This is a genomic window from Hymenobacter cavernae, from assembly GCF_014641455.1.
GTDB lineage: Bacteria > Bacteroidota > Bacteroidia > Cytophagales > Hymenobacteraceae > Hymenobacter > Hymenobacter cavernae.
In genome coordinates, this window is the sequence record NZ_BMHT01000005.1 from 242699 (window position 1) to 300369 (window position 57671).

General features: G+C 52.7%; 37 protein-coding genes and 1 pseudogene (2 of these 38 running past the window's edge). 13 read left to right on the forward strand and 25 right to left on the reverse strand.

Features of this window, described 5'->3' with window-relative positions; translation table 11 throughout:
* Positions 1 to 872: the 3' portion of a ferrochelatase gene (hemH, locus tag IEX74_RS14640; protein WP_188814758.1), read on the forward strand. Its footprint begins 172 nt before the window's first position; 872 of the gene's 1044 nt are visible here — the last part of the coding sequence; its start codon lies off the left edge, out of view; the stop codon is at positions 870 to 872.
* Between the two features lie 71 nt (positions 873 to 943).
* On the opposite strand, the gene IEX74_RS14645 is transcribed toward hemH, so the two are convergent.
* The 4 genes and pseudogenes from IEX74_RS14645 to IEX74_RS14655 all read right to left on the reverse strand — a co-directional run bounded on the left by IEX74_RS14645 (position 944) and on the right by IEX74_RS14655 (position 4435).
* Positions 944 to 1594: a transglutaminase-like domain-containing protein gene (locus IEX74_RS14645; RefSeq protein WP_229755311.1), complete on the reverse strand. Its 651-nt coding sequence runs from the start codon at positions 1592 to 1594 to the stop codon at positions 944 to 946.
* A gap of 105 nt (positions 1595 to 1699) precedes the next feature.
* Positions 1700 to 1927: pseudogene (locus tag IEX74_RS23510) on the reverse strand (transglutaminase N-terminal domain-containing protein); the annotation flags it as partial.
* Positions 1928 to 1939: 12 nt separating this feature from the next.
* Positions 1940 to 2875, reverse strand: coding sequence for an alpha-E domain-containing protein (locus IEX74_RS14650; RefSeq protein ID WP_188814760.1), 936 nt, complete (start codon positions 2873 to 2875; stop codon positions 1940 to 1942).
* 111 nt (positions 2876 to 2986) lie between these two features.
* On the reverse strand, positions 2987 to 4435 hold the full coding sequence (locus IEX74_RS14655) for a circularly permuted type 2 ATP-grasp protein (RefSeq protein WP_188814761.1): 1449 nt from the start codon (positions 4433 to 4435) through the stop codon (positions 2987 to 2989).
* 575 nt (positions 4436 to 5010) lie between these two features.
* Here IEX74_RS14655 and IEX74_RS14660 point away from each other — a divergent pair.
* On the forward strand, positions 5011 to 6081 hold the full coding sequence (locus IEX74_RS14660; RefSeq protein WP_188814762.1) for a zinc-binding metallopeptidase family protein: 1071 nt from the start codon (positions 5011 to 5013) through the stop codon (positions 6079 to 6081).
* A gap of 103 nt (positions 6082 to 6184) precedes the next feature.
* Here the strand turns inward: IEX74_RS14660 and IEX74_RS14665 are convergent, their stop codons facing one another.
* From IEX74_RS14665 to pxpB, 4 genes are read right to left on the reverse strand one after another with little or no spacing between them, the layout of a single operon-like run.
* The gene (locus IEX74_RS14665) at positions 6185 to 7375 is read right to left on the reverse strand and encodes an NRAMP family divalent metal transporter (protein WP_188814763.1); all 1191 of its coding nucleotides are present in this window, start codon (positions 7373 to 7375) and stop codon (positions 6185 to 6187) included.
* Positions 7372 to 8148 carry a 5-oxoprolinase subunit PxpA gene (pxpA, locus tag IEX74_RS14670; RefSeq protein ID WP_188814764.1) on the reverse strand — a complete coding sequence of 259 codons (777 nt, stop codon included), beginning with the start codon at positions 8146 to 8148 and terminating at the stop codon, positions 7372 to 7374. The genes IEX74_RS14665 and pxpA overlap by 4 nt, the downstream gene beginning before the upstream one ends.
* Positions 8145 to 9155 carry a 5-oxoprolinase subunit C family protein gene (locus IEX74_RS14675; protein WP_188814765.1) on the reverse strand — a complete coding sequence of 337 codons (1011 nt, stop codon included), beginning with the start codon at positions 9153 to 9155 and terminating at the stop codon, positions 8145 to 8147. The genes pxpA and IEX74_RS14675 overlap by 4 nt, the downstream gene beginning before the upstream one ends.
* Positions 9145 to 9888 carry a 5-oxoprolinase subunit PxpB gene (pxpB, locus tag IEX74_RS14680; protein WP_188814766.1) on the reverse strand — a complete coding sequence of 248 codons (744 nt, stop codon included), beginning with the start codon at positions 9886 to 9888 and terminating at the stop codon, positions 9145 to 9147. Before pxpB ends, IEX74_RS14675 begins: the two co-directional genes overlap by 11 nt.
* Positions 9889 to 10208: 320 nt before the next feature.
* On the opposite strand from pxpB, the gene IEX74_RS14685 reads away from it, so the two are divergent.
* Positions 10209 to 12809, forward strand: coding sequence for a M1 family aminopeptidase (locus tag IEX74_RS14685; protein ID WP_188814767.1), 2601 nt, complete (start codon positions 10209 to 10211; stop codon positions 12807 to 12809).
* Positions 12810 to 12952: 143 nt separating this feature from the next.
* Positions 12953 to 13975, forward strand: a complete 1023-nt coding sequence (locus IEX74_RS14690; protein WP_188814768.1) for a ferredoxin--NADP reductase — start codon at positions 12953 to 12955, stop codon at positions 13973 to 13975.
* A 130-nt stretch (positions 13976 to 14105) separates the two neighbouring features.
* Here the strand turns inward: IEX74_RS14690 and IEX74_RS14695 are convergent, their stop codons facing one another.
* Positions 14106 to 15872: a hypothetical protein gene (locus IEX74_RS14695; protein WP_188814769.1), complete on the reverse strand. Its 1767-nt coding sequence runs from the start codon at positions 15870 to 15872 to the stop codon at positions 14106 to 14108.
* A 160-nt stretch (positions 15873 to 16032) separates the two neighbouring features.
* Positions 16033 to 16668: a 4'-phosphopantetheinyl transferase family protein gene (locus IEX74_RS14700; protein WP_188814770.1), complete on the reverse strand. Its 636-nt coding sequence runs from the start codon at positions 16666 to 16668 to the stop codon at positions 16033 to 16035.
* 379 nt (positions 16669 to 17047) lie between these two features.
* On the opposite strand from IEX74_RS14700, the gene IEX74_RS14705 reads away from it, so the two are divergent.
* Positions 17048 to 24061, forward strand: coding sequence for a non-ribosomal peptide synthetase (locus tag IEX74_RS14705; RefSeq protein ID WP_188814771.1), 7014 nt, complete (start codon positions 17048 to 17050; stop codon positions 24059 to 24061).
* A 70-nt stretch (positions 24062 to 24131) separates the two neighbouring features.
* On the opposite strand, the gene IEX74_RS14710 is transcribed toward IEX74_RS14705, so the two are convergent.
* From IEX74_RS14710 to glmM, 6 genes are all read right to left on the reverse strand, one after another.
* Positions 24132 to 28163 carry a non-ribosomal peptide synthetase gene (locus IEX74_RS14710; protein WP_188814772.1) on the reverse strand — a complete coding sequence of 1344 codons (4032 nt, stop codon included), beginning with the start codon at positions 28161 to 28163 and terminating at the stop codon, positions 24132 to 24134.
* 6 nt (positions 28164 to 28169) lie between these two features.
* Positions 28170 to 34922, reverse strand: coding sequence for a polyketide synthase (locus IEX74_RS14715; protein WP_188814773.1), 6753 nt, complete (start codon positions 34920 to 34922; stop codon positions 28170 to 28172).
* A 504-nt stretch (positions 34923 to 35426) separates the two neighbouring features.
* Positions 35427 to 35942: a PRC-barrel domain-containing protein gene (locus tag IEX74_RS14720; protein ID WP_188814774.1), complete on the reverse strand. Its 516-nt coding sequence runs from the start codon at positions 35940 to 35942 to the stop codon at positions 35427 to 35429.
* Positions 35943 to 36026: 84 nt separating this feature from the next.
* Positions 36027 to 36674, reverse strand: coding sequence for a hypothetical protein (locus IEX74_RS14725; protein WP_188814775.1), 648 nt, complete (start codon positions 36672 to 36674; stop codon positions 36027 to 36029).
* Positions 36675 to 36830: 156 nt separating this feature from the next.
* A complete protein-coding gene (locus tag IEX74_RS14730) occupies positions 36831 to 38012 on the reverse strand; it encodes a cysteine desulfurase family protein (RefSeq protein ID WP_188814776.1) in 1182 nt (393 codons plus the stop codon).
* A gap of 128 nt (positions 38013 to 38140) precedes the next feature.
* Positions 38141 to 39535 (reverse strand): phosphoglucosamine mutase, encoded by a 1395-nt coding sequence (gene glmM / locus IEX74_RS14735; RefSeq protein ID WP_188814777.1) that lies wholly within the window; start codon positions 39533 to 39535, stop codon positions 38141 to 38143.
* Positions 39536 to 39710: 175 nt separating this feature from the next.
* Here glmM and mazG point away from each other — a divergent pair, with 175 nt between their 5' ends.
* From mazG to IEX74_RS14775, 8 genes are all read left to right on the forward strand, one after another.
* Positions 39711 to 40550: a nucleoside triphosphate pyrophosphohydrolase gene (mazG, locus tag IEX74_RS14740; protein ID WP_188814778.1), complete on the forward strand. Its 840-nt coding sequence runs from the start codon at positions 39711 to 39713 to the stop codon at positions 40548 to 40550.
* 272 nt (positions 40551 to 40822) lie between these two features.
* Complete coding sequence (locus tag IEX74_RS14745; protein ID WP_188814779.1) at positions 40823 to 41713, forward strand: MotA/TolQ/ExbB proton channel family protein; 891 nt, start codon at positions 40823 to 40825, stop codon at positions 41711 to 41713.
* A 67-nt stretch (positions 41714 to 41780) separates the two neighbouring features.
* Positions 41781 to 42407 (forward strand): ExbD/TolR family protein, encoded by a 627-nt coding sequence (locus tag IEX74_RS14750; protein ID WP_188814780.1) that lies wholly within the window; start codon positions 41781 to 41783, stop codon positions 42405 to 42407.
* Between the two features lie 20 nt (positions 42408 to 42427).
* The gene (locus IEX74_RS14755; protein WP_188814781.1) at positions 42428 to 42946 is read left to right on the forward strand and encodes an ExbD/TolR family protein; all 519 of its coding nucleotides are present in this window, start codon (positions 42428 to 42430) and stop codon (positions 42944 to 42946) included.
* Positions 42943 to 43791 carry an energy transducer TonB gene (locus IEX74_RS14760; protein WP_229755313.1) on the forward strand — a complete coding sequence of 283 codons (849 nt, stop codon included), beginning with the start codon at positions 42943 to 42945 and terminating at the stop codon, positions 43789 to 43791. Before IEX74_RS14755 ends, IEX74_RS14760 begins: the two co-directional genes overlap by 4 nt.
* 225 nt (positions 43792 to 44016) lie before the next feature.
* A complete protein-coding gene (locus IEX74_RS14765) occupies positions 44017 to 44844 on the forward strand; it encodes an energy transducer TonB (protein ID WP_188814782.1) in 828 nt (275 codons plus the stop codon).
* 489 nt (positions 44845 to 45333) lie between these two features.
* The gene (locus tag IEX74_RS14770) at positions 45334 to 46254 is read left to right on the forward strand and encodes a PstS family phosphate ABC transporter substrate-binding protein (RefSeq protein WP_229755314.1); all 921 of its coding nucleotides are present in this window, start codon (positions 45334 to 45336) and stop codon (positions 46252 to 46254) included.
* Positions 46255 to 46434: 180 nt separating this feature from the next.
* The gene (locus IEX74_RS14775) at positions 46435 to 47883 is read left to right on the forward strand and encodes a tetratricopeptide repeat protein (RefSeq protein WP_188814783.1); all 1449 of its coding nucleotides are present in this window, start codon (positions 46435 to 46437) and stop codon (positions 47881 to 47883) included.
* Between the two features lie 83 nt (positions 47884 to 47966).
* Here the strand turns inward: IEX74_RS14775 and IEX74_RS14780 are convergent, their stop codons facing one another.
* From IEX74_RS14780 to IEX74_RS14820, 9 genes are all read right to left on the reverse strand, one after another.
* On the reverse strand, positions 47967 to 49034 hold the full coding sequence (locus tag IEX74_RS14780; protein WP_188814784.1) for an RluA family pseudouridine synthase: 1068 nt from the start codon (positions 49032 to 49034) through the stop codon (positions 47967 to 47969).
* A 74-nt stretch (positions 49035 to 49108) separates the two neighbouring features.
* The gene (locus IEX74_RS14785; RefSeq protein WP_188814785.1) at positions 49109 to 49738 is read right to left on the reverse strand and encodes an OmpH/Skp family outer membrane protein; all 630 of its coding nucleotides are present in this window, start codon (positions 49736 to 49738) and stop codon (positions 49109 to 49111) included.
* A 49-nt stretch (positions 49739 to 49787) separates the two neighbouring features.
* Positions 49788 to 50471: an OmpH/Skp family outer membrane protein gene (locus IEX74_RS14790; protein ID WP_188814786.1), complete on the reverse strand. Its 684-nt coding sequence runs from the start codon at positions 50469 to 50471 to the stop codon at positions 49788 to 49790.
* 40 nt (positions 50472 to 50511) lie between these two features.
* On the reverse strand, positions 50512 to 53058 hold the full coding sequence (bamA, locus tag IEX74_RS14795) for an outer membrane protein assembly factor BamA (protein ID WP_188814787.1): 2547 nt from the start codon (positions 53056 to 53058) through the stop codon (positions 50512 to 50514).
* Between the two features lie 8 nt (positions 53059 to 53066).
* Positions 53067 to 53813, reverse strand: a complete 747-nt coding sequence (uppS, locus tag IEX74_RS14800; protein WP_188814788.1) for an undecaprenyl pyrophosphate synthase — start codon at positions 53811 to 53813, stop codon at positions 53067 to 53069.
* A 98-nt stretch (positions 53814 to 53911) separates the two neighbouring features.
* Positions 53912 to 54598, reverse strand: a complete 687-nt coding sequence (gene porG, locus IEX74_RS14805) for a type IX secretion system protein PorG (RefSeq protein ID WP_188814789.1) — start codon at positions 54596 to 54598, stop codon at positions 53912 to 53914.
* An 84-nt stretch (positions 54599 to 54682) separates the two neighbouring features.
* The gene (locus IEX74_RS14810) at positions 54683 to 55594 is read right to left on the reverse strand and encodes a DUF6089 family protein (protein WP_188814790.1); all 912 of its coding nucleotides are present in this window, start codon (positions 55592 to 55594) and stop codon (positions 54683 to 54685) included.
* A 129-nt stretch (positions 55595 to 55723) separates the two neighbouring features.
* On the reverse strand, positions 55724 to 56617 hold the full coding sequence (locus IEX74_RS14815) for an NAD kinase (protein WP_188814791.1): 894 nt from the start codon (positions 56615 to 56617) through the stop codon (positions 55724 to 55726).
* A gap of 34 nt (positions 56618 to 56651) precedes the next feature.
* Positions 56652 to 57671, reverse strand: the 3' portion of a protein-coding gene (locus IEX74_RS14820) for a BamA/TamA family outer membrane protein (protein ID WP_188814792.1). It continues 402 nt past the right edge of the window; only the last 1020 of its 1422 coding nucleotides appear in the window; the start codon falls outside the window, past its right edge — the gene reads right to left on this strand; its stop codon occupies positions 56652 to 56654.

Genomic DNA, 57671 nt, shown 5'->3' on the forward strand with positions numbered 1-57671 from the left:
TGGTGCCGCTCCGGGCGCCGAAATCGGCCAAAATCTACCAGCAGCTCTGGACCGAACGCGGCTCGCCGCTGCTCTACCACGGTCTCGATTTGCAGCGCCTGGTGCAGGAAAAGCTAGGGCCAGAGTACGTCGTGGCTTTCGGCATGCGCTACCAGAAGCCTAGCATTGAGAAAGCTTTGGAAGAATTGCGCGATGCCGCCGTCGACCGCATTATTGTGCTGCCGCTGTTTCCGCAGTACGCCGCCGCCAGCACCGGCTCGGTGCAGGAAAAGGTAATGGAGATTGTGGGTAAATGGTGGGTAGTGCCGAGCATTTCCTTCATCAGCACCTTCACCGATGACCCCGGCTTTATTGCCTCTTTCGCCACCCTAGGCAAAGCCGAAATGGCCAAGCGCGACTACGACCATGTGGTGTTCAGCTACCACGGTATTCCGGAGCGCCATGTGCTGAAGGGTAGCTTCAAAGGCTATTGTCAGCTGGGCAAGTGCTGCAACACCTACAACAAAAACAACCGCTACTGCTACCGCGCCCAGTGCTTCGAAACCTCGCGCCTGTTGGCCAAGGAGCTAGGTTTGGACGAAGATCAGTACACTACCTCTTTCCAAAGCCGCCTGCAAAGCCGCTTGCGCGACCCGTGGCTGCAACCCTATACCGACGAAGTGCTGAAAGGAATGCCCGCGAAAGGCATCAAAAACGTGCTGGCCTTCTCCCCTGCCTTCGTCGCCGATTGCCTCGAAACGACCATTGAAGTAGGCTTGGAGTTCAAGGAGCTATTCGAGCAGGCCGGCGGCGAGCATTGGCAGCTGGTACCTAGCCTCAACGCCACCCCCCAGTGGGCTGACGCTGTGACGGATATGATCCGACGGAACTAGAAGAACTACTTCTTCAAAAGACGAGGGCCCCGACGAGACTGTCGGGGCTCTCGTTGTTGTAGGAGCTAGGGTTACTGTTGTTGCTGCTGCTGCTGTTGTTGGCGCTGCTGCATCTCCAAGAATAGCCGATACGAGTTAACAGGCACTTCCGGGTCTTTCACCTCATACGTGTACGTGGGCTCAGTTGACGCTCTTTCGATGGCTCTGGGCGTACCGTTTTCAATATGCACCGATACTTCCAGCTTGTGCGCACCCATGCCTTTATACGTGCCTTTCACGGGCGTGCAATCCGAGAAATTACGCCCCACTGCGATGCGTACGTGCCCGTCGTTCACGATGCAGTTATTGGTCGGATCGAGACCTAGCCACCCGTAGAAGGGGATGTACACCTCCACCCAGGCGTGGGTAGCGCCTTCCCCGCGCACACCCTCGTCTTTGGGGCAGATATAACCGCTGACGTAGCGCGCCGGAAAGCCAAACATCCGCAGCATAAACAGCAGCAAGTGGGCAAAGTCCTGGCAAACCCCCGCCTTCAACTCCCAGATTTCTTCAACCGGCGTTTCAATATTCGTCACGCCGGTTTTATACTCGAAATTATTGTATACATACTCGGACAACACAAGCGCATTTTTCAGCGGCTTGTCCGAATAATTAACAACAGCGCTTAATACTTCTTTTATTTTATCATAAGAAGCTAGCTTTTCCTGAACTAAGAAGTCCATAAAGGCAGCGTCATTTTTTAGCTCGTTTAAAGCATTCCACTGCTGATTAGCAGGCATCTCATCCATAGGAAATTGGATGGGATTCGTAACAATGTCAACATTAGATTCTATTACTAGCTCTGTATGCGGCTGAATAACAGAAAATACGCCTACTCTATTCCCAAAGTAGTCAACATAGGTTTCTATAATGGGGTGAGAAGAAACATATAGTTCATGCTTTTTCACTTCCAGTCGCTCGTCTTCGATAGGGTATACCATTATCTGGTTGGTACAATCGATTACCGGCGAGGCATACGAGTAGCGCGTAATGTGTTTTATGTTATAGGAAGGCATTTGGCTTCGTGTTTAGCTGTTCCCAAAATAATATTTACTAAAAGCAGTTGCTACTCCAAGCAGCTCGTTTCTTACCTGAAGCAAAAAAGCAGTCAGCACTTCAGGATCTTCGTTCGTGAAGTGACTATACTTCACCTCATTCCTGACTTTACCAATCAGAAACTCAACCTGCTCAAAGCTCTCTGGCAAACTCTCCTCTTTTAAACGCTCAAAATACCGGCTTAATTGATTTAAGCTATACAATAAAGAGTGAGGAAAATACGTATTATAAATAACTTGCTGCAACACATTATCCGGACTGAAATTTCCCTTGTAAGTTTTGATAAAAAACTCGTACCCAAACAAAGAGTAGAGCAAATATCTCAACTCAGGAGTTTCCACCATTTGCTGGGCATCGTGCGAAACGCCTGCCCACTTCACTCTGATAATGTCAGCTATCTGAATAGCACGCTCCAAAAACTTGCCTATATTAATGTAAGCGTATCCTTCATCACGCGACATAGTATTCTTGACTACGCCGGTAAAAAGCACACTGTTTTTCATTAAGATATCGACGCCAGAAACAGGGTCACCGTACTTAATTTGACTAACCAATTCCTCATCGCGCACTAAATGATAATAGTCGTTGAGGCACTGCCATACCTCTTTGGTGATGTGATCTTGAACGGCACGTGCGTTTTCTCTACCTTGCAGAATATTATTGTAAGCAGAGGCGTGATTTAACTTATCTAAAATAAGATGCTCAAGGACTTTAGGCGTATTCCGTTCTACCTGGTTTATCTCCTCTTGGTTAAGCTCACCATAGGCGTATAGCAATGGTCGCCAACTAAATTGACGTATTTCATCCTGAGACGCAATATAATTAGTACGAATTACCTGCAACATAGATTGGGTTCTTTCCATGTAGCGGGCTAGCCAGTAAATGGTATCTGCAACGCGGCTCAGCATTTTTGTTTTATTACAGTTAATATTTTACGCTTACACAGCGACCTAGCTTTCTCCGGAAGCCATAGCCTACTTACAGCGTAGCAAACAGGTATTCTTTTGCGTGCTTCTTTCCTAGCTACCTAGCACCCAGGTATCCTTACTGCCGCCGCCCTGCGACGAGTTTACGACCAACGAACCCTCTTTCAGTGCTACGCGGGTAAGACCGCCGGGCACGATATCTATTCCATCAGGACCGCAGAGCGCGAAAGGCCGCAGGTCGACGCGACGCGGCTGGAGCACCCCATTGATGTAGCACGGCGTTGAAGATAAACTAATGATTGGCTGCGCAATAAAGCTCCGAGGATCTTCGGTAATGGCTCTTTTGAAGTCCTGCATTTGCTCTTCGGTGGCGCTACTACCAATCAGCATTCCATACCCACCCGATTCGTTCGTGCGCTTGATTACCATACGTTCCATGTTATCGAAGACCATCTTCCGCTTATCCGCATCGGCCATCTGATACGTCGGAACATTCTTCAATATAGGCTCTTCGTTCAGGTAATAACGAATCATTTCGGGCACGTAGGAATAAACCGCTTTATCATCGGCAACGCCGTTTCCCATTGCATTTACAATGGCCACATTGCCTTTCCGGTAGGCCGAATAAATACCCGGTACCCCAAGTGCACTATCGGGGTGAAAAACTAACGGGTCCAGAAATTCGTCGTCGACTCGTCTATAAATTACGTCTACCTGCTTTAACCCTTTCGTTGTTTTCATATAAACGAAATGATTATGCACGATTAAGTCCCTGCCTTCTACCAGCCTAATCCCCATCAGGCGAGCTAGGGTCGTATGTTCGAAATAAGCTGAATTGTAAATACCAGGCGATAATAAGACAACAGTGGGGTCGCTGCTTCGTCCTTCCGCAATAGCGCGTAGGTTTCGGAATAATATGTCAGGATAATCCTTAACTGGTTGAACATTATTTTTCGGAAGCAAATCCGGAAAAATCCTGTAGGTTATACTCCTATTTTCGAGCATGTAGGAAACGCCCGAAGGTGTACGCAGATTATCTTCGAGCACGTAGAACTCGCCGTCATGGTCCCGAATAAGATCTACGCCGGCAATGTGGGTGTAAATGTCATACGGCACATCTACGTTCACCATTTCCCGCAGGAATTGCGGGCATGAATAGATTAGCGCTGCCGGAACAATACCATCCTTGATAATAAACTGCTGATGGTATATATCTTTCAGAAAGATGTTAAGCGCTTTCAGCCGTTGCTTGATACCCGCTTCTATGTGTTTCCATTCCTCTTGTTTTATGATGCGAGGAATAATATCAAAAGGAAATATTTTCTCAATACCTTCGCCGCTGCTATACACTGTAAAGGTAATCCCCTGGCTCATGAATAGCTTTTTTGCTAATTCATCCTTGCGCGTCATTTCCGCGCTTTCCAGGTTCTCAATTGCCGATACAAAATTCCTATACTCAGGCCTTATTCCTTCCAGGTTGAACATTTCATCCCAAACATTTGGCTGTTCCTGGTAGGACTGCAACAACGAATTTTCTTTCATAGCTAGGTGTGTGGTCTACACGGAATGTAGTGTTGCGCTTAAATATTTGCAAAGCAAAATGATTTATGCACCGTTCTGCTTATGCTCTGTAGTAATGCTATTGATTAAATGACATTGTTCAAAGTCTTGGCAGACATATTATACGCGTATCATCACCCTAAACGATGCACAAAACCTAGCCTATGGCTTACATTGAATGTGTATCCATCTGACTTTAAGACATATACCGCACGAAAAGCATCTTTCTTGTCGGTAAAAGAGGCTTGTAAGAAGGCTAGCAAACCCAACTTTGAGGTACTATGATTGCAGCGAATTGCCCTGCGCAGGAAGGGTATCACAACAGTAAAAGGGCGTAGCAGCCTCGTTTCGGTATTTGATTTAAGGGTGCTATGAAAGAAAAGCAATAGTTCTGCTGCTAGTGGCTTCTTTTTTCAACCTCAGCAGTAGCGGCATTTTGTTGTCGCATATCTAGCTCATAACCAGTAGAAAGCACAACCTACCTAGGTAGTATTCGTTTGATAGGGGCTTAGCCAAAAAGACTCTTCTTTTAACAACGATAACGGCTTCTGGAATTAATGAGACTCTTTAAATGCAGCCATTGCGGCCAGCTGTTGTATTTCGAAAATACTACGTGCGAGAAGTGTAAATACCCGCTCGGCTTTGAAACTAATAAGTCAAAGTTACTTGCGCTTGTAAAGCAAGAAAACGATACTTATACGTTATACAATGATTCAAAATCTGATCATTATAGGTATTGCGCTAATCATGAGCATGACGTTTGCAATTGGATGGTTCCTCAAAATAGCGAAACACCATTTTGCACAGCGTGCACATTAAATCATACTATTCCGAATTTAAGTAAGCCGGAATATGTGCAGCGATGGAAAGCAATTGAATTTGCCAAGCACCGATTGATTTTCAGCTTGCTGCAAATGAAGCTGCCGGTACTAAGTAAGATCGTTTCTCCGGAAAAAGGTCTATCCTTTGATTTTGTGGCGGATGAAAGCAAGGATAGCAGCCAACGGATTCTGACGGGCCACGAGAATGGCCTTATCACGCTCAATATTGCCGAGGCCGATGATATTGAGCGCGAAATGGCCCGCAAAGCCATGGATGAGCTTTACCGGACGGTGCTCGGGCACTTTCGGCACGAGGTGGGGCATTATTACTGGGATCGGCTGATCGACGGCACGGAACACCTGGCTGAATTCCGGAAGATTTTTGGGGATGACCGCCAAGATTATGGCGAAGCCTTGAAAAAGCACTACGCCCAAGGACCGCCTGCTGATTGGAACCAGCACTACATCAGTGCTTATGCTACGTCGCACCCGTGGGAAGACTGGGCCGAAACGTGGGCGCACTACCTGCACATTATGGATACGCTGCAAACAGCCTCGGCTTTTCAGTTGAGCATCAAGCCGGAAGTGGCGCGTAAGTCGGACCACTTAGAGGTGGAGCTGACGGAAGATCCATACCAGATCAGCGACTTTACCGTCATCATGAACATGTGGCTGCCGCTCACGTTCACCATGAACAGCCTCAACCGCAGCATGGGCCTGCACGACCCGTACCCGTTCATTATTTACCCCGAAGTGATTAAGAAGATGGCCTTTATCCACCGAGTCTGCAACCGGGCGAAAAGCTAGGTTTAGCATTCCAAATAAATGTCATTCTGAATGCATTGAGGAATCTGAGGATACCAACCTAGGTAAATAACTCAGATTCCTCAATGCATTCAGAATGGCAGCTTTAGGCGAACAAGGAAGCGAGCTGCTCGGTAAAGACTTTCGCGCTTAGCACCGTCATCACCAGCACCATCACGCCACCTAAAATAGCTAGACCGACCGGATGGCGATACTCGCCCACGATGTTGCGTCGGTAGGCAGCTACCAGCATAGTAGCCAGGGTAATCGGCAGAATAAAACCGTTGAGCGCACCTGCCAGGATAAGCAAGCTGACCGGCTTGCCGATGGTCACGAAAATGAGCGTGGAAAGGATGATGAAGCCGATGATAATCCAGTTTTCATACTGCGCTACTTTCTGGCTGAATGACTTTAGGAAAGACACTGATGTGTAAGCCGAGCCGATAACGGACGTAATAGCGGCCGAGAACATTACCACGCCAAACAGCTTGTAGCCTAGCTCGCCGGCTGCTAGTCGGAACACGGAAGCAGGTGGATTCGCAGCATCTATTTTCAGGCCTTGGCTAACCACGCCGAGCGACGCCAAAAACAGAAAGATGCGCACGATTGAAGCCACGGTAATACCAGCAGCGGCGCTCGACGTCACTTGCCCTAGCGCGGCTTGTCCCTTCACGCCCGCGTCGAGCAGCCGGTGGCCGCCGGAGAAGGTGATGTAGCCGCCCACGGTGCCCCCGACCAGCGTGATAATCGCCATGAAGTCGATTTTGGTGGGGGCAAAGGTGCGCACCATGGCTTCGGCTACGGGCGGCGCGGAGGTGAGGGCCACGTAGATGATAATGCCAATCATGAGCAGGCCCATGAGCTGAGCGAAGCGGTCCATGGCTTTGCCGGCTTCTTTTACCAGGAAAATGGCAATGGCGAAGGCGGCGGTTACGACCGCTCCGGTTTCTACAGATAGTCCTGTTAGAGCCTGAAGACCTAGGCCCGCGCCGGCTACGTTGCCGATGTTGAAAGCTAAGCCGCCAAGCACAATCAGGAAGGAAATAAAGCCACCTAGCCCTGGTAACACGGCGTTGGCAATGTCGGGCGCCCGCTTTTCTGCCACGGCAATGACGCGCCAGATATTCAGCTGCACTCCCAAATCGACCAGAATCGAGGCCAAGATGACGAAGCCAAAGCTAGCTCCGAGCGACTCGGTAAACACAGTGGTTTGGGTCAGAAAGCCAGGGCCGACGGCGGAAGTGGCCATCAAAAAGCCCGCGCCCAGCAGCACACCTAGGTTGCGGGGCGGCTTCATGCAGTAGGTTGTGTGGACTGAATAATAATGCCTTCCGCCTTCAGAACCTGACTGATTTGCTGAGCAAACTCCACCGCGTGCGCACTGTCGCCGTGAATGCAGATGGTGTCGGCCTGGATGGCGACATCAGCGCCGAGCAGGGAACGAACTTTACCTTCCTTTACCATCCGCAACACCTGCTGAATAGCCTCCTGCGGATCGGAAAGCAAGGCGTTGGGCAAACGGCGCGAGGTGAGCGTGCCGTCGGGCTGATAGGTGCGGTCGGCGAAAACCTCGTTGGCGGTGCGCAGACCTAGCTTCTGGCCAGCTTGGATAAGGGCACTGCCTGCCAGACCATACAGCACCAGCTCCGGATTGACGCGGTACACGGCTTCGGCTATGGCTTGGGCCAGCGCGGGCGTCACGGCGGCCATGTTGTAGAGGGCGCCGTGGGGTTTTACGTGGTGCATCGTGCCACCTTCCGCCTTCACGAAGCTAGCCAAGGCACCAATCTGGTACACCGTCATGTCGTAGGCTTCTTCCGGCGAAATCGCCATTTCGCGCCGGCCAAAGCCGACCAGATCAGGCAAGCCGGGGTGCGCGCCGATGGCAACTTGATGTTGCAAGGCCAAGCGCACCGTTTTCTTCATCACGGCCGGGTCGCCGGCGTGGAAGCCGCAGGCAATATTGGCTGACGTGACGAAGGGCAAAATAGCTTCGTCGTTGCCGAGCTTATAGGCGCCGTAGCTTTCTCCTAGGTCGCAGTTCAGGTCGACGAAAAACGACTCTGTCATAAATGGGTGAGCTTAAAATGCAAGGCTTGTTTGATTTCGGTAATGGCCTTTTCCTGCTGCGCGTACAGCTCTTGAGCTTCTGCCAGCGACACTTCCCGGAAGCGGATTTTTCTACCGAGCTGCACTTGCGCCAAGCAGGAAAAATCGGCGGCTACCACTTGCGCAATGCGCGGATAGCCACCGGTGGTTTGGTGGTCGGCCAGCAAAGCAATGGGGTTGCCTTCATTCGGCACTTGGATGGTGCCAAAAGCCACGGCGCTGGACAAAACCTCCCCCGGCTCCTGTCGGGCTAGGGTCGGCCCTTGCAAGCGGTAGCCCATGCGGTCGGAATCAGACGTGACGATGAATTCCTGCTGCCAGAAGTCGTGCTGGCTTTGCTCCGAAAACAGGTCATATTCCTGCCCCCGGATAGCCCGCACAAAAGGACTTTCGTGCGGCGCTGGGAACAGCTTCGGGTCGGGCGTCCATTTAGCCTGCGCCCACGCATGAGCGGGCTGCGTAGCGATAAGCGCCTGCCAGATTTTGCGACCTAGCTCCGTCAGGCCGGCGCTCGGTACGGCGTCGCCGGTTTTGAAGGCTCTACCACCCAGGCCTCCGATGCCTGCCCGCAGATATGTGGCCTGGCTCCCTAACACCGGCGGCACGGCCAAGCCGCCCGACAAGGCCAAGTACGCCCGGGAGCCGGCCCGCAAGCCGCCAAAAGTCAGCACGCCGCCTGCGCGTACGGCTACGGGGCGGTTCATTTTGATAGGCTCTCCGTTGAGCTTAGGCTGTAAATCGGCGCCGGTGAGAGCAATTAAGTGGTCGGTTTCAAATCGGATTTTTGGGCCTAAAAAAGTGATTTCAATGCCGGCTGTACGCTCCGGGTTGCCCACCAGCAGATTGGCAACGCGTAGGGCAACGGTATCCATGGCGCCGCTGGTAGGTACGCCTTCTTTGCGGTAGCCGCGGCGGCCTAGGTCCTGAATGGTGGTCAGGAGGCCGGGGCTGATAACACTAAGACTCATGCTGTTGGGTGCGCTCGTATTCTCGTTCGGTGATGGGCACAAACCGGATGTAATCGCCGGCGCTCAATAAGCTAGGTGTTGGGCCGTGCGGCGTGAAAAGGCGCAGCGGCGTGCGGCCAATCAGCTGCCAGCCGCCGGGCGTTTGAATGGAATACACGCCCGTTTGCTTGCCCGCAATGCCGACTGAGCCAGCGGGCACTTTCGTGCGCGGCTTTTCTTTGCGCGGCACCACCAGCTGCTCGTTCATGCCACCTAGGTACGGAAAGCCCGGCGCGAAGCCAATCATGTACACGAGGTATTCGGGTTGAGTATGCAGGGCAATAACTTCTTCCTGACTAAGGTGCGTATGGCCAGCGACAAAAGCTAGGTCGGGCGCAAACTTGCCGCCGTAGCACACGGGTATTTCTATGACGTGTGGCGCCGTATTTTCAGCTTCCGTCGTGGTCTGGAGCAGCATCTGCTTCAGCGTTTCTGCTACGCTGTCGGAAGGGCTAGCTTCCTTAGCCAAGCTTACTTCCAAAGGGTTATAATAGACCGTAACCGTCGTAAAAGCAGGCACATACTCCACAAAGCCGGGAAAAGGATGCGCATCCAAGTAAGCGCTCAGCGCCTGCACTTCGTGGTGCGCGTGGCGCTTAATAGCATCGCCGAATTGCACGACCACGGCCGATTCACCCAACGGGTAGAGCTGAACCTCCGCACGCGTGGCCGGCGTCGGGTAAAGGTTTTCCATGCGTTATTGCTTACGGTTTGCAAGTAGCTTAGCGGTTAGTCTGCTGCTAGTTCTGGTGGAATATACAGTCGTTTCGCAGAATTATGCATGTCGCCTACCGGTCCGACGCCCTAGGCGTCGGACCGGTAGGCGTTGAAACGATTTGTCAGTACGACAATCGTGCACCTAGCTTTTGCAGACATCAGCAGCCGACAACCGGTCGGACACTTAGGGCATCGAACCGACAGGCGCGAGTTGTGCAACGTCGGGCAGCTAAAGTAGACTATCATTTCATTCAACCGTTGCTCCTCCCCTAGCCTTTTCTTCGAACGTCAGTCCGCATGAATCATCTAGTTAAAACCTTTTCCCAAACGGGCTTGCTGTTGCTGGCCATCAATCTTAATGCTTACAGTCAGAAGAAGATGGTAGCGGCTAGCGACATACCGGTTGAGAAAGGCGTGTTGGAGGCGCTGGCTAGCGCACGGAAGCAAAACGTGAGTCAGATAACCTACACCCTAGCTTTCACAATTCCAGCGCAAAAGGAAACCGCCATCGCGGCTTCCGAGTCCGTGTTCTTTCACCTGAAGGACAACAAACAGCCACTTCAGCTAGACTTCAAGGAAAAGACGGACCATCTGAAAAAAGTGGTTGTCAACAAGAAGGCTGTGCCAATTGACCACCGCAATGAGCACCTCGTGCTGCCCGCCGCGGCTTTGCGCAAAGGCGCCAATGAGGTGCAGATTGAATTTACCGCCGGCAACTTATCCCTGAATCGTAGCGACGATTACCTGTACACGCTGCTGGTGCCGGAGCGGGCGCGCACGGTGTTCCCGGTTTTTGACCAGCCTAACCTGAAGGCCTCGTTCAAGCTTTCGCTCACGCTGCCCACGGCTTGGCAAGCCGTAGCGAATGGGCCGTTGCAGGATTCCGTCGTGGCGGGCGCCAGCAAGACCTACCACTTCGCACCTTCCGACACCATCAGCACCTACCTATTTTCATTTGCGGCGGGTAAGTTCACGAAGGTTACGCAGCAGCTGAATGGCCGGCCAATGAACCTCTTGCACCGCGAGACGGACCAGAATAAACTTCGCCTGAGCCTAGGTCCTATTTTCCAGATTCACGCGGATGCACTGGCGTTTATGCAGGAGTACACCCAGCTGCCGTATCCGTTCCGCAAGTTCGACTTCGTGGCCATTCCCGATTTTCAGTACGGCGGCATGGAGCACGTGGGTGCTATCGATTACAAAGCATCTTCGCTGTTTCTGGACGACGGCGCCACCCAGGACCAGAAGCTAGCCCGCGCCAACTTGATTTCGCACGAAACGGCCCACATGTGGTTTGGCGATTTGGTGACGATGCAGTGGTTCAACGACGTGTGGATGAAGGAGGTGTTTGCCAACTTCATGGCCGATAAAATCTCGCAGGTGGCCGTGGCTAACTCGAACTACGACCTCAAATTCGTGCTCGACCATTACCCCGCCGCCTACAGCGTCGACCGCACTACGGGCGCCAACCCAATCCGACAGCCGCTGGCTAATTTGCAGGACGCGGGCTCGCTCTACGGCAACATCATTTACCACAAAGCGCCCATCATGATGCGGCAGCTAGAGCGGCTGATGGGCCCGGAAGCGTTTCAGCAAGGCTTGCGCGAGTACCTGATGAAGTACGCCCACGGCAACGCTACCTGGCCCGACCTCATCCAGATTCTGGACGCGCGCACGCCCGCCGATCTGCACGCTTGGAATGAAGTGTGGGTCAACGAGCCCGGCCGTCCCCTCTTCGATTATGACTTGCAAACCACCGGCGGCAAAATCACGCAGTTGGTCCTGAAGCAGCAAGCCGAGGATGGGTCAAACCGAATCTGGCCGCAGCTTTTTGAGGTGCTACTGGTTTACCCCGACGCCGTGAAAGAGCTAACGGTGAACATGAGTGAACGGCAAGTGCGCCTACCCGAAGCCGTAGGCCAGCCAGCACCTAGCTTTATTCTGTTCAACTCCTCGGGGCTAGGTTACGGCGTGTTCCCGATTGAGAAGCAAATGACTGCTGGCCTGGCTTCGCTGCAAAATCCGGTGGCGCGAGCTTCGGCCTACGTGAACCTCTACGAGAACATGCTCAATGGCCGAGTAGTGGCACCTAGGCAGCTGCTGGATGCTTATCGCCAACTTTTAACCAAGGAACCTGAGGAACTGAACCTCAAGTTGCTGACTGGGCAAATGAGCGAGCTTTACTGGAAGTTCTTATTACCGCAGGAGCGCCTAACCCTAGCTCCGGCGTTGGAGCAGGAACTCTGGCAAGCCATGCAGCAGAATGCCGCTCCTAATTCTAAGAAGCTGTTGTTCAAGACGTATCAGTCAGTTGCGTTGACCAAGTCGGCGCAAGATCAGTTGTACCAAGTTTGGGACAAGGAGCAGGCGCCAGCAGGTGTGAAACTGACCGAAGACGACTACACGGCTCTGGCGCAAGCCCTAGCCGTACGCGACTATGCCGCCGCTTCGCCGATTTTGGACCGTCAGCTTACCCGCATCCAAAACGCCGACCGCAAGAAGCGCCTACAATTTCTAATGCCGGCTTTGTCGCCGGATGTGCGCGTGCGGGATGCTTTTTTCGCGTCTTTAAAAGACGAGAAGAACCGGGAGAAAGAAGCGTGGGTGGTAACAGCCCTAGGTTATCTGCATCATCCGCTACGGGCGGCTACTTCGGAGAAATACCTGCCGGAAAGCCTCGCGTTGCTGGAAGAGATTCAACTAACCGGTGACATTTTCTTTCCGTATTCCTGGCTGCAAGCTACGTTCGGCTCCTATCAAACTTCGACGGCCGCTCGCACGGTACGCACGTTTTTGCAGCAGCATCCAACGTATAACCCCAAGCTGCGCGCCAAGATTTTGCAGGCTTCCGATGACCTATTTCGGGCCGAAAAACTCGTACAACGTCCACAAGGTTGAAGGTGTGTAGAGACGCAATATTTTGCGTCTCGTCGTTGAACAACGGTAGCCAAGAGAAAGCTAGGTCAGCAACGACGAGACGCAAAATATTGCGTCTCTACATAAGCCATTAGTTTATTTCAGGTGGCTAATTATTCAATTACATGATTAAACCCATTGTTATAAGCGCCGTTCGCCAGGAAATCAACGAGGTAAAAACCTTGCTGTTTGATGCGCCGGAGCTTGCCTACCAAGCCGGGCAGTACCTCACGTTTGTGCATTCGCAAAACGAGGAAGTGCGGCGCTCCTACTCGATTTCATCGGCGCCGGGGCTAGGTGAGCCGCTGTCGGTTACGGTGAAGCGGGTGGCGAATGGACTCTTTTCCCGCTACTTAGTGGATACCGTACAAGCCGGCGACACGCTGTTGACCATCGGCGCCGGCGGCTTCTTCACCCTGCCCGACAACCTAGGTGACTATGAGCAAGTGTTTTTCTTCGCGGCGGGTAGCGGTATCACGCCCATTTATGCTTTGTTAAAGAGCGTCTTACACCTATATCCTAGGTTGCACGCAGTTCTCATCTACAGCAACCGTACGCCAGAAGTCGCGGTTTTCTACCAGGAGCTTCAGCACCTAGCCTCGCAATTTGCTGATCGGCTGGAAATAGAGTTTCTGTTCAGCAACCACCCCATTCTGGCCCGGGCCCGCTTGTACCGCGACTTGCTGGAAGTATTTGTAAAACAGTACAGCTTAACTACCCCGGAACGCACCCTGGCGTACCTCTGCGGCCCCCTGAACTACATGCGGATGTGCGTGTACGGCCTGCGCGAAATCGGCATTCCATCGGCCAATATTCGGCGTGAAAACTTCAACCCCGAAACGGCGCATCCTTCTTCCGCTGAGCCGTCAGATACTGACCCGCACAACGTTACGATCCAACTTCCCCACGCCACCTATCAGTTTCAGGCGCAATACCCGGTGTCAATTCTACAAGCAGCAAAAGACCAAGGCATTAAGCTGCCGTACAGCTGCGCCAACGGTGTCTGCGGCAGCTGCGTGCTTCGCTGCACGAGCGGCAAGGTCTGGATGGCGACCAACGAGGTGCTTACCGCCCGCGACCTAGCTAAAGGTCTGGTGCTGACGTGCACGGGCTATGCAGCGGGCGGTGATGTGCAGCTAGAGTTGTAGCGCGAAGCGCAGACGCTAGCACGATGTAGCGCGAAGCTCCCGCTTCGCGTATCGTTGAACGATCGGACCTAGGTTGGATAACAAAGATTATCGTTCAACGCGGCGCGAAGCGGGAGCTTCGCGCTACATCCTAATAGTGCGTGTGGTTGACAACCGTACCTTTCAGATAATCAAGGTTTTTCTTGCTGTCTTTGCCGCTGTAGGTCGCTTGAGTATAACCATAAATGCGCAGCACGCCCCGATTCAACGTAATGACTTCTTCGGCGCCTTTGCCTGTGAAGTCGAACATATGAAACACCGGATCAGGAAAGTACAGCTCGCCGGTACCTAGGTCGTTCAGCCGAAACTTGTACCAAAACAGGTCTGTGCTGCCATCGCCGCGCCAGTTGCCGCGCACAAAATCCGGGTTGCCGTTGATCGGGTTGCCGGGCCATTTCTTCACCGGGTTTCCCTGGTTATCAAACCAATACAGCTGGCTCGACAGATACGGCTCGCCGATCTGTCGATTGCCGTAGGTGCGGCCGCCCACTACCACTTGCGGCCCCGGCACGTTGCGCAGGAAGTTACCGACCTGAATCTGTTGGCTGTGCTCGGCGGTGTTCTGCCAGATGATTGTGCCCGTCATGGCCTGGTAGATGAAGATGCCGGCTTCGCTGTTGGCCGTCACAATATCGAGTTGGCCATCGCCATTTACATCGGCAAATTTGTAGCTATCGGCGTGGTCATGGTTGTCGGGCAGCAGGTCAAACCGGTCCCAGATTTTCTTGCCGTTTGTATCGAGCAATAAGGAGCCGACCAGCACTTCATCCAGCCCATCCTGGTTCAGATCGATGGGGTACACGTAGTGACCTAGGTTGTCCTTTTTGCGCTCCTCGGTATGGCTCCATAACGATTTCAGCTTGGCATCATACGCCTGCACGTTAATCGAGCCGCCCATGTCCGTGAACACCACCAAGTCGTTGGGTGCGCCGGGGTGCAGCTTGCCAACCGCCAGGCGAAAGTTGTTGTAGACGTGTGGCAGCGGCTTCGTCGGCCACGCCACTTTCCGCTTGATCTTACCGGTGCGACCGTCGGCCATCACCAGCCACTCCTGCCCTTCCATAAAGCGCCAGTGCACGACTTCAGCTTTGCCATCGTGGTCAAAATCCCAGAGCACGCTGGGCGCCTCGAACTCCGAGCGCTCTTTGGTGTACTCGGTGGGCGCTTTGTAGCTCCACAGCTCCTTGCCGTTGTTATCGAAAACGTGGGCGGAGAAATCGGGCTCCAGCACCATGAAGTCGGTTTGCCTATCGCCATTCACGTCGCCAAACTTCACCGCGTTGCACAACGGCACGGTGTACTCCTTCAGCAGCTTTACATTGGCATTGAGCTGAAAAGGCCGAATGTCTTCCTCCTTGAGGCTCGGGTTTTTCGTCAGGACGAGCACATCGAAAACAGGCCCGGCATTAATGCGCGTTATTTTGATGTTTGCCGTGCCGGGCTGCAACTCAAAGGTGCCGCCCGCCTGCCAGCTCAGCTTATCTTTTCCGAAGCTAGCCGCCGTTACCTTATCGTTCACGGCCACCTTAAACGAGGTATTGTTCTCACCTTGGCTGCGCACAAACAGCGTGTACGTGCCCGCTTCCGGCACCTGCACTTTGGTCATCAGGTTCGTTGCCGATTTCAGCACCAGTGCGGTGTTATCGAACAGCCACGGCACATTCAGCGTCCCCGCATCCGCGATGATGTTGCCCTTCGGAATTTCTTCCAGGAAGCTGGAGGCCGGAATAATCACGGTGCCCGGCAACGGTTGGGCCTGGCTGACACTCGTTGCTGAAGCGTTGGCACGCTGCGGCGTTTGGGCATTGCTGAGCTGCCCTAAGCCTAGTAGCGCGGCCAGTACAAGTAGTTTTTTCATGTAGATAGGCAATTATGTGCGCTGAAGTCCAGCTTCCACGCTCTATCTACAGCCTTTCTCCCGCCTCACTCTCCTGATGTATCCTAGGTTGTGCAAAAACAATAACAGCAACTGCTACACACAGCAGGTTAATCAGGATTTAATATTTCGACCAACTCAATTATACAAAGCAAATATTTTTTATTATCAACTCACTATGTTCTTTATTCGCCACGATATGGCAAGCATAAGAATGATCTAGTACTACCTCGCGGCAATACCAAGGTTCATCTTTCCAGGTAATGGCATTATCAATAAAATTTATTTTATCCGGAGAATAGCTAAGACCTAGGCCAACTGCTTTCAGGAAAGCTTCTTTGCGGGTCCAGTGCGTGTAGAACGCGCGCAGCTTGTCACTACTGCCAACTATCTCCAGCCACTCCTGCGCAGAAAACTGGCTTTGCATTTCCTGTAAAGAAATATCCTTAATTAACTCAATATCAACACCTAGCTTATCATCAAGACTAATTCCGCAGACTACATACGCCCCGGAGTGCGATATATTAAAATCAACCAAGCCATCGAAATAAGGCCGCTTAAACTTAGTATATCTCAGATCAGCAAGTGGATAATCCAGCTTAAGTTCTTTTAAAGCAGTTAACAGCAACATATTACCTAATAAGCCTCGCTGCGCATCCTGCCAATTCCTAAACCGCGCTATTTTATTCTGAATATGCGCCGGGAGTTGCCGTATCATTAATTCAAATTGCGCTGACGGTAGCTGATTATCAAAATGGGTGTAGAATAAATAAATCATTTCAGCAATTTATAGCATCCAAGTGAAAGCTCCGGCAAGCAGACAAGAATAATCGAAGATGTGAGTTTAGATAAGCTTCGACGTTTGGAGAAGCCAAGCAGTGGACGTAATCCTTCACCAAGATCGGGCGAAAACCGGGCAGAACCCACACTGACTACACTTTGTAGCTGCTTTGGCGCTCAGGTTCTTATCTGTTTTATATGACTGGTAGCCTTCGTACATGCTTACACTGTCCTGTTTAAGCAAAATTATTTCTCACTTAACTTCTAAGTACACTACTAACTCTACTTACGATGAGGTATATTTACTTATATTAAATAAATGAATTGTACAATTCTGGTCGAAACTCAAGTTTCTTCGGAAGGATACTGACAAGACCATGCCGACCAATACCAAAACCCGCGACCTACCGACAAAACTCTACCCTCCCTCCTCCCCATCGAGCTTAGTAGCATTGTTTGAGCAGCAAGTAGCACGCACACCACAGGCGGTAGCGGTGCGTTTTCAGCAGGAACTGCTCACATACGAACAACTTAATGAGCACGCCAACCAGCTAGCCAGCTACCTGCACCAGCGCGGCTTGCAGCCGCACACGCTGGTGCCGCTCTGCCTGGAACGAAGTCCGCGGCTGATTGTGAGCGTGCTGGCCGTTCTCAAGGCAGGCGCCGCTTACGTGCCCCTCGACCCAGATTATCCGCTGGAGCGCCTGCGCTACATGCTGCACGACACCGCCGCGGCGCTGGTGCTCGCCAGCCAGGCTACAGTGGGCAAGCTGCGGCCCTTTGCCGACGCTAGGCTTACGTTGCTGGAAGTGGATGGCCCTAACGCCGCGACGATTGCCGAGCAGCCGGTGCAAAACCTAGGTTTGCTGAGCCGGGGCGAAGACCTAGCTTACGTCATCTACACGTCGGGCTCCACGGGCACGCCGAAGGGAGTTTTGGTCGAGCACCGGAATGTGTCCAGCTTAGTAAAAGACGTTGATTATGTGACGCTGACCGAGGAAGACATTCTCCTTTCCACCGGCTCGCCGTCCTTCGACGCCACCACGTTTGAGTACTGGGGCATGTTGCTGAACGGCGGGCAGCTGGTGCTGGCTACCGAAAATCAGCTGCTCAACAACGACTTACTAAAAGAAGAAATCCGCACGCGGGGCGTCAGCAAAATGTGGTTTACCTCCAGCTGGTTCAACCAACTGGTGGATACGGATACCAGCCTTTTCGATGGGCTGGAAACCATCTTGGTGGGTGGCGAGAAACTATCGGAGCCGCACATCAAGAAGATCAAGCAGGCGCATCCTTCGCTCACGATCATCAACGGCTACGGCCCCACGGAGAATACGACCTTCTCCCTCACCTACCCTATTAGTGATCAGGAAGTGCCGACGCCCATTCCGATCGGTAAGCCGCTGAACCACCGCACGGCGTATGTGTTGGATGAACAGTTGCAGCCCGTGCCTGCTGGCACGATGGGCGAGTTGTATGTGGGCGGCGCCGGCGTAGCGCACGGCTACCTCAACCAGCCCGAGTTGACGGCCGAGAAATTTATTCCTGATCCGTTTAGCGAAGAAGCCGGGGCGCGCCTGTACCGCACCGGCGATCTAGCCCGCTTTCTACCCGACGGCAACGTGGAATACCTAGGTCGGCAGGACGACCAGGTGAAGGTGCGTGGCTACCGCATCGAGCTAGGTGAGGTAGAAACGGCGCTGAATGAGCTGGAGCCCGTCAGCAACAGCTGCGTAGTGGTGCGCCAGGATGCCAACGCCGTGAAGCGCCTCGTGAGCTACTACGTGCCCGATTGGAAAGTGGTAAAAATCAAAGAACGAGAGCTTTACCACCGTCAAGTAGCCACCTGGAAGGAGCTGTACGAAACCGAGTACGCCAAAACGGAAGACGAGGCGGAAGTAGATCAGGAGTTCAACATTATCGGCTGGAACGACAGCTTCACCGGCGCGCCTATTCCGGCCGAGCAGATGGCGGAATGGCTGCGCGACATTGTCGGCGTCATCTTTTCGGAGAAGCCGGAAAATGTGCTGGAAATCGGCTGCGGCACGGGCCTGATTTACTACCAGCTGGCGGGCAAAGTCAAGAAGTACATCGGCACCGACTTTTCCCGCTCGTGCGTCAACCAGATTACCCAGCACATCAGCAAGGGCCTACGCGACTACGGCCCAACGGAGCTACAGGTGTGCGCCGCCCACGAGCTAGCTCTGCGCCCCGGCGAGCAGGTCGACACGATTCTGTTGAACTCTATCATTCAGTACTTTCCGGGCGAAGATTACCTGAGCGAAGTTATTGCCAAGAGCATTTCGCTGCTGAACGGCCAAGGCCGCATCATCCTAGGTGACGTGCGCGACAACCGTTTGCTGGAGCTGTTTAAAGGTCGGCTGCACGCCCAGAAAGCGCCCGCTACGGAAAGCATCCGGGAGTTTAAGTGGCTCGTGGAGCAAGACGTGTTGAAGGAAGAAGAGCTGTGCTTTTCGCCCGAATACTTCTACCGACTTCAGGCCTTTTACCCGCAAATAACGCACGTTGAAATACAGTGGAAGCGCGGCGCGTACATCAACGAGTTGACACTTTACCGCTACACCGTGATTCTGCACGTAGGCGAAGAAGCCGCAGTGCTGAAGCCGCAATGGCAAGATTGGGCTAGCCTGCCCGACCAGCAGGCTGTTCGGGAGCAGCTCCAAAAAGGCGAGCCGATCATTGCGCTGAAGGACGTGCCCAACCCGCGCTTGTGGCGCGAGCGGCGGCTCAACCTAGCTTTGCAGGATAAATCAGACAACACCCTAGGCGACATCCTGCCGACGCTGGACACCGAGGATGCCGAAAGCGTAGCCGTTGCCCGGTTTTTGAGCGACGCCCAAGCCGCGGGCTATCATACCCGCTTGTTGCTGGACGAAGATCCGCTGAAGATGAACGTGCTGCTGGAGCGCGAGCCTTCGCACGCTTTTGTGGAGTCGGTTTACAGCGAGAAAGACTACCGGGCCAGTACCAACACCACCAACATTTCCCTGTTCAACGACATCAGCGCGCTGCTGCAAAAGGACATTCGTGGCTTGCTGCAACGGCGCCTGCCGGAGTACATGGTGCCCGCTGAGTTTATTGCCCTAGGGCACTTGCCGCTGACTAGCAACGGCAAAGTCGACCGCCGTTTCCTGACCCAGCGCGAAGACCGTGGGGTAATCAACAAGTTCAACTACCAGGCGCCACGCAATGAGTTGGAGCAAAAGCTAGCTTCCATCTGGCAGGAGCTGCTGGTGATGGACAAGATCGGCATCTACGACAACTTCTTCGAGTTGGGTGGCCACTCGCTGCTGGCGACGCGGGTGGTATCGGCGGTGCGCAAGCAGCTGGCCGTGGAGCTGGTTATCAAGGACTTGTTTGTTCACCCGACGATTGCCGATCTGTCGGAATACTTGCAAGCGCACAACACCGATTTAGTGCTACCGCCCATCGTGGCCCAACCTCGGCCGGAGCGAACTCCTTTGTCCTTCAGCCAGGAGCGGCTTTGGTTTATCGATCAGTTGGAAGGCAGCGTGCAGTATCACGTGCCGATTGTGCTACGACTCCGCGGCAAGCTGAACCAGGCAGCCTTGTCGGCGGCCTTATTTGATATTCTGCAACGGCACGAAGTGCTCCGAACCGTACTGCGCGAGCAGAATGGCCTAGCCTACCAGCAAGTACTCGCGCACGATGAATGGCAACTGACCCGGCTGGAGGGCTGCGTGTACCAGGCCGACCCAGAAGCAGTTCAGCTGCAAGTGAAGCAGTTTATCAGCACCCCGTTCGATCTGGCGCATGACCCAATGCTGCGCGCCGCCCTGATTGGCCTAGCCGACCCAGAGGAGCATTTGCTGGTAATTACGATGCACCACATTGCATCGGATGGCTGGTCTTTATCGATCTTTTTCCGGGAGTTAGTAACGCTTTATGAAGCGCATGTGGCTAACCAATCGGTGCAGCTACCGCCCCTACCAGTACAATACGCCGACTTCGCGCTGTGGCAACGGCAGCACCTAGGTTCACGGCTCGAAAAACCACTGGCGTATTGGAAGGAAAAGCTAGCCAACGTCGCGCAGCTACAGTTGCCCACCGATTATCCGCGGCCCGCGGTGCAAAGTACCAAGGGCGCCAGCGCCGCTTTTCACCTGGACCAGGAGCTTGTCGGGAAGCTACAGGGGCTCAGCCAGCAACAGGGTGTCACGCTCTTTATGACACTGTTGGCCACCTTCAAGAGCCTCCTTTACCGCTACAGCGGCCAACAGGATATCTGTGTGGGCAGCGCCATTGCCGGCCGCCAGCAACACGAGATTGAAGGGCTGATTGGCTTCTTCGTTAATACCCTAGCCTTACGTAGTCAGGTGCGGGGAGAAGTTAGCTTCACCGAGCTGTTGCAGCAGGTAAAAACCACCACGCTGGAAGCGTACGAGTACCAGCAGGCGCCCTTCGAGAAAGTAGTAGACTTGGTCGTGAAGGAGCGCGACCTAAGCCGCAGTCCGCTGTTTCAGGTGATGTTCGTGTTGCAGAACACGCCAGACATTCCGGATCTGCACTTGGGCGCGGTGAAGGCTACGCGGGAAGGCTACGAGCACGCCACCGCGCAGTTTGACTTCACGTTTACCCTCACGGAAGACGAGCTAGGTTTGCAGGGCTTCGTGGAGTACAGCACCGACCTCTACCAAGCCCCGACGATTACTCGCATTGTCGGGCACTTCACGGAGCTACTGCATTCGGTAGTGAAGCAACCGCAGCTTAGCATTGCTGCGCTGCCCATGCTCACGCCAGCGGAAGAGCACGAGCTGTTAGAAGTATTCAATACGTCGCCAGTACTGCCCGCGTCGTCGCAGAGCATTGTGACATTGTTTGAAGCGCAGGCAGCAAGCGCCCCGCACGCCGTAGCCCTAGCTTTTGAACAGCAGCAGGTTACCTATAAAGAGCTAAATGCGCGGGCTAACCAGCTGGCGCATTACCTGCGCAAGCAAGGCGTGCAAGCCGAAACGCTGGTGCCGCTGTGTCTGGAGCGCTCCATCGAGCTGCTGGTTGGCATACTGGGTGTTTTGAAAGCAGGCGGCGCCTACGTGCCCCTTGATGCCAGCTACCCTGCTGAGCGTTTGCAGTACATGATCCAGGACACGGGCGCGCAGCTAGCCTTGAGCAGTCGGAGCACGACGGCCGCTTTGCTGGGTGCGGCGCCCTCCCTGACCGTGGTAGAGGTAGGCGGCCAGGCGGCACAGGCGATTAAGCAAGAAGCCACGACGAATCTGCCGGCAGCTGCCACGGCGCAAAACCTAGCCTACGTGATTTACACCTCGGGCAGCACCGGCCGGCCCAAAGGGGTGCTGGTGGAGCACGGCAATGTGGTGAGCCTGGTGAAAGACGTAAACTACGTGAGCCTCACCAACCAAGACATCCTCTTATCCACCGGCTCGCCCTCGTTCGATGCTACCTCATTTGAGTACTGGGGCATGTTGCTCAACGGCGGGCAACTCGTGCTGTGTGCCGAGGATCGTCTGCTCAACAGCACCTTGCTGCAAGAAGAAATTCAGGGACGTGGCATCACCAAGATGTGGTTTACGGCTAGCTGGTTCAACCAGCTGGTAGACGTCAATCCGCTTGTTTTTGCAGGTTTAGATACCGTGCTCGTGGGCGGCGAAAAACTCTCGGAGCTGCACGTGCGGCAGTTGCAGGAGCGTTACCCTTCGCTGCGCATTATCAACGGCTACGGCCCGACGGAGAACACCACTTTCTCCCTCACGCACCCCATCACCAGCACCGACCTGACCGCGTCGGTTGCCTTACCCATTGGTCGGCCGCTGCCCAACCGGACCGCTTACGTCCTCGACGAGCGGCGGCAGCTGGTACCAGTTGGTGTGGCCGGCGAGGTGTACGTAGGCGGCGCCGGCGTGGCCCGGGCTTACCTCAACCAGCCCGCACTAACCGCCGAGAAATTTGTGCCTCATCCGTTTGCTACCACGGAGAATACGCGCCTGTACCGCACCGGCGACCTAGGCCGTTGGCGCGCCGACGGCAACCTGGAATACCTAGGTCGACTGGATGAGCAGGTAAAGCTCCGTGGCTTCCGGATTGAGCTGGGCGAAATTGAAGCGGTCCTACAGCAGAGCGGCCTGGTCAAACAAGCCGTCGTGCTGGTGCGCACAGACCAGGGCAGTTCCAAGCGGCTGGTTGGGTACGTAGTAGCCGAAGGCACCTTCGACCGCGACCGTGTAATGGCTGATTTAAGAAGCAAGCTGCCCGACTACATGGTGCCCACGCTCTGGGTAGAGCTAGCTTCGCTGCCGCTGACAACCAATGGCAAAGTAAATAAACAGGCACTGCCAGCGCCGAACGCCAGCGAGCTATCGACTGAGGAATACGCACCTGCACGCACCGAAGCCGAGCTGACGCTGGCGCGCATGTGGCAGGAAGTACTGAAGAAAGATACTATTGGCATCCACGACAACTTCTTTGAGCTAGGTGGTGATTCTATCATCACCATCCAGATTGTTAGTCGGCTCCGGCAGGCCGGCTACAGCGCGCAGCCCCGCGACTTATTTGTGTACCAGACAGTTGCGAAGTTGGCAGAAGTAGTGGTGGCTCGTTTGGAAGTTAGCATCGTCGAAGAGAAACCAGCCGATCAGCCAGTAAACCTAGATAAGGATGTAAATCCGTTGGTAGCCTTGCAAAAGGAAGGCACCCAGCCTCCCTTCTTTGCCATTCCCGGCTTTCTGCTCTACCGGCATGTGGCGGCGCATATTGGTCAGGATCAGCCCTTTTATGGTCTTGAACTACCTTTTTACGAAAGCATTGATGAATTGCCGCCTACTGAGCGTATCGGGGAATTGGCACAGCATTTCATTCGGGAAATGAAGCAAGTGCAACCACGCGGGCCGTACTACCTAGGTGCCTTCTGTGGCTACTATCCTATCATTTTGGAAGCGGCACATACGCTGTTATCCCAGGGAGAGGAAGTGCCTGTTGTAGCTTTGTTCGAAGCATATCCGTCGAATGCCATTCTCTCCAAGAAGTCTGCTACGTACCTCAAGCAGAAAATAGAAATCTATTATGAGGAGCTGCGAAAGAAGACATTTGCTGAAACAGTAAAATACTTGGCTGATGAAGCAGCTATCAAATTCCGGTTTATTCAGCGAAAGCTCGCCGGCGAGAAGAGAGAAGGATACAACCTCAGAGAATATCCGGGCAAGGTTGTCCTGTTCAAGTCCAGTATTCCGACGCCAGGCCTGATCAACGATCCGCAAGGTGGCTGGTCCCAGCACGTCACAGGCGAGCTAGAAGTTCTCACGGTTACCGGCGACCATATCTCTATTTTCAAAGAGCAAGGTGCGATTGAGCTTGCTGAAAAACTTTCCACGGTTTTAGAAAAAGCCAGAACCTAGGTTGTTCTGAGTCATAAAAAACTCCCGCTAATCAATTATCAGCGGGAGTTTTTTATGACTCAGAATAACCTTATTTATCTAAAAGGCGCTGCAAAACTTCTGCAATATTCTTGTCGTTCGGCGCATCAAAGATATAGGCGTGTTCTCCCGGCACCTCATGGATATTGATTCCTTTTAGCGCAAAAGGCTTCCAACCAAGAAATTCAAAATCGTGCATGTAATAGGTCGGCGTCGAGACCCGGAATAAATCGATAGTCACCTGTTGCGGAGCCAAACGATATTTTTCTTCGGCCAGCTCATTTTGTACACCTAGCTCGTACGGATGCCCGGACAGCATTTCGTACTGCCGCTCCTTGCCGTACTTCAGCGCCCAATAAGGCTTGAGGAACATGCGCTTCAAGGTATCGAGTTTATAAGCCAGGGTACGTTTCGGGCGCTTGGCCAGAAGCACAAAGGTGTACAACGCCTTCTTCAGCGAATACTGCGCCTTTACCAACTTCCGGCTTGCTTCCGGATTCGGGTAATACGACGGATAAGCATACGTATCAAACATAGCCAGCAGCTTCACCTGCTTACCAGCTTCGGTCAGTTGCTTGGCCATTTCAAAAGCAATGACTCCGCCAAACGAATAGCCCGCCAACGCATACGGCCCTTCCGGATTTGCAGCCGTGATAGCCGCTACGTAGTGCGCCGCTATTTCCTCCATCGTACTGAGTGGCTTATCTACGCCGTTCAATCCTTTGGCCTGCAAACCATACACGGGTTGGTCAGCATCCATACTTTTCGCTAAAGAATTGAACAGAAGCACATTCATCCCAGCGCCGTGCACCATATACAACGGCACTTTCGTGCCAGTGGGTTTTATCGGCACCAATGAATCCCACAGTGAATTCTGCGTCGCAACTTCCGTATCTATCTGGAACACAGAAGCTATCTTTTCTACAGTCGAGTGGTTGAACAACGTAGAAAGCGGCACCCGCTTGCCCGTTTCCTGCTCCAGCCGGTTCATCACCTGCACCGCAATCAAGGAATGCCCACCTAGCTCGAAAAAGTCATCAAAGACATTTACTTGCTCAATGCCCAAGTATTCGCGCCAGATAGTAGCCACTAGCTTTTCCGTCTCGGTGCGCGGTGCTACCTGGGTTTCCATCTTCTGGCTAGCCTCTGCTTTAGGCTGTTGCAGCAACGCTTTGCGGTCAATCTTGCCATTCAGCGTCATGGGCAGTGCGGAGAGAATCGCCACCTCGCTCGGCACCATGTAGGCGGGCAGTTGCTTGGCCAGGGTCTTTTTCCAATCGGCTATCCGGTGCTGAGCAGTTTCAAGCGACACCGCCACAGCGGGCACTACGTAGGCCACCAGCCGTTCCTCACGGGCTAGCACCACGGCTTCCTTCACATCAGCAAAAGCCATCAGCACCTGCTCTATTTCGCCCGGCTCGATGCGGTAGCCGCGTATCTTCACCTGCTGATCTACCCGGCCCAGGCATTGTATCTCACCTGTTTCGAGCAGCTTACCTAGGTCGCCGGTGCGGTACATGGTGGTACCAGACTGCGCGGCAAACGGATTGGCTACAAACTTCTCCGCTGTCAGCTCCGGCCGGTTCAGATAGCCTTGCGCCACTCCATCGCCGGCTATAATCAGCTCACCAACTGCACCCGGCTCAACTGGCTTCAAGTATTCATCCAGAACGTAGAACTGGGTATTGGCAATGGGTTTGCCAACCGTAATCGTTGCATCAGCATTGGAAATCTGCTTCACCGAAGACCAGATGGTCGTTTCGGTTGGCCCATACACATTCCAGACGGAGCTGCATTTTGCGACCAGTTGCGTGGCTAAGTCGGCCGGCAGTGCCTCACCACCACAAAGCGCCCTTAAGGGCAGCTTCCTCGTCCAGCCAGCGCTCAAAAGCATGCGCCAGGTAGCAGGTGTGGCTTGCAGAACGGTTATTTTTTCCGCTTCAATTAACTCCAGCAGTTGCTTCCCATCTTTCGTAGTTGCCGCATCCGCCAGCACGACGGTAGCCCCACTAACCAATGGCAGGAAAAGCTCTAAGCCAGCAATATCGAAGGAAACCGTTGTGACAGCCAGCAGTTTATCCGTTGCACAAATACCCGGCTCCTGCTGCATGCTGCACAGGAAATTAACGACGTTGCGATGCGTAATCTTCACTCCTTTCGGCTTGCCCGTGGAGCCCGAGGTGTAAAGCACGTAAAGCAGGCTACTGCTGTCCAGCTTCAGCGTTTGTTCCGTATCCGGGTAGTTTCCTAGCTGCGCAAATGCTTCCTCCGCGTATAATTTCTTGCCGCTAGCAGCAGAAGTAGCACCTAGCTTTTCTGAAGCAAAAAGGAACCTAGCCCCGGAATCTTCCAACATGTACTTAATCCGATCCTGCGGATAAATCGGATCAAGCGGCACGTACGCGGCGCCGCACTTCATAATAGCCAACAGCGCAACAACCAGCTCAGCCGAACGCTCCAGTAGTAGGCCCACTGTATCGCCAGACTGCACGTTATTGGCTACCAAATAAGCAGCTAGCTGATTCGATTTTTTATTTAGCTCCTGATAAGAAAGAACAGCGGAGCCAAACGTTACTGCCGTCTTTTGAGGCGTACTATACGCTTGCTCGGCAATTAGCTGATGTAAAGGTTTACTTACCGGATACGGCTGCACCGTATCATTCAAAACCTCATATTCAGCAGGCAGCGCTGTGTAGCTTCCTAGCTGAATATCCGCGATTTTGATAGCCGGATTCTCCACTACTTGTTCCAGCAGCTGCTCAAACTCCATCATCATACGCTTGATGGTGGCGGGCTTAAATAGCGCGCTGTTGTAAGAGCATTCCAGCACGACTGCTTTCTCCGAGCCGCTGGCATTCAGAAACACCTCAAAGCTTTCATACTCGCGCGGGTTGCTGATCAGCTCGTACGTAAGCCCGTGAAACTCTACGCCATCTGCTAGGCCCATGTCCACGTTGAACACCACAGGCACCATCGGAATACGCGAAGCATCCCTGGGAACGTTTAGCTTCTTCAGCAGGCTGCCGAACGTTAGTTGCTGGTGCTCATAGGCATCGAACACCGCCGTTTTGCGCTGTTTTAGAAAGTCAACGAAGCTAAGGTCCGGCTTCAGGTTACTACGCAGAGGCAAAAGGTTTACGCAATGGCCTACCAGCCAATGATTTCCTGTGGCCGGTTGGCCAGCCGTAGGTAGCCCTATCACAATATCATCCTGGCCGGTGAGCCGGTGCAGCAGCACGTCGAAGCCGGTGAGCAACGTGGTTACAAAGCTGCAACCCGCTTTCAGACCCATCTTTTTCACGGCCGGCACTAAGCCCGACTTCAATGGATAATCGAAGCGGTTGCTTTTGAACGTACGCAGCGCAGGCCGAGGAAAGTCGGTGGGCAGTGTTACGACTGGCGTGCTTTCCTTGTACTGATTAACCCAGAACTTCTCAATCGTCCGATACTCTTCGCTTTTAGCAAACTTGAGTTGCTCGGCGGCGAATTGGCTGAAAGGAAATACGTCGGGTAAATCCAGAAAAACGTCCTGTGCGTAAGTAGAGTAGAGCTTACCTAGGTCCTGCATCATAATTCCCAGCGACCAACCATCACAAACAATGTGATGCGCTGTGAGCGTAAGATGATGCTCCTGTTCGGCTAGCTTTATCAAGCTAGCTCTGAACAGTGGGCCATACAGTAAATTGAAGGGCAGTAAGGCATTTTGCTGCGCATACTTCGCGATGAATTTGTCTTTTTCCTCGGCCGATTTCTCTGCTATATCCTGGTAGATATAGTCAGCCGCTGCGTCTTTGAAAATGCAGATTTCTCTTCCGTTGGCCCCAAAAGCTGAGTGCAATGCCTCATGGCGCTGCACCAAGGCTTGCAGGGCTTTTTCCAGCGCAGCCTTATCTAGCCTTCCTTTTAGTCGCAGCGAAACTGACTCATTATAAGCACGGTTGGCATCATCGCCACCGAATAAGCAGGCGGTCCATATTTCCTGTTGCGACTCGGTTGAGGGCGCCACGCACATAATCTCGGGCCCCACAAACGGATCAAACTCAACAGCCGCCAGGTTCAGGTTTTCGAATTCTTTTACCAGCATGGTCCACTACAGTTTTATTTGTAGATAACGGCCCGGCTGATCCGGATCCGAAATAAACCAAGCAGGATTTCCTTCCTTGTCCCGACCTAGCTTCGCCCCGGAGATGGGCGGCTGATTCGATGCCGCAGACAGCATCACATCCTTCAGGCTTTCGGCGGTTGTGGGCAGGGCATTGCCTTTGAAGAACCCTACGGCAATCAACTGATTAACGCTTTCGAAGAATAGATTGATGATTAAGTCAATTTCTTTCTCGGTGTGCGCTTCGGTCATAAAGCAAGGGAAACCATCCCAAACGTGAATACCTTTTTCGCGCATCAGCGTGAATAGCAATTCACTGTAGGAAATTTCCTCCTTGAACTTAATCTTCCAGAGCGAGCCAAATTGCGCAACAAAGAAGGGCATCTGTTGACGCTCAAATTCGTTGTTCAGTGTTTCGGCCAGCCGCTCCGCTTTCGCCGTGAGGCTGCGCTGCAAAGCCGGGCCGCGCTCTTTCATGTAAGTCAGCGAGGCTTTGGCGGCAGCCAGGGCCAAGGGGTGCCGCACGAAAGTACCGGCGAAGTACGTAACCCCCGCTTCGGGCACTGAGGCATCGCCGTACTGCCAAAAGCCACCATCCAGGGCATCCATAAACTCCTTTTTCCCGGCAATAGCTCCGATCGAAAGCCCGCCGCCAATTACTTTACCGTAGGTAGCTAGGTCCGCCTTGACGCCAAACAGCGCTTGTGCGCCGCCGGGGTGCATCCGAAAACCAGTAATTACTTCGTCGAAAATCAGGGCTGTTCCGGAAGCTTCGGTAATGGCGCGGAGTTGCTTCAGAAAGGCTATAGGGCGAAACTCTGGGCGTCGGCTTTGCACGGGTTCTACCATCACAGCAGCTAGCTCTGATGCTCGCTCGCTAATGATACGCAAGCTTTCTTCCGTGCCGTAATCCAGAATCAGCATGTTCTGCACGGCCTCCGGCATGATCCCAGGCGCCGCCGGGAACGACTTCAGCTTCTTGGTTCCCCGAATCAGCACCTCATCGTTGATACCGTGGTAAGAACCAGAGAAAGCCACGATTAACGAGCGGCCCGTTACGGTACGCGCGATGCGCATGGCACCTAGCACGGCTTCTGAGCCCGTGTTGCACAAAGCGGCGCGGTCCAGCCCCGTGAAGGAACAAATTAGCTGGCTTACTTCACCAGCTAGCTCGTGTTGCGGGCCAACTTCGAAGCCTTTCTCAATCTGCTCGTTTAGTGCATTTTTGATAAGATCCGGCTGATAACCTAGCATGTTCGAGCCAAAACCACTCAGCACGTCGATGTATTCGTTGCCGTCCACATCCCACAAGCGGCTGCCTTTCGACCGATTCACGACAATCGGGTAGACAATCTCCTTGGTAAGCGGCTTAAAGCCACTTACCACCCTAGGATCTGCCATGTGGGACCGATGCTGCTGAGCGTAGGCTTTGCTGCTAGCCGTTTTTTGGTTATAACGGTACGTGAGCTGCTGTAGGAAATTCTGCTGGGCGCCACTCAACTCGGTGGCTTGCCGCTCGATGCGAGCCGCCGCTCCGAACGGCTTCTTAATTTCAACAGCTTCCTCTGGGGTCAGATCGACCGTTGGCGCCGGAGTTGGCTTGGTGCTGATGCTAGGTACTGGAGCAATTGGCACAGCAGGCACGTTATTTACCGACGCAACGGGCACGTTGCTTACGGGCGTAATTACCTGAGGCACACCTTGCAGCAGGGCTACTTGCTTCGATAAGATGTGCAGTTGCTGTGCGATGAGCCCCAGCGGTGAATCACCGCCCGCCGCCGCTACTGCAACAGCTTGCGGCATCATAACCGGCGCGGCCTGAACAAACACTTGTGAAACAGCCTGTTCAACAACGGGCTGCGTAGCTACAGGCTGCGCGACGGCGTGCGCAGCGGGCTGTGCAATGGGCTGTGCGACAGATACCGGCTGATATGCCTCTGCGGGCAGCTTAGCATCTAGGTAAGAAGTGAGCAGATCGAGCGTGGCGTATTCCTCATTTAATTGACGGAAGGTAAGTGGCAGACCGAACTCCTTCTTCAGCGTCAGGGTGACCTGCGTTAGCAATAATGAATCGAGCCCGATTTCGAGGAAGCTCATATCCGGCGTCACGTCATCCATCTCAATACCAGAGGCATCCTCCAGTATTGCTTTAACTTTAGTTAATAAATTACCTTTTCGCATGGCTGTTGGCAGGTGTGTTTCTGTAATAGGTTCCGTTTGTTGAGCAGGTAGTTCGGCGGTAGTAGTTGGCAGCGTAGCGACCTTAGATATGGGGTCAATCCAGCAGCGCTTGCGGTCAAAAGCGTAGGTCGGCAGGGGTACTTTCTTTCTGGTCTGATCGGCGTAGAAGGCTTGCCAATCTGGCTCTAGCCCATTCAGCCACAGCTGACCCAGGGTCCTAAGTAGAGAATGATATTCTGACTGTGTTCCTTTCGGAGCAGCCAAGCAGGCTAGCACTGTCAACGGCCTAGGCCCCGCTTGCTGACGCGCCAGTGTTGAGGTCACAGTACCAGGTCCTACTTCCAGCAGCAATGGTGCGTCCTGCTCCAGGATGGTTTCCAGCGCATCGGCGAACCGTACGGTGGCCCGCAGGTGCGTGGCCCAATAGCCAGGATCAATGGCCTGCGCTTCTGTGAGCCAAGTACCGCTGACGGTGGAAACGATTGGCTTTTGCGGCCGATGCAACGGAATGCTTTCCACTACGCGCTGGAAGTCGTCCACAATCGGGTCCATCATGGCCGAGTGGAAGGCGTGGCTGGTTGCAAGAACCCGGTTAGGAATTTCTTTACCGTCCAGGGTTCTGGCGAAGGTGGCAACATCTTCATCGCGCCCGGCTACCACACACAGCTTAGCGCTGTTGATGGCAGCAACCGACAGACTGGCCGGCATGAACGCCATAATGGCCTCCGCTTCCTGGCGCACCGACAACATGCTGCCGCGGGGTAGCTCACTCACCATTTTCCCGCGGGTTGCAATGAGTAATAGTGCGTCGGCCAACGTGAAAACGCCTGCCAGATGAGCAGCTACAAACTCCCCGATGCTGTGCCCGCAGAAAATTGACGGTGTAATTCCCCAACTCATCCACAGCTTCGCCAGCGCATACTCCGTAATAAAGAGCGCGGGTTGAGTATAGCGCGTGTTTTTCAGCCGCTCTTCGGCTTCGGAATTGCTAGTTTCGGGGTAGATAATTTGTCGTATATCTGTACCTAGGTGGGCCAGCAGCAGCTCCGCGCACTCATCGATAGCTTGGCGATAAACTGCTTCGTTCTCGTACAGCGTGCGGCCCATGTTCAGATATTGCGAACCTTGGCCCGGAAATAAGAACACGGTTTCTTCTGGCCTGACTTTGAGGCTGTTCACCTCAGCGGCTGGCACATTATCTGCCAGAAGCTCAGCTGCTAACTCTGTAGTTGTAGCCTCGACTATAAAGCGTCGGTGGTTGAATTCTGCACGGGTGGTATGCAGCGTAAAAGCTACATCTGCCGGCTCTGTCGCCGCATCGTGCTGAAGATGATTGGCTAATAGCTTGCCATAGGCTTCACGGCTTTTCGCCGATTTTGCCGACCAGGTAAGTAGTTGTAGAGGGCGGCTGGGGCTTGTTGTAACTTCTTCATATTTAGCTTCTTCCAATACCACGTGCACATTCGTGCCGCCAACACCAAAAGAACTCACCCCGGCGCGCCGTACCTCGTTCGTCTGCCATGCGCTGAGCTTGGAATTAACGAAGAACGGGCTGTTAGCAAAGTCAATGGCCGGATTGGGCTTCGTAAAACCCAAAGAAGGCGGCAGCTGCTTGTGGTAGAGCGCCAGCACCGTCTTGATCAGGCCGGCGACACCCGCGGCAGCCGTCAGGTGGCCCATATTGCTTTTGATGGAACCTAGGGCGCAAAACTGCGTGGCAGCTTGTTCCCCAAAGGCCATCGTCAATCCTTCAATTTCAATAGGATCGCCGAGTGGAGTGGCAGTGCCGTGCGCTTCCACGTAGCTGATGGAAGAGGCCTCCACCTGAGCGTCGGCAATTGCCATGGCAATTGCGCCAGCCTGGCCCTCGGCATTGGGCGCCGTGAAGCTGCCTTTGTTGCTTCCGTCGTTATTTACCCCTATGCCTTTGATAACCGCGTAAATGACATCACCATCGCGCTTGGCGGCTTCGAGGCTTTTCAGCAGAACCACGCCTGCGCCGTCGCTGAAAACCGTTCCTTGCGCCTCCGCATCAAACGAGCGGCAGTGCCCGTCGCGGCTTAGCATGGCCCCTTCCTGATACAGGTGGCCGCTGCGCATTGGCGCTGTGATGCTGGCGCCGCCCGCCAAAGCTAGCTCGCATTGGCCGTTGCGGATGCTCTGAACTGCCTGCGCAATTGCCAGTAAGGAAGTGGAGCACGCCGAGTAAACACTCACGGCCGGCCCTTTCAGGTTCAGCGTGTACGCCGTGCGGGAAGCAATGTAGTCCTTCTCGTTGGCGGTCATCACCTGAAAGCTACCTAGCTGGTCAATTACTTGCTGGTTGCCAGCCACATTGTGCCAGTAGTAGCTATTGTTGCCGCACCCCGCAAACACCCCAATGCGGCCGTCGTAGCGGGCAGGCAGGTAGCCGGTTTGCTCCAGCGCTTCCCAGGCAATTTCTAGAAAGACGCGCTGCTGCGGGTCCATTGCCTCCGCCAGCTTTGGGTTCAACCCGAAAAAGCCGGCGTCGAATTGGTCAGCAAGCTCAATAACACCGCGCGCTTTCACATAAAGCGGGTCGCTCGTCAGGTGGCTGGGTAATGTGGAATCCAGCTCGGCGGCCGTAAAAAAGCTGGTAGTTTCTTTTCCTTGCTTTAGAACTTCCCAGAGCTTCTCAATCGAATTCGCGCCCGGAAAGCGGCCTGCCATGCTAATCACGGCCACATCTCCTTGGCTGCTAGCTTGCCTTACCTTTTCGAGTTGCGGCTTTGCTTTCCCTCCCGACTGCTGCGCTAAATACGTCGCGATTTCCGCAATTGTAGGGAATTGGTACAGCTTCGTAACCGGCAGACTATACTGGTATTGCTGCTTCAAAGCGGCAACTGTTCGCTGCGCCAGCAATGAGTTACCACCTAGCTCAAAGAAGTTATCATCTAACCCAACCTTATCGATTTCCAGAAGTCTGGCTAGAACTTCGGCAACGTTTTTCTCGATGGCAGTGACTGGCTTACGGTATAAAGTAGCAAGCTCTGGTCTTTTTATTTCCGGCTTTGGCAGTAATTTCTTATCAACTTTTCCACTGGTGGTTTTCGGAAAATCGTCCATCCACACAAAGGCAGATGGCATCATGTAATCCGGGAGCCTAGCTTCAAGCTCACTGCGAACAGCACGCGTATCTTTCTGCTCCGTTGAGGAAATAAGGTAGGCTACCAGCTGCTTCTGGCCGCCTGCCGCTTCTCGCGCCACTACCACGGCCTGCTTGATGCCCGCAATTGCATTGATAGCTACTTCAATCTCAGCCAGCTCGATCCGATAGCCTCGTATCTTCACCTGATCATCCTTCCGCCCGAGGAACTCAATAGTGCCGTCGGGCAGGTAGCGACCTAGGTCGCCGGTCCGATAGATGCGGATCAGCTCACCCTGGGCATTGCTCCAATAGCAGAACTTCTCGCTGGTTAGCTCCGGCTGGTGCAGATACCCTTCCGCCAGGCAAGTGCCACTAATGCAAACTTCGCCGACTTCGCCGTTAGGTAGCTCGTTCAGCTTCTCATCAACGATAAACAGCGCGGTATTGTCGATGGCGGCACCAATCGTGGGCAGCAGCGGCCATTTTGTAGCGTCGCCGGCTAGCTTTAGCTGCGTTACGACGTGGCACTCGGTTGGCCCATACTGATTGTATAAGATGCAGTGCGGTAGCGCTGAAAAAAGCTCCACCAGCTGCGGCGTGATTTTCAGCTGTTCGCCGGCCGTCATTACTTCTTCCAGGCAGGCCGGAAAACGCTGGGCATTTACGGCAGCTTCGGCCAGATATTGCAGGGCCACAAACGGCAGGAAAATTCGGTTAACCGATTCTTCCTCTATAAAACGCAGCAGCCGATCTAGGTCCAGCCGCAGCTCTTCGTCAATGAGCAGCAAGGTTCCACCCGTGCTGAGGGTGGCAAATATTTCCTGGAAGGATACATCAAAGCTGATGGGCGCAAACTGTAAGGTTCGGCTGCCTACCCGCGCCTTTGAATCGTTGTTCTGCCACTGCAATAAGTTGATAAGCGGACTGTGACCCATGCACACGCCCTTCGGCGTACCAGTCGACCCAGACGTGTACAGGATATAAGCCGTCTGGCTTCTCTTCCTGACAATCTGTTGCGGGAAATTATACTCCTTGTCCGTCCGGATAACTTCCAGGCCTATCTCTTTTAAAGCTAGCTCACTGCTGCCTGTAACCAGGCAAGTAGTTAGTTTAGAGTTGGCTATGATCTGCTGAAGGCGCTGCTTTGGATAGCCCGGGTCAATTGGCAGGTATGCCTTGCCCGCTTTCAGAATGGCTATTATCCCGATGACCATCTCCAGGCTTCGGGCGCTACTCACCCCAATAATCTCTGCCTCAGCATCATGGTATAGAATAGCCTGGCTGAGCTTGGTGGCAGCAGCATCTAGCTGCGCATACGTGATGCTAGCTTTCCCGCACACGACTGCTATTCGGTCGCTATTCTCAACAACTACTTGCTCAAATAGCTGCTGGACAAATAAATAGTTTTCCTCTCCACGAATCCTATGATAATCAGTAGTAGATATGTCCATTGTTCTTGGTGTGTATTTGTTTAGGAATGCAGGTGTATGCGTAGTATAGGACCATCAACAGACGTAAACTCCTCTTTATGAGCCCTTAGGCTTTCTGCGCTATATATGAGATCAGCGCCAAAAGATTTTATAAGTCTATTTATAGATATGAAGTTATTAATATTCATTGATAAGTTCAACTATTATGCCACGGAAGCATTCGATCTTTGCTCATGCTATAAATAGTTGTTCTAGCTTTTTACCTGATTATCAATACCTAGCCTCTTGCTTCTAACTAATTATTTATCTCATAACGCAGCAAGCCTGACGCTGCCGACGAAGGCAGAGCCGTAGAGTAGCTTGGCACATCCGGCAAAGAAGAGACTGAATCAAGCTGCAGTATGTAGCAATAAATAGGGGCGGGCTTGAATTATCTGAATAATTCAAGCCCGCCCCTATCTTCAAATAACAACTATTTGCCAAGCGAATACAACCTAGGTATTCGAAGCGTTCTGCTATTTTGATTTATGACAGCGTACGCCGCTGAAAGCTATTGGTAGTAGTTGTGCGCCGCTTTTGGTAGAAACGTCGCTCATCATAAGGGTTCTGCTCGTAAAACTGGTTACCCTGATGCGGTGGCAACAGCAGGTTGAGTGACTTCAGCATGGCTTCTTCGTACTCACGAGTGATTTGAATTTCGATATAGGGTGGATAATCCAGCACGGACTCGCTCGTGAGCGACGGCACAAATATGTTATCACCTTCTTCATCCAAAGCTGCCACCCCGATAGGCAATAAAATATGCCGGTCACGGTCGTTAACATTCAGTGCAACATCTAGCTCAATATCCAGGTAACGTACTTTCAATGCGTCTTCTTCCACAATCAGTTCGTAGACTTCACCGAACTTTTTGCCGTCGCCGCCGCGTACGCTCCAGCCACGCACATCGGGGCTGCCATCGGCTACTTCAAAGTCAGAAAGGTCGCGTAGGCGCCGCAGGTGCATGCCTTCGGCCGAAGGGATAGTCGGAGTAGGTTCCATAGGTAACAGGCAGGCTAGGGTAAGACATGAAAAAAGGTGCCCTGCTAGATGGCACCCTATCGCAACAGCAACAAGCGCTTTGCGCTAGGCAGAAGGTTGGCTCAGTACTTTAGCTATTTCGGCAGCACGCGTGAAAAAGTTGCGTAGCGACTCTAGGTCAGCAGTAGTCGTGCGGCCTGAAAGCTGCAACGCCTGCTCGTTAAGCTCAGCTACGGAGCGCTCCAGGTTCGGATAAGCTTTTTGTTGCATGGCCTGCATAACGGCGGCTGCGGCTACGCAGCCGGGCCGCAAACTGCTATTTTCCTCCTCCAGCCGGCTAGTAGCACTCGTTAGGTTGTCCCGTTTTTCGCTCACGGCATTATCGCGCAGATCTTCTCTGTCGGCGAGATCTATCAGGATTCCGCTGAGCATTCGCAAACCACGATGTCCATAATCCGGCTGCGTCGTTTGGGTGATAGCAAACGAGGCAAGGTCGTCGGGAGTAGCGGCTGGCTCTTGCGCCGCCATCGAGGCCACTGCTTCGTCGGCGGGCAGCGTTGGTCCATCGGAAGGTGAGCTAGTGGCCGTGGTCGCCGGCGCACTATTGCCAGTAGCGGGAGGAACTGGCTGTTCGGTTTCAGAACCGGAGCGAAACAGAAAATACCCTACTATGCCTAGCACAACCAGCAAAAGCAGGATCAGCAGCCACGGGCTAGGTCTGGCTTTTTTGCGTTGAATATTGATTTCAGCCATGAAAGAGAACAATCGAAAGCGTCTGGTAAAGCAATACGAACCCCGACGAAAATAGGTACTCTTTTACGTACCCCTTCGATAAGAGACAAAAAGAAAGCTCCTCTTAACGACTACATGTCAAGGAGGAGCTTTTATAAGAAGGCTATTTGCAGCTGGCTATACTGCCACTTTTCGGTAGAGCTTCGCTAGCTGAGCGACGGCGAAATCCACTTCTGCTTCGGTATTCAACTTACTCATGGAGAAGCGAATAGCCCCGCGGTTTGGATCAGAACCTAGGGCAGTCAGCACGTGCGAGCCGGCGTTGGCCCCGCTCGTACAGGCCGAGCCGCCCGAAACCGAAACCCGGCTGATATCCAGGTTAAATAGCAGCATCTCGCTTATCTCGGAAGGCGGCAGGCTCACATTCAGCACGGTGTAGAGGCTCTTGTCGGCGTGGGCCGAAGTGCCGTTGAACTGCACGTCCTCAATCCCAGCCGTGAGCTGAGCAATAAACCGAGCCTTCAAGCCCTGAATATGCCGCTGGTGGTCGCTCATACCGTGGTAGGCAATTTCCATAGCCTTTGCCAGCCCCACGATGCCCGCTACGTTCTCGGTACCGGCGCGCACATTCCGCTCCTGCGAGCCGCCGTGTAGCAGGGGCTCAATCTGGGTGCCCGCCCGATTGTACACAAAGCCTACGCCTTTTGGGCCGTGCAGCTTGTGGGCCGAGCCGACCACAAAATGCGCTTTTAGCTGCTGCAAATCGTGCGGGTAATGCCCCATCGTTTGCACCGTGTCGGTGTGATAAATGGCATTATAGCGCTGGCATATTTCACCAATGGTCTGAATATCGTTGAGGTTACCTATTTCGTTGTTGGCGTGCATTAGACTCACAAAGGAGCGCGGGTGCGTGGCCAGCAGCTCTTCCAGATGACCTAGGTCGAGCTGGCCGTGCTCGTCGTGGCGCACAAAGCTCAATTCAATACCATCCGTTTTGGCCAGCGCTTCGAGCGTGTGCAGCACGGCGTGGTGCTCAAGCGGCGAGGTAATAGCGTGGCGCAAACCTAGGGTACGGATGCTGCCGACTGCCGCGTAGTTGTCGCCCTCCGTGCCTCCCGAGGTAAAGAACACTTCAGCGGGAGCGGCATTAATAAGGTGCGCAATCGTCTTGCGCGCATTCTCAATGGCGGCGCGCAGCTTGCGGCCGTGGCTATGAATGCTGCTCGGGTTGCCCACATGCTCCAACATGAACGGCAGCATGGCTTCCAGCACCTGCGGATCGAGCGGCGTGGAAGCCGCGTTGTCGAAGTAAACCGCCTTCGGAGCGGATGGCGCAGGAGAACCTAGGGTGGCAGTCATAAGCAAGGAAGTTTAGGACGCTGTATTGTTTGGATAAACTCACCTAACAGCGGCACAAAAATAAAGGATTCCGGCACGCGTGCCGGAATCCTTTATTTTCGGAGGTTCAACCGTAAAGCTGCGGACTGCTAGGCTTTCACAGATATAATTTCCTTGATGTCCGCAATGATCTTGTTGGCCAGGTGGTCAGCGGTAGCATTTGAATCCGACTCGGCATAGATGCGAATGATTGGCTCTGTGTTCGACCGGCGCAGGTGCACCCACTCTTTGTCAAACTCAATCTTGACGCCATCAATCGTATTGATCGGCTGCTTGGCATAGCGCTGCTGCATCTGCACGAGCACCTGATCGGTGTTGATTTCGGGCGTCAGCTCAATCTTGTTTTTCGAGATGTAATAGCTAGGATACGTAGCCCGCAGGCGCGTCATCGTCAGCCCAGACTTAGCCAGGTGCGTCAGGAACAAGGCAATGCCCACCAAGGCATCACGGCCGTAGTGTAGCTCCGGAAAGATGATGCCTCCGTTGCCTTCTCCACCGATGATGGCCTGTGTTTCCTTCATCATGTTCACTACGTTCACCTCTCCTACCGCAGCCGCGGCGTACTGGCCGCCGTGCTTCTCCGTCACGTCGCGCAGCGCGCGGGTACTGCTCAGGTTGCTTACGGTGTTGCCGCCGCCGTGCTGCTTGAGCACATAGTCGGCCACAGCCACCAGCGTGTACTCCTCCCCGAACATAGAGCCATCTTCGCTCACTAGCGCCAGCCGGTCTACATCAGGGTCCACCACAATACCTAGGTCGTAGCTTCCTTTTTCCAGCACACGCGCAATGTCACGCAGGTTTTCAGGCAGCGGCTCGGGGTTGTGAGCGAAGTCGCCAGTTGGCTCACAATACAGCTTCTCGACTCTTTCTACGCCCAGTGCTTCCAGCAGCAAGGGCACCGCCAAGCCACCACTAGAGTTAACGCAGTCGATTACCACCCGAAAGTTTTTGGCCCGAATGGCTTCTACATCAACCAGCGGCAAAGCCAAAATAGCTTGCACGTGCTTTTCCAGGAAGGTGTCGTCGGTAGTGTACTTACCTAGCTTCGTAACCGGCGCAAACGAGAAGGCTTCGGTGTCACCCAGGGCCAATACCTGTTTGCCGTCCGTATCCGAGATAAACTCTCCCTGATTATTGAGCAGCTTCAACGCGTTCCACTGCTTGGGGTTGTGCGAGGCCGTTAGGATGATGCCGCCGCCGGCTTGCAGCGCGGGCACTGCCAGCTCTACGGTAGGCGTCGTACTCAGACCTAGGTCGATAACGTTAATTCCCAATCCTTGCAGGGTAGCGGCAACCAGCTTGCTCACCATTTCGCCCGAAAGACGCGCATCACGCCCAATAATAATCGTATTGTTCTGCGTAGTCGAAAGTACCCAGGTCCCGAAAGCTGCCGCGTATTTCACTACGTCGATTGGCGTTAAGCCTTCACCGGCCGCGCCGCCTATAGTACCCCGAATACCCGATATAGATTTGATAAGTGCCACAAGGAAGGTCGTTTTTGAACGCACAAAAGTAAGCGAAACCTACTTGCTTCCCTACGACAATAACGTCGTCTGCATCTTGCAACTCGTGTGTTTCGACTGGTTTTCGCTGGTTTTGAGCCTTTCCTCCTTACTGAAACGAAGATTTATGGCCTAGCAATGTTGTATATTTGGCTTTATGGAAAATACGCTGTCTAATCGACGCCCTCAGCAACTGGCTGCTTTCGGCCGGCTGCTTGATGTCCTTGATCGTCTTCGTGCCGAGTGCCCCTGGGATCAGAAACAAACGATGGCCAGCCTGCGTCATCTTACCATCGAGGAAACCTATGAGCTTTCCGACGCCATCCTCCGCGACGATCTTTCGGACGTTAAGAAGGAGCTAGGTGACGTTATGCTGCACCTCACCTTCTACGCCAAAATAGCCTCCGAAACGGGCCACTTCGATATTGCCGACGTACTGAACGCCCAATGCGACAAGTTGATCTTCCGCCACCCGCACATCTATGGTGACACGAAAGTGCAGAACGAGGAGGATGTCAAACGCAATTGGGAGCAGATCAAGCTGAAAGAGAAAGGTAACACCTCTGTCCTAGGTGGCGTTCCTACCTCATTGCCAGCCTTAGTGAAAGCCATGCGAATTCAGGAGAAAGCCCGCGGTGCTGGCTTTGACTGGGAACGGCAGGAGCAGGTATGGGAGAAAGTGCAGGAAGAGCTACAGGAATTCGGAGAAGAGTTTGCGCATACCACTCCCACGCCCGCAACGCAGGAGCGCGCCGCAGCCGAATTTGGCGACCTTCTTTTTTCGCTTATCAACTTTGCTCGCTTCGCCGGCATCAACCCGGAAGAAGCACTTGAGCGCACAAATCGGAAATTTATTCAGCGTTTTCAGTATCTTGAAACCGCAGCAGCCCACGACGGGCATCGACTCGCTGACCTGACACTTTCCGAGATGGACAGGTACTGGGAGCAAGCTAAACAGGTCCCCTCCATCCAGAGAGATTCTTCTTCTGAGAACTAGATTTTTTGAAGTCACTAACCCTTTTACGGCGTTTAAACCCATATTTCATTTGGCAGGCAGTAGGTTTTTACTTAGGTTTGCCAAGGCTAGCCTCATTGTGGAGTATGCCCGGCACACGAGCAGACCTACGTTTTTCAGCTTCTTAAATGAAGTAACCGTATGGGTGAGCAGGGCAGCTAACTCTCGTGAGCTAGCACGCTTTAATTCATCTTTTTTCACCCTCAGTTCAAGTTAATTCACCTTTCACCACCAAACCCTAATTCTCCGGAACAATGGAACAAAAGAATGCCATCAACAAGAATGCACGGCCCGCTGCTGCCTCAGCTCCTAAGAGCGAAGAAAAAGGTGGTGGAGCTGCATTCGCCGCCATCGTTATTCCACTGGCTTTTGTAGTTGCCCTTGTACTCTACAAATTTGTTCTAGGTAACGGCGCTAACTTCCAAGGAGGTAACAACGAAAACTTGCCGCTCCCCGGCAACATCCTAGGTACCATTTATGCTGGAGGGTTCATTGTACCAATTCTGCTTACGCTTCTCATCTTGGTAATTACTTTTACCATCGAGCGTCTGCTGACAATTGGCAAAGCGAAAGGTTCTAAGAGCATCGAGAGCTTCGTACGTTCTATCCGTCAGAAGCTGAATACCAATGATGTTAATGGCGCCGTTGCGGTATGCGACCAACAAAAAGGCTCAGTAGCCGCTGTTGTAAAAGCTGGTCTGCTAAAGTACAGAGAGATGGAGCAAGATCGTGTAATGGAGAAAGACCAGAAAGTATTGGCGATCCAGAAAGAAATTGAAGAATCAACCGCTTTGGAATTGCCTATGCTGGAGAAGAATCTAGTTATCCTTTCTACCATTGCTTCGGTAGCTACTCTTGTCGGTCTACTAGGAACAGTATTTGGTATGATTCGCGCCTTCTCTGCCCTTGCTAATGCTGGTGCTCCTGATGCCGCTGCTCTTTCTACTGGTATCTCGGAAGCTCTCATTAACACGGCTTTAGGTATCGGTACCTCGGCACTAGCTATCGTTGCGTATAACTACTTTACAAGTGCTATTGACCAGCTGACTTACAGCATCGACGAAACTGGCTTCAGCATTATTCAGACGTTTGCTGCTCAACATGGTGAAACGCACCATGGCGCAACGGAAACTTATAAGGCTTAAGTTGCGGTTTACGCACTAAATCCTTAGTTCTATCCGTTTCTGAATCAAATTCTTAATCACGCCAGAAATGCCTAAAGTAAAACCTCACAGAACGTCCCCTTCGTTGGATATGACTCCGATGGTGGACTTGGCATTCCTGCTGGTGACCTTCTTCATGCTCACTACTAAGTTCGCACCGCAGGAAGAAGTGGTCGTGGACACACCAGCATCAACCTCTGAAATTCGCTTACCTGAAAGTCACGTTATCATCATTTCTGTTGATAAGGACAAACGGGTATTCTTCGGAATGGATGATGCTAAGCCTAAGGCAGACATGCTAGCCCGGGTAGGCACGAAATTCGGAGTCACGTTTGATGCTAACCAAGCAAAGAACTTCTCTAACATTGCTAGTTTCGGCGTACCCGTACAACAGCTTCCTGACTTTCTAAGTCGCGACACTGAGCAGCGCAAAGCCATTAAGCAGCCTGGTATTCCGATTGACTCGGTTAATAATCAGCTGACTGAATGGGTGATTGCCGCTCAAGGAGCTTCTTATAGAGCTTTCGGCAAGCCGGCCTTTATTGCCATTCGTGGTGATGGTGCTGCTGACGTACCAACAGTGAAGAGAGTCATCAAGCTTCTGCAGGACAAGAATATCAATCGTTTCAACCTAATTACGGACCTGGAAGGCAAACCAGGTGTAGCTGGGAAGTAAACTAAACCCGACCGCAGACAATGGCAGAAATCCAACAACAAGCCGACTCCGGTAAGGGTGGAAAGAAGCGGGCTAAGAAAATGTCGACCAAAATCGACATGACACCTATGGTGGACTTAGCCTTCCTTCTTCTCACCTTCTTCATGCTGACTACCACCTTCAGCAAGCCGACTGTCATGCAGCTTAACATGCCTGTTAAGCCCAAAGAGAACGAGCAGCAATCAGAAATTAAAGCATCGAATGCTTTGACTATTCTGCTTGGTGAGAACAACAAGGTGTATTATTATGAAGGCTTGGTAGATGCCACTTCCAAACCAGAGTTGAAACTCTCTAGCTACGCTGCTAACGGTATCCGTCAAGTATTGCTAGCTCATAAGAGTAACCCTGACTTGGTGGTATTGATCAAACCGGCAGATAAGTCTTCTTATAAGAACATGGTGGACATCCTTGATGAGATGAACATCACGAACCAGAAGAAATACGCCCTGGTAGACATAGCCAAAGAGGATAACGATCTAATTAAAAGTTCAGCGCTATGATGGACAACGCACAATTAGCCAAGGCATCTCTCGACGACATTGTTTTCGAGGGACGTAACAAAGCCTACGGAGCTTATGTACTTCGGCGCTTGTACGGCAAAAACGTTACGCGCGCCCTGCTGATTTCAACGGCTCTCTTCTTTATCGGAGTAAGTTTCCCGCTTATAGCCCGAATGCTGGCTCCGGAAGAGAAGATTGTAGAAAAGCCCAAGAACCTTAAGGTGAATGAGCTTATGCAGCCACCGCCTTTGGACCCGGCTACGCCGCCACCGCCACCGCCACCGCCACCGCCACCCTCGGCACCCCCACCCCCACCTCCCGTGGTGTCAACCATTAAGTTTACACCTCCTGTTGTGAAGCGTGATGAAGAGGTTCGCAGGGAGGAGAAAGTGCCAGACCAAGACGAACTGGAAGGCAAGCAAATCGCAACTGAAACCGTAAAAGGTAATACAGATGCGCCACCACCCCCCGATTTGAATGGTCTGGAAGGTGGTACTGGCTCTGAACCAGTAAAAGAGGTAGTAGAAAACAAAGTCTACACTTACGTTGAGCAGATGCCGGTGTTCCCTGGTGGTAACGATGCTCTTCTTGCTGCTATTCAGAAGAACACGAAGTATCCGCCACTTGCTTTGCGTAACCAAGTAGAAGGCAAGGTATTTATCACCTTCGTTGTAGGTCCAGATGGCGCTGTTTCTGGCGTAACTGTTCAGAAAGGCATTGGCTCAGGTTGCGACGAGGCCGCTGTAGCAGCTGTTAAGACACTGCCCCGCTTCACACCTGGTAAGCAAAATGGACGTGCTGTAAGTGTATCGTTTACAGTCCCTGTAACATTTGCTATTAAGTAAGTAAGCTTCTCTACCGAAGCTCTTGATAGCAGCAATAGGAAGCCCGAATTGAGCCTAGCTTAATTCGGGCTTTTGCGTTTGAAATTTTCAACACCAATCATACTATTATGAGAATATAGTGCGTTGATGTTCTGAAAGCCAGGGCGAAGCAGGTTCATTACTAAGACAGACAGGGCTTGAGTATGCGTGTCGCAATTATCCATTCACCTTTAGCTCATATAACGCATGACCCTTCTCAACTTGCTTACCGCCACTTTAGACGACATTATTTTTGAAAGGCGCAACAAAGCCTATGGTGCTTTTGTCCTACGGCGCCTCTACAACCGCCACCTAGCAACGGCTATTACTATTGCTTCGGTTCTTTGCTTTTTGCTGGTTGCCATACCAATGCTGGTGCAGCAACTCTGGCCTGCCGAGCTGGCTGCACGTCCACCGAAGGAAGATCCCATTAATCTTACACATATTGTACTGCCGCCTAAGCCAGTACAACCAACTGTACGCTCAGAATCGGTTCATCCGCCGATGGTTCGGGTATTATCGCAGCCAACTGCACCTAAAGTTGTGGCCAACGATAAAGTCAAGCCAGAGCCAAAGAACATCGAGGTTGCGCCGCCGGTAGTACCCCCAGGGGCAATAGCCGGGCCCGAAGATCTGCCCGGAGATATAGACGCAACAGCCACGGGCCCGGCTAGCACCGCTGGTAATGGTGCTGATACGAAAGAAGGAACAGCACCGGCAGCACCTTTTGTATACGCGGAAGTCATGCCTGAATTCACGGGTGGAACGGAAGCACTCCGCCGCTACATGCAGCGCAATTTGCATTACCCAAGCGCTGCCTTAGCAAATAGCGTTGCTGGGCAGGTATTTGTTTCGTTTGTGGTAAATACTGACGGCTCTATCTCAAACGTAGAGGTTCTCAAAGGCCTAGGTTTTGGTACGGATGAAGAAGCTGCTCGCGTGGTGCGCAACATGCCAGCTTGGAAGCCTGGACGGCAGAATAGCCACGCTGTAGCAGTGCGCTACACCTTACCAATTACCTTCCGCTACGAATAGAAAAGCATAGTACTATTTCGGCGTCTGAGTCATTTAGGTTTTACTCAGCAACGACAAAAAACAGCCTGCTTACTAGTAAGCAGGCTGTTTTTTGTCTTTTTTGCATCAAAATGCGTGGTTGTAGCTATTTATCAGTAGTTCTGGCGAACAATCTACCAGCCTCTACGCGTTATCAATAAAACTCACTAATTTTTCATTTTTCTCACATGTCAGATCGTCCTTCCACCGAAGAGCGTTTAGGCCGGCAGTCTCCCCAGCGTTTGGTTCGCTACTTCGTCATGTTTATGGCAGTGCTCTATTGCTGCCTAGGAGTGTTCATGTGGGTAGCACCGGCAAACATGCTTCCTCTTCAGCCAACAGCGCGGAAGATCCTGAGCTTTGTATTCATATTTTATGGAATCATTAGATTTGTCCGGGCATACCGCCAAATGTCTTCCAGCCGTTATGATGATGCGCGTTAATCTGCTACCTACTGTAGCTTCCCTCTTTGTGGCAGCATCTCTGCTCTCGGCTTGCAACCAGAACCAACCTAGCACGGGAGCCGCGACGGATACGCCTACTAGTGGCGCCATCAGTGTCAGCGTGGATGAGACGTTTGCTCCCATTATCAAGTCGGAAGTTGATACATTTCAGAAGCTCTATCAGAATGCGAAAGTTACGGCTTACTACAAGCCTGAACAGGAAGCTGTGCAGGACTTGCTCGACGACAAAGTGCGGGTGGCCGTCCTATCACGGGAGTTAAATGGGGCTGAAAAAGCTGCGTTTGACCGCATGAAGCTGGTGCCTCGGGCTACTCGTATTGCTACAGATGGGCTAGCTATTATCGTGCACCCCAGCAATCCTGATTCGTTGCTCAGCGTTCCGCAGCTACGTGACATCTTCACCGGTAAAACGCAGCAATGGTCGCAGGTAAGCGGGAAGAAAAACCTAGCTGCTATTAACGTAGTATTCGACGCCAACCGCTCCAGCACAACCCGCTACATTCAGGATTCAGTCACGCGCGGTGCGGCGCTTACACCACGCGCTTTCGCGGCTAAATCGAACTCTGCCCTGCTTGATTACGTTGCTAGTCATCCGAACGCAATTGGGGTGGTTGGTGCTAACTGGATCAGTGACCGAGATGACGCAGCCGTACAGAAGTTTCTGAAATCAGTACGAGTAGTAGGCGTGAGTACCAAAACCGGCGCACCAAATTCCGACGATTACGTTCAGCCTTATCAGGCGTATTTAGCACTGAAAACGTATCCGTTAACGCGTTCGGTGTACGTCATCAGCCGAGAAGCCCGTACTGGCCTAGGTACAGGCTTTACGTCCTTCGTTGCCGGGAATCAAGGTCAACTCATTATCTTGAAATCCGGATTGTTGCCGGCCATCGGCCAGATGCGCGTTGTTAACACGAATAAACTGTAGTATTTCTCTCTCCCCTCACACGCTTTTTCACTAAACCTTTTGCTCATGAACTCCAAGCCCTGGAAGCTTTCGCTCCTCGCTGTCTTGTCTGTTTCAGCTTCTGCTGTAGTCGCTCAGGACGTACAAAGCGCCCGAAAAGCAATCGAACTCGAACAGTTTGGTCAAGCTCGTGCGTCACTATTGAAACAAGGATCTTCGCCCGAAGCCTCGTATGAGCTAGGTCGCCTTTATCAACTGCGTGAAGTACCGGATTCCGCTGCTTACTACTTCAACCGAGTTCCGCTGAACCCGAAAGATGCGTTTACGCTGGTAGCAGCTGGCCGCGCAGCATTAGCTCAAGGCAAAACCGCTGAAGCCGAAGCTCAGTTTGATAATGCCGTAAAAGCCAGCAAAGGCAAAGACGCTAAGATCTACACCCTCATTGCGCAGGCTTACGCTGAGTCGGATGTTAAGGACGTTACAAAGGCATTGACCTACGTTGAGGCTGCCCAAAAAGTAAACAAGGGCAAAGATGAGCCAACGCTGATGATAGCGCGCGGTGACATCTACCAGAAAACGGATACGGGTGGCGGCGAAGCCATGAACAGCTACGAGCGCGCCACGATGGCTGACCCAAATAACGTAACCGCCTACTATAAGAAAGGCGAGTTGAACGTCCGTTCGCGCAACTACAACGAAGCCCGGACTAACTTCGAGAAAGCCGTTAGCCTTGATCCGAATTACGCGCCAGCTTACCGCGACATGGCCGAGATGTATTATTTCGCCGGTCAATATCCGCTGGCACTGGACACTTTCAAGAAGTATCAAGGTCTTGCTGAGCATTCGCCCGAAACGGATGCCGAGTACGCTTCTTTCCTCTTCCTGACCAAGAAGTACCCGGAAGCACTAACTGAAATCCAGAAAGTGCTGGCCAAAGAGCCGAACAACGTTGCAATGAACCGTTTGCAGGCGTACTCGCTGTACGAAACGGGCCAGAACGATCAGGCACTGGCGGCTATGGACAAGTACATGAAGATGGTGCCAGCCGATAAGCTTATCAAGGATGACAACATCTACTATGGCAAGATGCTGTCGAAAGCTGGTCGCGACGATGAGGCTATTGCCGTGATGAACAAGGCTATCCAGGCTGATCCGAAGAATGCTGGTTCTATTCAGTCTGAGCTAGCTGCTGTTTACGCGCACAAAAAGGACTACCCAAGCGCTATCAAGGCTTTCCGGGCCGGTATGGGCACAGGTGCTCCGGCTCTCACGGATATGGTGTTGCTGGGCCAGTACTACTCATACAACAATCAGTTCGACAAAGCTGACAGCCTTTACAGTGCTGTGGTAACGGCTCGTCCACAATACGTGCCAGGCTACCTGATGCGTGCTGGCGCTAATGCCAACCTTGACCCGAATATGGAGAAAGGTCTGGCGAAGCCCTACTACGAGAAGTACGTTGAGCTGGCAAAAGCAGATCCTACCCGCTACAAAGCTGGTCTGCTGCAAGCCTATGACTACCTAGGTTTCTATTATTTCCAAAAGGGTGACAAGGCATCTGCTCTCCCCTACTACCAGCAGATGCTGGCCCTGGACCCAGCCAACTCCAAGGCCAAGACCGCAATAGCTTCAATCAACAGCAAGAAATAATACTTCGCTGCCTAGCTTTGCATTGAAAAAGCCCGCTACGTACGTAGCGGGCTTTTTTGTTTTTGTCGCAAAGTGAAACCTAGCTATTCAGCAGGGCTTTCAGCGTACAGTTCCCACTTAGCCAGCACGGCCTGAAAGTCGGCTGGCAGCTCAGCTTCGAAGTGCATGTGCTCGCCGGTAACCGGATGCACGAAGCCGAGCGATTTGGCGTGCAGTGCCTGTCGAGGCATTAGCTTGAAGGCATTCTCCACGAAAGCCTTGTAAGAGCCATTAGGCTGCCCGTACACGATCCGGTCGCCGCCATATGTTGCGTCGGAAAAGAGCGGATGCCCGATGTACTTCATGTGCGCCCGAATCTGGTGCGTACGGCCTGTTTCGAGGTTGCATTGCAGCAGCGCAACGTGCTGAAACGAGCGCAGCACCTTGTAGTGCGTCACGGCTGCCTTGCCCTGCTCGCCATTTGGATACACAGCCTGTATCTTGCGGTCTTTGATGCTCCGCCCGATGTGGCCGCGAATAGTACCCTGCGGCTCTTTCGGTACGCCCCACACCAAAGCTAGGTACGTTCGCTCGATGGTATGATGAAAGAACTGCTGGGACAGGTGCGTCATCGCCCACTCCGTTTTCCCGATGACCAACAGCCCAGAAGTGTCTTTATCGATGCGATGCACAAGGCCCGGCCGGATTTCCCCATTGCGCCCTGTGGGTAAGTTGCTCAGGTGATACGCCAAGCCATTCACCAACGTACCATTCCAGTTGCCGAATGCCGGGTGCACCACAAGGCCAGCCGGCTTGTTCACAATCAGCAACGACTCGTCTTCGTAGCGGATATCCAACTCCATCGGCTCCGGCACCACTTTAGCTTCGCGGGGCGGCTCGGGCAGCGTAATGGTAATGACATCAAACGGCTTGATACGGTAGCTCGACTTAACCACCTTGTCATTCACCTGCACCGCTTCTGCCTCAATAGCGTTCTGGATTTTGGTGCGCGATGCGTTCGGCAGCCGATTCAGCAAAAATTTATCGAGCCGTAGCAGCTCCTGACCCTTGTCAACCCGGATGCGGTGATGCTCATAGAGCTCATCGCCACCATCGTTATCATCCTCTTCAGGCAGGTCATCAGGAGCAGGAAGTAGATCTATTTCGGACATGAAAGTAGAAGTATTAAAACAAGAAAGCCGGAGCGCAGGGCTCCGGCTTATCTGGCAGAAAAAGCAAGTGCTACTTATTTCTTCTTGGTTTTGGTCTTGGTAGCTCCACCAGTCGGAACGGCTGGCGTTGAAGCAGGAGTCGTAGTAGCTGGAGCTGCGGCTGCCGTAGGAGCGGCACCCGGTGTAATACCCATCTTCTTTAGTACGAGGTCCGAGATGTCGCCATCCTTCGGGCCGTGCAGCAGCACAGGGCTAGCGCCATCCGAATTCAGAACGTAGGTATAGCCATTTTCGTCGGCTACCTGGTCAATGGTTTTCTGGAGCTTGTCGAGCGCTGGCTTCAGCAACGATTGCTGCTTTTGCTGTAAGCTTTGGTCGGCACTGCGCTGAAACTCCTGAATCGAAGTTTGCAGGCCAGTTAGCTCTTTCTCTTTATCAGCCCGCACGACTTCTGTCATGGCAGAAGCACCTTTCTGATAGGCTTCGGCTTTTGTCTGATAGTCGCTGTACTTGCTCTTCAGCTGGTTTTCCAGTTGCGTGCTATACGTCTTCAGCTGCGACTCAATCTGCTTGCTCTCGGGCATCTGGCTGAGTACGTACTCCACGCTGGTGTATCCGATTTTCAGCGGAGCCTGAGCCAGGGCAGCAGTAGACGTGACGAAAGTGAGAGCGGCCGCGGCTAGGGCAAGGCGGATTTTGTTCATAGGTGTCATTAAAAAGAAAACAGTCAAAGAGTTGATTTATAATACAAAGTTAATTCTTTCCGCCACTCGCACGCTGTCCGTTCAGCGAGCGGGCAGCTTTGGGGGCTGAACGCGGCGCTGGTTCGGTCTCCGTTTCGGCTGCGTCGCCGGCCGGTGTAGGTGGCGTTTGCACGGTCCGTACCGTTCCTTTCTGGCCGGGTTGGTTCCGTTCTTCGTTGGCCAAACCTAGCTCTTCCAACACAAACTCAGTGTAATCGTGGACCGGGTTGGTGTACAGCATCGTCAGGTCGCCCGACTTATCGAATACAATGGCTAGCTGCTTTTTCTTCGCGACTTTCTCCACGGCTTCGAATACCTGATCTTGCACGGGCTTGGTTAATTCCTGCCGCTTCTTGAAGAGTTGGCCCTCGTAACCGAAAATCTTGTTCTGATACGCCTTGATTTCCTGTTCCTTCTTCAGAATCTCATCCTGCCGTTTTTTCTTCATCGGCTCGGTGAGTAGCACTTCTTCCGCTTGGTACGTCCGGTAGAGCTTATCGAGGTCTTTCTTCTGACTCTCAATGTCTTTCTGCCAATTCCCAGAGAGTGTATTTAGTTCCTGCTGGGCCGTTGAGTAAGCCGGAATTTTGCTAAGAATGTATTCTGAGTCTACGTAGCCGAACTTCTGCGCCTGTGCCGCAGGAGCTAGGGCACACAACAAAACCATTGATAACAGCGAAAGAAGCTTCTTCATAGGAGAAAGAGAACGTGACGTTGTCGATTGCTGAGCTAGGTTAGCGAATCTGCTGACCAATAATGAAGTGGAAGATACCTTGTTTCTGTGCTGTTCCAGCATTGGTTGCAGTCCGCGGAATATCGTCGAACGGAATACCGTAGTCGAACCCAAGCAAGCCGAAGGCTGACATAAAGATGCGGGCACCTATCCCAGCCGAGCGATACAGCTTATACGGATTGTAGTTGGTGTACTGATCGAAGGCATTACCAGCCTCCGCAAACCCTAAGACATAAACCGTAGCGGCCGGGTTCAAACTCACCGGATAACGCATCTCCATCACGTACTTATTGTACACGATACCACCACTTTGCTGCGATTGCGCCGTTGGAATAGCGTTAGCGTCGTTAGGGTCAGCGTAGCCGCGCAAGCCAATGTATTCCGTACCAACTAAGAAGTTAGCTGACCCACCGTAACCTAGGCCAGCACCGCCCAATTTAAAGCGTTCGAAAGGTCCGGGGTTACGATTGTTGTTGTAGGTACCGATGAAGCCAAAGTGCGCCCGCGTGTTCAGCACCAGCTTTCCTACCACTGGCGTGAACCACGAAGCATCAAACATCCATTTGTGGAACTCTACCCACTCAATCGGATCAGGGTGAGCACCTTTAAACACTGAATAAGGCGGCGTCAGGCTCAAGCTCAACGACAGCGAAGAACCGCGCCGCGTGAACGTCGGGTTGTCGATGCTGTTACGGGATAGGGTCGTATTGAGGGTAATGTTGTTTGCCTTGCCAGTATTAGGAAGTCCACCACCTAGGTACTGACCATAGTTCTGGAAATCATACTGCGTGAACGACAGTGAGTTACTTAACGTGAAGTAGTCATCTGGCACCCGCAAGCGGCGACCTAGCCCCAATGAAGCACTGTTCGACTTGATGTAGCTACCCGTGCTTACATCGAAGGTGCTGCCGTAGGTGATGCGGCTGATGCTTTTGTTCAGGCTAAACGAAAGCGAGTTAGGCTTGCGCCCACCTAGCCAAGGTTCTGTGAAGGACAGCGAATAGGCTTGGTACTGCAATCCGTTGGCCTGCACGTTCAGCGCCAGACGCTGACCATCACCCGCTGGTACTGGCGTCCAGTTGTGGAAATCTCCGGCTTTACGCAGTGAGAAGTTATTGAACACCAAACCTACTGTGCCAATAAAGCCTGCGTAGCCGCCCCAACCACCCGACAGGGTAATCTGATCGGAAGGCTTCTCGACCACGGTATAGTTGATATCGACTGTACCATCGGCGGGGTTCGGCACGGGGTTGATACCCACCTTCTCCGGGTCAAAATAACCTAAGGTCGAAATTTCGCGCTGAGAACGAATGAGCAGTTCCCGGTTGAACTTATCGCCGGGCAGCGTACGCAGTTCCCGGCGCAGCACATGGTCGCTGGTCTTGGTGTTGCCGGCAATACTAACTTCTTTGATACGAGCCTGTACCCCTTCGTTCAGGCGCATTTCAATATCAATGGAATCACCTTCTACTTTCGTCTCGATAGGATCAATCTGGAAGAACAAGTATCCATCGTTCATGTAGAGCGAGGTAATATCCTGCCCCGTCGGGTTATAGTTCAGGCGCTTATCCAGCGTTTCTTTGCTATAAACGCTACCCGGCTTGATACCTAACACTGAAGCTAGAGTCTTATCATCGTAGAGGTAATTGCCGGCCCATGTGATATGACGGAAGTAGTACTTAGGGCCTTCATCCACACGGATGCGGAGCGCCAATCCATCCTCTTGCCGAATAAGCGTATCCGACAAGATAACGGCGTCGCGGTAGCCTTGCGCGTTGTAGAAATCCAGCAGCTTGGTCTTGTCCTCTTCGTATTCCTTGGGCTGGAATTTGCCGGAGGTGAGCAGCTTGTACGACTTTTTTGCCTTTGTCTTCTTCAGCTTTTTCTGGAGTTTGCCATCTGAGAAGGCCGTGTTGCCCACAAAGTCAATGTCACGAATTCGGATTTTGTCTCCTTTATCCACATTGATTTTCAACACGACGCTATTGGAAAGCGCCGAGTCGGGCACCTGGGTAATCGTGACTTTCGCGTCGAGGAAGCTTTTGTTGGTATAGAACTTCCGGACCTGCGAGCGGGTGTTATTCAGCAACGCATCCGTCACTACCTTACCCCGGATCAGCTTAATCTTGTTCTTCAGCTCATCGGCCTGCCCTTTGCTGATACCCGTGAACACAAAATTCGAGAGCCGCGGACGCTCCTTCAAGTTGAAGTCCAAGAAGATACGCCGTCCTTCCGTGCGTGCGATGCTTACACTCACATCCCCCAGAATACCTTGGTCCCAGAGCTTGCGGATTGCTCTGCCAATTTCTTCCCCCGGAATAGAGATTGGGTCACCAATTTTTAAACCTGTCAGCCCTATAAGCGTATTAGGATCCAGGTAGCGAGTGCCACTGATGGTAATGCCACCTAGCTCGTAACGCTGTGCTTCCTCGCCAGCAGGAGCTGCGGAGGCTCCGGGTGTTCCTTGTGCTTGCGCCGTACCGGCAGTTAAGCCAAGCACCAGCACAAAGGGTAGCAGCCGGGAAAGCGTATTAGAAGAAGAAATCATTCGAAACCCTACGAAACGGTTAGCTGTTCACTAGTTTTACCAAACCGCCGCTCTCGACGCTGGTACGCCTGAATGGCGTCGTAGAAATGCTCTCGCCGGAAATCCGGCCACAGCAGATCTGTTATATACAGCTCAGTATAAGCAAGCTGCCAAAGCAGAAAGTTACTGATGCGTTGCTCGCCGCTGGTGCGAATAAGCAATTCCGGATCGGGCATCCCGGCGGTAGCCAGGTATTGCTCAATTGTTTGCTCGTTCACTGCTTCGGGCCGGAGCTTACCCGCTGCTATGTCGGTGGCCATGCGCTGCGCAGCCTGAGTCAGGTCCCAACGACCGCTGTAGCTCAAAGCCAGCACCAGCGTCATGCCGGCTCCTGCCTTAGTCAGCGCAATAGCTTCTGCCAGTTCCTGCTGACAGGAAGCCGGTAGACTATCAATCTGCCCGATGGCTTGCAAGCGAATATTGTTCTTGAGCAACGTCGGGGTCTCCTGGCGAATGGTATGCACCAGAAGCTGCATCAAGGCCATCACCTCATGCTTGGGCCGGTTCCAGTTTTCAGTAGAAAACGCATACAGAGTCAGGAATTTCACTCCTAGCTCTGCGGCAGACTCTACTGTCTCTCGAACGGCCGTTATTGCATTTTGGTGCCCAAAGATGCGTAAGCCACCTTTTTGCTTCGCCCAACGACCATTGCCGTCCATGATAACGGCAACATGGGCAGGTATATTATGGGAATCAATCTCAGACCGGGAGGCCATCGGCATTTTTTAGTAAAGAGGCCGCAAGTTACGCAAATGGTTGCATTCCCTCTTTCCTAATGTGATTCGCTGTCCGTCAACTACTTCTTCGTTCTCGATTAATCCTCTGGGCAACGGATCTTGTAGAATGTGTAAGAGATGCTCACGCCGTTGTAGAAGTACCAATCTTGGTCGTGGCGGTTAGCAATCAGCGGGCTTTGCTTGCTGATGTGGTCTAGGTTGTCAGTGAAGGCTTTGCGGGCACCTACTTCCAGACCTAGGTTCCAACGCGGCGACATGGCGTATTTGATACCAACACCGGCGGGTATGGCAATTCCTAATGAGCCACCGTTTTTGTTCAATGCAGTTGCCAGCGCGCCATTGTTGGTCTTTGTCTCTACACTGGCATAAAATCCGGCGATACCGATAAACACGTATGGCGTAAGGTGTATTTTATCGCGGCGGTTATGATAGTCGAAGAAATTATACTCTAGTGCCCCAGAGAGTTCCACCAGATTGCCCTTCATGTTAGCCTGCCGATAGGCGGGCAGCGGCGGGTTGGTCCCGCCCTCTCCTTTCACATTGCCGTCGTCTGCGCGCAGCAATCCACCCATTAGGGCGCCGCGCAAGGTAATAGGCGCCGAAATGTCTTTCCGGTAGAAGATAGTGAAAGCAGGACGGTTGTTCTTAAACTGGTAATTTGGTGATAACTCCCCTTTATAGGTAAGGCCACCCAAACCTAGCCCTAGCTCACTGGTATTTTGAGCAGATGCCGAAGAAGCAAAAAAAACACTCCCTGCTTGCACGAAGCAAGCAAGGAGTGCTGAACGGAGAACCGACTGAGTCATTATACTGGCTGTTGATGTAATGAGACAGCCAAGATAGGCTGCCTAGCGGAATTTTGGGCTCTTAACGCGTGGAGCCAGGATATAGTTAAGCGTTAAACCCGTAACGATATACCAATCCTTCTCATTGCCTTTGCCACGCTGAGAACCTTCCGCGTTGAAGCTCGGGAAAGGACCATCATCGTTGCGAACGTTGTAGTGACCAAAATATCTGGCAGCAGGAGTAGTTAGCTTAGTTTCGGCAATGTAGTTTTTGCTGACATCATCCAGATAGTCCGTGAAGGTTTTGCGCCAGCCTAGCTCCAGACCAATGTCGAAGCTCTTGTTCAGCTTGTAGCGTACGCCGCCGCCAAACGGAATAGAAACCTGAGTCTTGCTATATGATACACCTTCGGTTTGCAAAGGCTGCAAATCAATGTAGCTACCCTGCGTCAAGCCTTGCGTGTCCGATCCGGCATTGGCGCCGGTACCTACTAAGCCTTTAGGAGCGTGGTGGAATACAGCAATACCTGCAAACACGTAAGGCACGAAATCAGGGCGCTTGAGGTAGTTATTGCGGTTCTCAATTAGATCGAAGATACCTACCGCCGATAGCTCAAGGATGTCGTTGCGGAAGCTCATGTTGCGGTGGTAGCGATACTTTGCATCCGGGTCATTCTGATCGGCTGCTTTGTAGTCGTCACCAGTGATCCGGCCATAGGCAAAAGAGGCACGAGCCGAAAGCCGGGGCGCAAAACGTCGGGTTACATTCACTCCTATATTAGGCCGGGAAGCAGCTACCCGAAAGCTGGCGAAGCTAGGCTTCGGCACGATGTCGCCGAAGTAGTTCATGGCGTTCAACGTAACGCCCACGGAATTGTACTGTTTCCGCTTAGTAAATTGCTGCGCATTAGCCTCGGTCGCGACCAGCGTAACTGCTAGAAGCAGACCTAATGTATGAGTGAAAATTTGCTTCATATAAGCGGATGTTGAGAAAAAGCGAAATTGAATTAATCAAAAAACTGTAACGTCACGGTTGTAGTCGATGACAAAAGTAGAAGTTGCTGAGAACTTTAAAAAACACTTGATTAAAAAATGTGTATGTTCTTAGAGGGGTATACCGGCCGGATTTCGACGATCTAACCCCCAATTCAGCTTGCTACGCAACGTGCTTAAGAAATTAACATGATTCAGCTTCACCAACCGGGCTGTAAATGTTTCTCTACGGACAGCAATTTGCACGCCAGCATCAACCGGCTCAGAACGGGAATCGAGCGACAGCAGGAAATTATTGCTACGCCCTTCTATCTCGAACGAAATAACGCTCCGGTCTGAAACGATCAGTGGACGAACATTCAAATTGTGCGGGCATACGGGGGCAATGATGAAATTGTTGGTTTGGGGCAGCATGACGGGCCCGCCACAACTCAACGAGTAGCCAGTGGAGCCGGTTGGCGTAGACACGATCAGACCGTCAGCCCAATACGAGTTCAGGTACTCGCCGTCGATGTACGTGTGTACAACGATCATTGACGATGTATCGCGCTTCAGAATTGAAAATTCGTTCAGGCCGAAGTTGATATCACCAAACACATCGGGGTCGGTATCTACCCGGATCAGGCTCCGCTCCTCAATAACGAAGTGGCCTTTGAAGAGGCTATCAATGGCTTGCGCCAGATGAGCCGGGGTGACGGTGGCCAGAAAACCTAGCCTCCCGGCGTTGATACCTAGGATAGGAATTTGCAGATTGCCTACGTACGTGACCGTGTCGAGCAGGGTACCATCGCCGCCGATGCTGAACACAAACTGTACGCCCCGTAACGAATCGCCACGGCGGAAGCTACCGATACCTTCGGGTAGTCGCAGGCTATTATCGAGGTACGTACGAAAGGACTCTGCAATAAGCACTTCGGCTTGGCGCGCCACCAAGTCTTCGAGAAGGGCCTGCACAAAAGGCTGGGCAGCTTCGCTAAAAGGCTTGCCCAGAATAGCTATTTTCATAGGAAAGACGACCCGCCAGCGCAGGAGTTAAAAGTCAGATAGGAAATTCGGAACGGAAGAAAAAACCACCTTGCCCGTGTTTGTTGCGGGTGTACTCAACGGTTAGAACCCGGTCGTAATACGTAACCAAATGCAAACCGACGCCTACGGACGCTAAAAACTGGTTTGGCAGTTGGTTAGTAGGCCTAGGTGACAACGCGCTAACATAGCCAGCATCTGTAAAAAGATTGGCATACAACACCAGTGGAATCGTATTTATCTTGGGGTTCTGGATGTTACCCAGCCGGATTCGACCAGCGTCAAACAGCCGATACGATATGCTCTGCTGCGCCAGCCCATAGTGTCGGCCGTCTATTACATACGGATCGTAGCCGCGCACAAGCGCCTCATAGCCGAACGCCCGATTGTCGGCATACGCGACGCGACGGCTAAAGCGTAATTGTGTTTGCAGGCCAAAGTCATAGTAAAACCGATGACCTAGGTCGAAGTACTGAGCATAACGTCCGCGCAGAGTGGTCATGGGGCTGCTGCCGGGCGTCAGGAACATTCGCTGAACGGCGGCAAACTGCACAAAGCGCCCGGTCAGCGGATAGGCGAAGGTGTTGCGCTGGTTGAGCGTAGTAGTCAGGCTAAACTCTAGATACTCCCGGCGCGTGCGACCTAGGTAGTAATCCGGATTGCGCTGCTGAATTGAGTCGGAGATACGCTCGTGGTGATAGGAAATGTCGAAAGCCGACAGGTGCTGCACGGTACGGCGCCAGCGCAAACCAGCCGTTACATATTGGCGCTCAATGGGAAAGCTCTCTTCCTCCCGAAAGTTGACCAATCGGTCGCGTACTGTGGCATAGTCGAGGGCGTGGCTGCGGTAGTAGGAAGCGCCCGCGCCGAAGCCAATGCGTCGCCGCTTACCATAGCCTGGGGCTTCGTAAAACAGCTCATATTTACGGTTGAAACCTAGCTGTAAGTTACCGATAATCTGCTCATTGCGGCCCCGAAAGTTGCGTCGAACCAGGTGCAGGCCATAATCCACGCGGCGCCAATGATCGGGGCGGTC

Excerpts from the sequence above, each read along its gene's own strand:
- IEX74_RS14645 (WP_229755311.1), bottom strand. The coding sequence starts at position 1,594 with ATGGACTTCTTAGTTCAGGAAAAGCTAGCTTCTTATGATAAAATAAAA.
- IEX74_RS14650 (WP_188814760.1), bottom strand. The coding sequence starts at position 2,875 with ATGCTGAGCCGCGTTGCAGATACCATTTACTGGCTAGCCCGCTACATG.
- IEX74_RS14655 (WP_188814761.1), bottom strand. The coding sequence starts at position 4,435 with ATGAAAGAAAATTCGTTGTTGCAGTCCTACCAGGAACAGCCAAATGTT.
- IEX74_RS14660 (WP_188814762.1), top strand. The coding sequence starts at position 5,011 with ATGAGACTCTTTAAATGCAGCCATTGCGGCCAGCTGTTGTATTTCGAA.
- IEX74_RS14665 (WP_188814763.1), bottom strand. The coding sequence starts at position 7,375 with ATGAAGCCGCCCCGCAACCTAGGTGTGCTGCTGGGCGCGGGCTTTTTG.
- pxpA (WP_188814764.1), bottom strand. The coding sequence starts at position 8,148 with ATGACAGAGTCGTTTTTCGTCGACCTGAACTGCGACCTAGGAGAAAGC.
- IEX74_RS14675 (WP_188814765.1), bottom strand. The coding sequence starts at position 9,155 with ATGAGTCTTAGTGTTATCAGCCCCGGCCTCCTGACCACCATTCAGGAC.
- pxpB (WP_188814766.1), bottom strand. The coding sequence starts at position 9,888 with ATGGAAAACCTTTACCCGACGCCGGCCACGCGTGCGGAGGTTCAGCTC.
- IEX74_RS14685 (WP_188814767.1), top strand. The coding sequence starts at position 10,209 with ATGAATCATCTAGTTAAAACCTTTTCCCAAACGGGCTTGCTGTTGCTG.
- IEX74_RS14690 (WP_188814768.1), top strand. The coding sequence starts at position 12,953 with ATGATTAAACCCATTGTTATAAGCGCCGTTCGCCAGGAAATCAACGAG.
- IEX74_RS14695 (WP_188814769.1), bottom strand. The coding sequence starts at position 15,872 with ATGAAAAAACTACTTGTACTGGCCGCGCTACTAGGCTTAGGGCAGCTC.
- IEX74_RS14700 (WP_188814770.1), bottom strand. The coding sequence starts at position 16,668 with ATGATTTATTTATTCTACACCCATTTTGATAATCAGCTACCGTCAGCG.
- IEX74_RS14705 (WP_188814771.1), top strand. The coding sequence starts at position 17,048 with ATGCCGACCAATACCAAAACCCGCGACCTACCGACAAAACTCTACCCT.
- IEX74_RS14710 (WP_188814772.1), bottom strand. The coding sequence starts at position 28,163 with ATGCTGGTAAAAGAATTCGAAAACCTGAACCTGGCGGCTGTTGAGTTT.
- IEX74_RS14715 (WP_188814773.1), bottom strand. The coding sequence starts at position 34,922 with ATGGACATATCTACTACTGATTATCATAGGATTCGTGGAGAGGAAAAC.
- IEX74_RS14720 (WP_188814774.1), bottom strand. The coding sequence starts at position 35,942 with ATGGAACCTACTCCGACTATCCCTTCGGCCGAAGGCATGCACCTGCGG.
- IEX74_RS14725 (WP_188814775.1), bottom strand. The coding sequence starts at position 36,674 with ATGGCTGAAATCAATATTCAACGCAAAAAAGCCAGACCTAGCCCGTGG.
- IEX74_RS14730 (WP_188814776.1), bottom strand. The coding sequence starts at position 38,012 with ATGACTGCCACCCTAGGTTCTCCTGCGCCATCCGCTCCGAAGGCGGTT.
- mazG (WP_188814778.1), top strand. The coding sequence starts at position 39,711 with ATGGAAAATACGCTGTCTAATCGACGCCCTCAGCAACTGGCTGCTTTC.
- IEX74_RS14745 (WP_188814779.1), top strand. The coding sequence starts at position 40,823 with ATGGAACAAAAGAATGCCATCAACAAGAATGCACGGCCCGCTGCTGCC.
- IEX74_RS14750 (WP_188814780.1), top strand. The coding sequence starts at position 41,781 with ATGCCTAAAGTAAAACCTCACAGAACGTCCCCTTCGTTGGATATGACT.
- IEX74_RS14755 (WP_188814781.1), top strand. The coding sequence starts at position 42,428 with ATGGCAGAAATCCAACAACAAGCCGACTCCGGTAAGGGTGGAAAGAAG.
- IEX74_RS14760 (WP_229755313.1), top strand. The coding sequence starts at position 42,943 with ATGATGGACAACGCACAATTAGCCAAGGCATCTCTCGACGACATTGTT.
- IEX74_RS14765 (WP_188814782.1), top strand. The coding sequence starts at position 44,017 with ATGACCCTTCTCAACTTGCTTACCGCCACTTTAGACGACATTATTTTT.
- IEX74_RS14780 (WP_188814784.1), bottom strand. The coding sequence starts at position 49,034 with ATGTCCGAAATAGATCTACTTCCTGCTCCTGATGACCTGCCTGAAGAG.
- IEX74_RS14785 (WP_188814785.1), bottom strand. The coding sequence starts at position 49,738 with ATGAACAAAATCCGCCTTGCCCTAGCCGCGGCCGCTCTCACTTTCGTC.
- IEX74_RS14790 (WP_188814786.1), bottom strand. The coding sequence starts at position 50,471 with ATGAAGAAGCTTCTTTCGCTGTTATCAATGGTTTTGTTGTGTGCCCTA.
- bamA (WP_188814787.1), bottom strand. The coding sequence starts at position 53,058 with ATGATTTCTTCTTCTAATACGCTTTCCCGGCTGCTACCCTTTGTGCTG.
- uppS (WP_188814788.1), bottom strand. The coding sequence starts at position 53,813 with ATGGCCTCCCGGTCTGAGATTGATTCCCATAATATACCTGCCCATGTT.
- IEX74_RS14810 (WP_188814790.1), bottom strand. The coding sequence starts at position 55,594 with ATGAAGCAAATTTTCACTCATACATTAGGTCTGCTTCTAGCAGTTACG.
- IEX74_RS14815 (WP_188814791.1), bottom strand. The coding sequence starts at position 56,617 with ATGAAAATAGCTATTCTGGGCAAGCCTTTTAGCGAAGCTGCCCAGCCT.